The organism is Salmonella sp. 2020_1459, assembly GCF_043847915.1.
Classification (GTDB): domain Bacteria; phylum Pseudomonadota; class Gammaproteobacteria; order Enterobacterales; family Enterobacteriaceae; genus Salmonella; species Salmonella enterica.
This window is the reverse complement of record NZ_JBCMFA010000004.1, coordinates 114,697-171,360: the sequence shown is the minus strand read 5'-3', so window position 1 is coordinate 171,360 and position 56,664 is coordinate 114,697. Positions and strand designations below refer to the sequence as shown.

Annotated in this window: 54 protein-coding genes (2 of these 54 cut by a window edge); 35 read left to right on the top strand and 19 right to left on the bottom strand. The window is 54.5% G+C overall.

Going from position 1 to position 56,664, the window contains the following annotated elements:
* On the top strand, window positions 1–782 hold the 3' end of the coding sequence (locus ACH0VJ_RS12690; RefSeq protein WP_000185029.1) for an STY4199 family HEPN domain-containing protein. 808 nt of this gene lie to the left of the window's left edge; the window shows 782 of its 1,590 coding nt (coding positions 809–1,590); its start codon lies beyond the left edge, outside the window; it ends in the stop codon at window positions 780–782.
* 12 nt (window positions 783–794) lie between these two features.
* Here ACH0VJ_RS12690 and ACH0VJ_RS12685 read toward each other — a convergent pair whose 3' ends face one another.
* A complete protein-coding gene (locus ACH0VJ_RS12685) occupies window positions 795–2,444 on the bottom strand; it encodes an alpha,alpha-trehalase (RefSeq protein WP_000934257.1) in 1,650 nt (549 codons plus the stop codon).
* 326 nt (window positions 2,445–2,770) lie between these two features.
* Here ACH0VJ_RS12685 and ACH0VJ_RS12680 point away from each other — a divergent pair, with 326 nt between their 5' ends.
* From ACH0VJ_RS12680 to fraE, 5 genes are all read left to right on the top strand, one after another.
* Window positions 2,771–3,490 (top strand): GntR family transcriptional regulator, encoded by a 720-nt coding sequence (locus tag ACH0VJ_RS12680; RefSeq protein WP_000572567.1) that lies wholly within the window; start codon window positions 2,771–2,773, stop codon window positions 3,488–3,490.
* Window positions 3,491–3,665: 175 nt separating this feature from the next.
* Window positions 3,666–4,643 (top strand): 6-phosphofructose-aspartate deglycase, encoded by a 978-nt coding sequence (fraB, locus tag ACH0VJ_RS12675; RefSeq protein ID WP_077907567.1) that lies wholly within the window; start codon window positions 3,666–3,668, stop codon window positions 4,641–4,643.
* Window positions 4,644–4,706: 63 nt separating this feature from the next.
* On the top strand, window positions 4,707–5,552 hold the full coding sequence (gene fraD / locus ACH0VJ_RS12670) for a fructose-aspartate kinase (RefSeq protein ID WP_000028431.1): 846 nt from the start codon (window positions 4,707–4,709) through the stop codon (window positions 5,550–5,552).
* A gap of 53 nt (window positions 5,553–5,605) precedes the next feature.
* Complete coding sequence (locus tag ACH0VJ_RS12665; RefSeq protein WP_000498935.1) at window positions 5,606–6,925, top strand: anaerobic C4-dicarboxylate transporter family protein; 1,320 nt, start codon at window positions 5,606–5,608, stop codon at window positions 6,923–6,925.
* A 58-nt stretch (window positions 6,926–6,983) separates the two neighbouring features.
* Window positions 6,984–8,027: a fructose-asparagine asparaginase gene (gene fraE, locus ACH0VJ_RS12660; protein ID WP_000702750.1), complete on the top strand. Its 1,044-nt coding sequence runs from the start codon at window positions 6,984–6,986 to the stop codon at window positions 8,025–8,027.
* 46 nt (window positions 8,028–8,073) lie between these two features.
* On the opposite strand, the gene gorA is transcribed toward fraE, so the two are convergent.
* Both gorA and ACH0VJ_RS12650 read right to left on the bottom strand, forming a co-directional pair.
* On the bottom strand, window positions 8,074–9,426 hold the full coding sequence (gene gorA, locus ACH0VJ_RS12655) for a glutathione-disulfide reductase (RefSeq protein ID WP_000160764.1): 1,353 nt from the start codon (window positions 9,424–9,426) through the stop codon (window positions 8,074–8,076).
* A gap of 104 nt (window positions 9,427–9,530) precedes the next feature.
* Entirely contained in the window at window positions 9,531–10,373 is an 843-nt protein-coding gene (locus ACH0VJ_RS12650; RefSeq protein WP_000954242.1) for a 23S rRNA (adenine(2030)-N(6))-methyltransferase RlmJ, read from the bottom strand.
* Between the two features lie 210 nt (window positions 10,374–10,583).
* Here ACH0VJ_RS12650 and ACH0VJ_RS12645 point away from each other — a divergent pair, with 210 nt between their 5' ends.
* The 3 genes from ACH0VJ_RS12645 to rsmJ all read left to right on the top strand — a co-directional run bounded on the left by ACH0VJ_RS12645 (window position 10,584) and on the right by rsmJ (window position 14,844).
* Window positions 10,584–11,855, top strand: a complete 1,272-nt coding sequence (locus ACH0VJ_RS12645) for a phosphatase PAP2 family protein (protein ID WP_000766151.1) — start codon at window positions 10,584–10,586, stop codon at window positions 11,853–11,855.
* A gap of 181 nt (window positions 11,856–12,036) precedes the next feature.
* A complete protein-coding gene (prlC, locus tag ACH0VJ_RS12640) occupies window positions 12,037–14,079 on the top strand; it encodes an oligopeptidase A (RefSeq protein ID WP_000184178.1) in 2,043 nt (680 codons plus the stop codon).
* 6 nt (window positions 14,080–14,085) lie between these two features.
* Complete coding sequence (rsmJ, locus tag ACH0VJ_RS12635; RefSeq protein ID WP_001165127.1) at window positions 14,086–14,844, top strand: 16S rRNA (guanine(1516)-N(2))-methyltransferase RsmJ; 759 nt, start codon at window positions 14,086–14,088, stop codon at window positions 14,842–14,844.
* Window positions 14,845–14,935: 91 nt separating this feature from the next.
* On the opposite strand, the gene dtpB is transcribed toward rsmJ, so the two are convergent.
* Both dtpB and uspA read right to left on the bottom strand, forming a co-directional pair.
* Window positions 14,936–16,408 carry a dipeptide/tripeptide permease DtpB gene (gene dtpB, locus ACH0VJ_RS12630; RefSeq protein WP_001098274.1) on the bottom strand — a complete coding sequence of 491 codons (1,473 nt, stop codon included), beginning with the start codon at window positions 16,406–16,408 and terminating at the stop codon, window positions 14,936–14,938.
* Window positions 16,409–16,732: 324 nt separating this feature from the next.
* On the bottom strand, window positions 16,733–17,167 hold the full coding sequence (uspA, locus tag ACH0VJ_RS12625; RefSeq protein ID WP_000323565.1) for a universal stress protein UspA: 435 nt from the start codon (window positions 17,165–17,167) through the stop codon (window positions 16,733–16,735).
* 387 nt (window positions 17,168–17,554) lie between these two features.
* On the opposite strand from uspA, the gene uspB reads away from it, so the two are divergent.
* Complete coding sequence (gene uspB / locus ACH0VJ_RS12620; protein ID WP_000626193.1) at window positions 17,555–17,890, top strand: universal stress protein UspB; 336 nt, start codon at window positions 17,555–17,557, stop codon at window positions 17,888–17,890.
* A gap of 139 nt (window positions 17,891–18,029) precedes the next feature.
* On the opposite strand, the gene pitA is transcribed toward uspB, so the two are convergent.
* A complete protein-coding gene (gene pitA, locus ACH0VJ_RS12615) occupies window positions 18,030–19,526 on the bottom strand; it encodes an inorganic phosphate transporter PitA (protein WP_000902764.1) in 1,497 nt (498 codons plus the stop codon).
* A 230-nt stretch (window positions 19,527–19,756) separates the two neighbouring features.
* Between pitA and ACH0VJ_RS12610 the strand changes: the two genes are divergently transcribed.
* From ACH0VJ_RS12610 to ACH0VJ_RS12595, 4 genes are all read left to right on the top strand, one after another.
* On the top strand, window positions 19,757–20,953 hold the full coding sequence (locus tag ACH0VJ_RS12610) for an NAD(P)/FAD-dependent oxidoreductase (RefSeq protein WP_000439230.1): 1,197 nt from the start codon (window positions 19,757–19,759) through the stop codon (window positions 20,951–20,953).
* 305 nt (window positions 20,954–21,258) lie between these two features.
* Window positions 21,259–22,326 (top strand): HlyD family secretion protein, encoded by a 1,068-nt coding sequence (locus ACH0VJ_RS12605; RefSeq protein WP_000359836.1) that lies wholly within the window; start codon window positions 21,259–21,261, stop codon window positions 22,324–22,326.
* Complete coding sequence (gene rbbA, locus ACH0VJ_RS12600; protein ID WP_000202493.1) at window positions 22,323–25,064, top strand: ribosome-associated ATPase/putative transporter RbbA; 2,742 nt, start codon at window positions 22,323–22,325, stop codon at window positions 25,062–25,064. The genes ACH0VJ_RS12605 and rbbA overlap by 4 nt, the downstream gene beginning before the upstream one ends.
* A complete protein-coding gene (locus ACH0VJ_RS12595; RefSeq protein ID WP_001214764.1) occupies window positions 25,064–26,188 on the top strand; it encodes an ABC transporter permease in 1,125 nt (374 codons plus the stop codon). Before rbbA ends, ACH0VJ_RS12595 begins: the two co-directional genes overlap by 1 nt.
* A 101-nt stretch (window positions 26,189–26,289) precedes the next feature.
* On the opposite strand, the gene nikR is transcribed toward ACH0VJ_RS12595, so the two are convergent.
* The 3 genes from nikR to ACH0VJ_RS12580 all read right to left on the bottom strand — a co-directional run bounded on the left by nikR (window position 26,290) and on the right by ACH0VJ_RS12580 (window position 28,462).
* Window positions 26,290–26,691, bottom strand: a complete 402-nt coding sequence (gene nikR / locus ACH0VJ_RS12590; protein ID WP_001190057.1) for a nickel-responsive transcriptional regulator NikR — start codon at window positions 26,689–26,691, stop codon at window positions 26,290–26,292.
* Between the two features lie 91 nt (window positions 26,692–26,782).
* The gene (gene acpT, locus ACH0VJ_RS12585; RefSeq protein ID WP_000285377.1) at window positions 26,783–27,361 is read right to left on the bottom strand and encodes a 4'-phosphopantetheinyl transferase AcpT; all 579 of its coding nucleotides are present in this window, start codon (window positions 27,359–27,361) and stop codon (window positions 26,783–26,785) included.
* 51 nt (window positions 27,362–27,412) lie between these two features.
* On the bottom strand, window positions 27,413–28,462 hold the full coding sequence (locus ACH0VJ_RS12580) for an AI-2E family transporter (RefSeq protein WP_000179588.1): 1,050 nt from the start codon (window positions 28,460–28,462) through the stop codon (window positions 27,413–27,415).
* A gap of 89 nt (window positions 28,463–28,551) precedes the next feature.
* Between ACH0VJ_RS12580 and ACH0VJ_RS12575 the strand changes: the two genes are divergently transcribed.
* Window positions 28,552–29,811 carry an MFS transporter gene (locus ACH0VJ_RS12575; RefSeq protein WP_077677850.1) on the top strand — a complete coding sequence of 420 codons (1,260 nt, stop codon included), beginning with the start codon at window positions 28,552–28,554 and terminating at the stop codon, window positions 29,809–29,811.
* Between the two features lie 3 nt (window positions 29,812–29,814).
* Here ACH0VJ_RS12575 and ACH0VJ_RS12570 read toward each other — a convergent pair whose 3' ends face one another.
* Entirely contained in the window at window positions 29,815–30,372 is a 558-nt protein-coding gene (locus tag ACH0VJ_RS12570) for a DcrB family lipoprotein (RefSeq protein ID WP_001245277.1), read from the bottom strand.
* 72 nt (window positions 30,373–30,444) lie between these two features.
* The gene (locus tag ACH0VJ_RS12565) at window positions 30,445–31,110 is read right to left on the bottom strand and encodes a 7-cyano-7-deazaguanine/7-aminomethyl-7-deazaguanine transporter (RefSeq protein ID WP_001536852.1); all 666 of its coding nucleotides are present in this window, start codon (window positions 31,108–31,110) and stop codon (window positions 30,445–30,447) included.
* Window positions 31,111–31,279: 169 nt separating this feature from the next.
* On the opposite strand from ACH0VJ_RS12565, the gene tusA reads away from it, so the two are divergent.
* Window positions 31,280–31,525, top strand: coding sequence for a sulfurtransferase TusA (gene tusA, locus ACH0VJ_RS12560; RefSeq protein ID WP_001541054.1), 246 nt, complete (start codon window positions 31,280–31,282; stop codon window positions 31,523–31,525).
* 23 nt (window positions 31,526–31,548) lie between these two features.
* On the opposite strand, the gene ACH0VJ_RS12555 is transcribed toward tusA, so the two are convergent.
* The 3 genes from ACH0VJ_RS12555 to ACH0VJ_RS12545 form a co-directional block, all read right to left on the bottom strand.
* A complete protein-coding gene (locus ACH0VJ_RS12555; RefSeq protein WP_000789671.1) occupies window positions 31,549–33,192 on the bottom strand; it encodes a methyl-accepting chemotaxis citrate transducer in 1,644 nt (547 codons plus the stop codon).
* A 199-nt stretch (window positions 33,193–33,391) separates the two neighbouring features.
* A complete protein-coding gene (gene zntA / locus ACH0VJ_RS12550; RefSeq protein ID WP_000106664.1) occupies window positions 33,392–35,590 on the bottom strand; it encodes a Zn(II)/Cd(II)/Pb(II) translocating P-type ATPase ZntA in 2,199 nt (732 codons plus the stop codon).
* An 80-nt stretch (window positions 35,591–35,670) separates the two neighbouring features.
* Entirely contained in the window at window positions 35,671–36,297 is a 627-nt protein-coding gene (locus tag ACH0VJ_RS12545; protein WP_000964735.1) for a lysoplasmalogenase, read from the bottom strand.
* Window positions 36,298–36,438: 141 nt separating this feature from the next.
* On the opposite strand from ACH0VJ_RS12545, the gene ACH0VJ_RS12540 reads away from it, so the two are divergent.
* Complete coding sequence (locus tag ACH0VJ_RS12540; RefSeq protein WP_000042853.1) at window positions 36,439–36,810, top strand: DUF2500 domain-containing protein; 372 nt, start codon at window positions 36,439–36,441, stop codon at window positions 36,808–36,810.
* Between the two features lie 21 nt (window positions 36,811–36,831).
* On the opposite strand, the gene ACH0VJ_RS12535 is transcribed toward ACH0VJ_RS12540, so the two are convergent.
* Window positions 36,832–37,101: a DUF1145 family protein gene (locus ACH0VJ_RS12535; protein WP_000906759.1), complete on the bottom strand. Its 270-nt coding sequence runs from the start codon at window positions 37,099–37,101 to the stop codon at window positions 36,832–36,834.
* Window positions 37,091–37,687 (bottom strand): 16S rRNA (guanine(966)-N(2))-methyltransferase, encoded by a 597-nt coding sequence (rsmD, locus tag ACH0VJ_RS12530; RefSeq protein WP_000743275.1) that lies wholly within the window; start codon window positions 37,685–37,687, stop codon window positions 37,091–37,093. Before rsmD ends, ACH0VJ_RS12535 begins: the two co-directional genes overlap by 11 nt.
* A gap of 125 nt (window positions 37,688–37,812) precedes the next feature.
* Here rsmD and ftsY point away from each other — a divergent pair, with 125 nt between their 5' ends.
* The 5 genes from ftsY to livJ all read left to right on the top strand — a co-directional run bounded on the left by ftsY (window position 37,813) and on the right by livJ (window position 43,532).
* Window positions 37,813–39,288 carry a signal recognition particle-docking protein FtsY gene (ftsY, locus tag ACH0VJ_RS12525; protein ID WP_001118686.1) on the top strand — a complete coding sequence of 492 codons (1,476 nt, stop codon included), beginning with the start codon at window positions 37,813–37,815 and terminating at the stop codon, window positions 39,286–39,288.
* 2 nt (window positions 39,289–39,290) lie between these two features.
* Window positions 39,291–39,959, top strand: a complete 669-nt coding sequence (gene ftsE, locus ACH0VJ_RS12520) for a cell division ATP-binding protein FtsE (protein WP_000617729.1) — start codon at window positions 39,291–39,293, stop codon at window positions 39,957–39,959.
* Window positions 39,952–41,007, top strand: a complete 1,056-nt coding sequence (ftsX, locus tag ACH0VJ_RS12515) for a permease-like cell division protein FtsX (protein WP_001081707.1) — start codon at window positions 39,952–39,954, stop codon at window positions 41,005–41,007. The genes ftsE and ftsX overlap by 8 nt, the downstream gene beginning before the upstream one ends.
* A gap of 245 nt (window positions 41,008–41,252) precedes the next feature.
* Window positions 41,253–42,107 (top strand): RNA polymerase sigma factor RpoH, encoded by an 855-nt coding sequence (gene rpoH, locus ACH0VJ_RS12510; protein WP_000159621.1) that lies wholly within the window; start codon window positions 41,253–41,255, stop codon window positions 42,105–42,107.
* A 321-nt stretch (window positions 42,108–42,428) separates the two neighbouring features.
* The gene (gene livJ, locus ACH0VJ_RS12505; RefSeq protein ID WP_001528146.1) at window positions 42,429–43,532 is read left to right on the top strand and encodes a branched chain amino acid ABC transporter substrate-binding protein LivJ; all 1,104 of its coding nucleotides are present in this window, start codon (window positions 42,429–42,431) and stop codon (window positions 43,530–43,532) included.
* Window positions 43,533–43,615: 83 nt separating this feature from the next.
* Here the strand turns inward: livJ and ACH0VJ_RS12500 are convergent, their stop codons facing one another.
* Entirely contained in the window at window positions 43,616–43,750 is a 135-nt protein-coding gene (locus ACH0VJ_RS12500) for a hypothetical protein (RefSeq protein WP_001517957.1), read from the bottom strand.
* Window positions 43,728–44,111 (bottom strand): aspartate 1-decarboxylase autocleavage activator PanM, encoded by a 384-nt coding sequence (gene panM, locus ACH0VJ_RS12495; protein WP_000778873.1) that lies wholly within the window; start codon window positions 44,109–44,111, stop codon window positions 43,728–43,730. The genes ACH0VJ_RS12500 and panM overlap by 23 nt, the downstream gene beginning before the upstream one ends.
* Before the next feature lie 421 nt (window positions 44,112–44,532).
* Between panM and livK the strand changes: the two genes are divergently transcribed.
* From livK to ugpQ, 12 genes are all read left to right on the top strand, one after another.
* Window positions 44,533–45,642: a high-affinity branched-chain amino acid ABC transporter substrate-binding protein LivK gene (livK, locus tag ACH0VJ_RS12490; protein WP_000822968.1), complete on the top strand. Its 1,110-nt coding sequence runs from the start codon at window positions 44,533–44,535 to the stop codon at window positions 45,640–45,642.
* 59 nt (window positions 45,643–45,701) lie between these two features.
* On the top strand, window positions 45,702–46,628 hold the full coding sequence (gene livH, locus ACH0VJ_RS12485; RefSeq protein WP_000003007.1) for a high-affinity branched-chain amino acid ABC transporter permease LivH: 927 nt from the start codon (window positions 45,702–45,704) through the stop codon (window positions 46,626–46,628).
* The gene (gene livM, locus ACH0VJ_RS12480) at window positions 46,625–47,902 is read left to right on the top strand and encodes a branched chain amino acid ABC transporter permease LivM (RefSeq protein ID WP_000803764.1); all 1,278 of its coding nucleotides are present in this window, start codon (window positions 46,625–46,627) and stop codon (window positions 47,900–47,902) included. The genes livH and livM overlap by 4 nt, the downstream gene beginning before the upstream one ends.
* Window positions 47,899–48,666, top strand: coding sequence for a high-affinity branched-chain amino acid ABC transporter ATP-binding protein LivG (gene livG / locus ACH0VJ_RS12475; RefSeq protein ID WP_000082080.1), 768 nt, complete (start codon window positions 47,899–47,901; stop codon window positions 48,664–48,666). The genes livM and livG overlap by 4 nt, the downstream gene beginning before the upstream one ends.
* A 1-nt stretch (window position 48,667) precedes the next feature.
* Window positions 48,668–49,381 carry a high-affinity branched-chain amino acid ABC transporter ATP-binding protein LivF gene (gene livF / locus ACH0VJ_RS12470; protein ID WP_000416114.1) on the top strand — a complete coding sequence of 238 codons (714 nt, stop codon included), beginning with the start codon at window positions 48,668–48,670 and terminating at the stop codon, window positions 49,379–49,381.
* 130 nt (window positions 49,382–49,511) lie between these two features.
* Window positions 49,512–49,733, top strand: coding sequence for a type II toxin-antitoxin system Phd/YefM family antitoxin (locus ACH0VJ_RS12465; protein WP_001520924.1), 222 nt, complete (start codon window positions 49,512–49,514; stop codon window positions 49,731–49,733).
* Window positions 49,730–50,098 (top strand): type II toxin-antitoxin system death-on-curing family toxin, encoded by a 369-nt coding sequence (locus ACH0VJ_RS12460; RefSeq protein WP_001536192.1) that lies wholly within the window; start codon window positions 49,730–49,732, stop codon window positions 50,096–50,098. Before ACH0VJ_RS12465 ends, ACH0VJ_RS12460 begins: the two co-directional genes overlap by 4 nt.
* 259 nt (window positions 50,099–50,357) lie before the next feature.
* Window positions 50,358–51,674 carry a sn-glycerol-3-phosphate ABC transporter substrate-binding protein UgpB gene (ugpB, locus tag ACH0VJ_RS12455; RefSeq protein WP_000624747.1) on the top strand — a complete coding sequence of 439 codons (1,317 nt, stop codon included), beginning with the start codon at window positions 50,358–50,360 and terminating at the stop codon, window positions 51,672–51,674.
* Window positions 51,675–51,778: 104 nt separating this feature from the next.
* Complete coding sequence (ugpA, locus tag ACH0VJ_RS12450) at window positions 51,779–52,666, top strand: sn-glycerol-3-phosphate ABC transporter permease UgpA (RefSeq protein WP_000094074.1); 888 nt, start codon at window positions 51,779–51,781, stop codon at window positions 52,664–52,666.
* Window positions 52,663–53,508 carry a sn-glycerol-3-phosphate ABC transporter permease UgpE gene (gene ugpE / locus ACH0VJ_RS12445; protein WP_000572196.1) on the top strand — a complete coding sequence of 282 codons (846 nt, stop codon included), beginning with the start codon at window positions 52,663–52,665 and terminating at the stop codon, window positions 53,506–53,508. Before ugpA ends, ugpE begins: the two co-directional genes overlap by 4 nt.
* 2 nt (window positions 53,509–53,510) lie before the next feature.
* Entirely contained in the window at window positions 53,511–54,581 is a 1,071-nt protein-coding gene (locus tag ACH0VJ_RS12440) for a sn-glycerol-3-phosphate import ATP-binding protein UgpC (protein WP_000907836.1), read from the top strand.
* The gene (gene ugpQ / locus ACH0VJ_RS12435; RefSeq protein ID WP_000073556.1) at window positions 54,578–55,318 is read left to right on the top strand and encodes a glycerophosphodiester phosphodiesterase; all 741 of its coding nucleotides are present in this window, start codon (window positions 54,578–54,580) and stop codon (window positions 55,316–55,318) included. Before ACH0VJ_RS12440 ends, ugpQ begins: the two co-directional genes overlap by 4 nt.
* Here ugpQ and ACH0VJ_RS12430 read toward each other — a convergent pair.
* Complete coding sequence (locus ACH0VJ_RS12430; RefSeq protein ID WP_000826041.1) at window positions 55,315–55,731, bottom strand: DUF2756 family protein; 417 nt, start codon at window positions 55,729–55,731, stop codon at window positions 55,315–55,317. The two genes, ugpQ and ACH0VJ_RS12430, sit on opposite strands and share 4 nt — an antisense overlap.
* Window positions 55,732–55,856: 125 nt before the next feature.
* On the opposite strand from ACH0VJ_RS12430, the gene ggt reads away from it, so the two are divergent.
* Window positions 55,857–56,664: the 5' end (the start) of a gamma-glutamyltransferase gene (gene ggt / locus ACH0VJ_RS12425; protein ID WP_000805109.1), read on the top strand. The gene runs 935 nt beyond the window's last position; only the first 808 of its 1,743 coding nucleotides appear in the window; its start codon is at window positions 55,857–55,859; its stop codon lies off the right edge, out of view.

The window sequence follows — 56,664 nt, the reverse complement described above, 5'->3', positions numbered from 1 at the left end:
AGCGCGCCTATGCCGAAAAACGTACCCGCGTGAATCCCGCTTCGTTTCTGCTGGCGGATGAACGTGAATTGCGCCAGTTCTGGGAAACCGCGCGGCTTAAAGATCGGCAGGCCGGGGGAGATAAGCATGAGATTAGCGAGAGCATAGAACCACCGCGTAAGCGGCCTCCGCGTACGCCTGAAGAGCGTGAGCAACTTATTTCCGGCGCTTTGTGGGCCGGGGTTGGCGTCATGACGCTGGCGATACTGGCGGGCGCGTTCTGGCTATTTAGTTCGTCGTCGCCAGGCTCCGATAACGGGCAAGCTCCCGCAATGGCGCAGGATGAACCGCCGCGCGAGGCGCCTTCCGCGCGGGAAACGCTCAATCATATGGGGATTACCTGGGATGCGTTTACCATGCGGGCGGCGATAGAGCGCAATGATACGCGGGTGACGGCGCTGTTCCTCCAGGGCGGAATGAACTGGCAGCTCGCGTGGACGGAGCAGGCGTTTGCGGCAGGACATACCGAGGTGCTGCAACTGTTGTTGCGTTATCCCGCGCTGATGGATGAGGTCAAACCCTGCCGACGATTTATCACAACGTTAAGTCATGACATGTCGAGCGGCGCGCCGCTGACCGCGATGCATAAAATCTATTTGCAAACGTTTTGCACCGTTCCGGCTGTTGTGACGCGCCAGCAGCACGATACGGAGCAGGCCCGATTGCGCGCTCAGGCCCGGCCCAGCGCAGACAATAAAAAATGGCTGAAAATTCAGTCAGCCATTTATGATGCGATTCACTGAGGCCGGAGCAGGTTAAGGCTCTCCGTAAAGGCCAATCAGGCGGCGCACCACGCCATTGGTCCAGCCGAACCCGTCCTGTAGCGGATACTCGCCCCCGCCGCCTTCGCGGGGCGTACCGCCGGAAATATGGTATTTCTCGATCAGTTTATGGTGCTCCTGATAAAAATGGTTCACTGTTTTTAACCAGTTATGGGCGATTTCATCGCCCAGCATATCGTCGCCATACCGTTTGAAGCCCTGAATCGCCATCCATTGCAGCGGTGCCCAGCCGTTCGGTTTATCCCACTGTTCGCCGGTTTCGTATTCGGTCGCCATAATCCCGCCGGGCGTTAACAGACGGCTGCGTACCACATTTGCCAGACGGTCGGCCTGCTCGTGGTTCGCCATACCGACATATAGCGGCACGATACTGGCGGCGGAAAAGAGCGCCATTTCTTCGCGTCGCCAGTCATAGTCCCGATAACAGCCGTTTTCATCATCCCACAGATAATGGTTCACGGCGGCGCGTCGATCGCTGGCTTTCTGGCGAAATAGTGCCTCGGTGTCACGTTCGCCTTTCAGTGCTGAAATATTGGCGATAGCGCTCTCCAGTTTATACAGAAAAGCGTTCAAATCGATAGGGATAAACTGGGTCGTACGTATGCTGGCAAGCCGGCCCGCATCGCGTAGCCAGCGTGAAGAATAGTCCCAGCCGGACGCCGCCCCGGCGCGCAAATCCCGGTAGACTTCATTGGGCGGACGACCGGAGTGTTTTGCGGTTTCGACATCTTCCAGCCAGGACTCGTCGCGCGGCGTGTCGCGATCGTCCCAGTAGCGGTTCAGCAGGGAACCGTCCGGCATCCGCACAACGTGGCGATAAGCCTGGTTGAGCGCCAGCGATTCGGCGCCGTCCATCCAGAAGGCGTATTCCATTTTGAGATGGTCGAGATAACGCCGCGCGCCGCGCACGCCATCTTCTTCGAACAGTTCAACCATCAGGGCGAAAACCGGCGGCTGCGAGCGGCTCAGATAATAGGTCCGGTTGCCGTTGGGAATATGGCCATAGTTTTCAATCATCCAGGCGAAATTATCCGCCATACATTTAAGTAAGTCTTCGCGCCCGCTTTCCGCCAGACCCAGCATGGTAAAATAAGAGTCCCAATAATAGGTTTCGCTAAAACGGCCTCCCGGCACGATATAGGATTGCGGCAGCGCCAGCAGCGAAGACCACGGAATATGATCCTGCGGTTCGCGCGTCAGTATCGGCCAAAGCTGGTCAATATGTTCTTTGAGCGAGTTTTCGGGGTTAGAGACATACTCGCTGGATAAGGTTTCCGGTAGCCAGAAATGGTTCTCGACGAAGCGGCGTAAGTCAAAATCACGGTGGCGTCTGACCTTACGGTAGCGGATCAGGATATCAAGCGGGTCCATCTTCGGCGCGCAGTCCGGGAACGTTTTACTGTCTGGAAACAGTTTTGTTGACTGTACATGCTCGAACAGTTCGAGATACCGATCGGCAGGGGTCAGGGCGTCAGAGGCGGGAAGCCCCTCGATCATCTCCGGCTCCGGTTCCGCCTCGATCATTTCATCCAGCTTTAACTCGCACGGGTCTGTTTCATAAAGCAGATCGACATCAATAGTCAGATCTTCAGAAGGCGTGGGGTTTAATTTCTGGTTGAGCATAATGACAAGGACCTCCGGCTTGCGTCGTAAAAGATACGGGTGTTGCCCGGCTGTCTATTAAGCGTAGACATTCGCTTCGATACCTGAGTGGCAAAGTGTGCGGTAGATCACATTTTGCAATTTACCTCTCAAGAAAAAACACTTCATAACTTACTGAATAGTATTGCGAAAATCCTATTTTCATGACGCCCTCCCCAGACCTAAAATCAGAACATTCGTTTCATAGCGGTATCACTACGTCACCGCATGGCGTGGATTCACAAGCAAAGGTAACGTAAATAGTTATAATACAAGCTATGGCACCATGATAATACAAATGGATACAAATGATCGAGCAACCCGACAGTAAAAGCGCCAAACCGCTTTATAAGCAGCTTGAAGCCGCCTTAAAAGAGGCTATTGCGCGTGGAGAGTATAAACCAGGCCAGCAGATCCCGACGGAAAATGAACTGAGCGTGCGCTGGCAGGTGAGCAGGGTCACGGTCCGTAAGGCGCTGGATGCGCTGACGCGTGAAAATTTGCTGACCCGTGTCTCCGGCAAAGGCACCTTTGTCTCTGGTGAGAAATTTCAGCGTAGCATGACCGGCATCATGAGTTTCAGCGAGTTATGCCAGTCCCAGGGACGTCGCCCGGGGTCACGCACTATCAAATCCGTTTTTGAATCGGTAGACGATGAGACAAAAGCGTTACTGAATATGAACGATGGCGAAAAAGCGGTCGTCATTGAACGTATCCGCTATGCCGACGATGTGGCGGTATCGCTGGAAACCGTACATCTTCCCCCACGTTTTGCGTTTTTGCTGGACGAAGATCTTAATAATCACTCTTTGTATGAATGCTTACGCGAGAAACACCACTTATGGTTTACCCACTCCCGTAAGATGATCGAACTGGTTTATGCCAGCTTTGAAGTCGCCCATTATCTTGGCGTCAACGAGGGTTATCCGCTGATCCTGATAAAAAGTGAAATGATTGATAACAAAGGAGAACTCTCCTGCGTTTCGCAACAGTTGATTGTCGGCGATAAAATACGGTTTACCGTATAATGTCAGCATTACGCTAACGAAGAGCAGGCTGAATCGGGATCCAGATCGCGGATCCCGATTTTTTTTGGTTTCCATCTTGATCAAATGTCTTTAAATGTCATATAAAAATAATAATACATTATGAGTCATTTATGGCGAATCCTCGCCTGTATCATTGATGGAACCAGAGGAAAGCATGATGGGTATGAAAGAGACAGTTAGCAATATTGTGACCAGCCAGGCAGAGAAAGGAGGCGTTAAACACGTCTATTATGTGGCGTGCGGCGGTTCTTATGCGGCGTTCTATCCGGCGAAAGCATTTTTAGAAAAAGAAGCGAAAGCGTTGACTGTCGGTCTGTATAACAGCGGAGAATTTATTAACAACCCGCCGGTAGCGCTGGGAGAAAATGCCGTTGTGGTTGTCGCCTCCCACAAAGGTAATACGCCAGAGACAATTAAAGCGGCTGAAATCGCCCGTCAGCACGGCGCGCCGGTCATTGGTTTAACCTGGGTAATGGATTCACCGTTGGTGGCGCATTGCGACTATGTGGAAACGTACACGTTTGGCGACGGTAAAGATATTGCCGGAGAGAAAACGATGAAAGGCCTGCTGAGTGCGGTCGAACTGCTCCAGCAGACGGAAGGGTATGCGCACTATGACGATTTTCAGGATGGCGTCAGCAAAATCAACCGTATCGTCTGGCGCGCTTGCGAGCAGGTAGCGGAGCGTGCGCAGGCGTTCGCGCAGGAATATAAAGACGATAAAGTCATTTACACCGTCGCCAGTGGCGCGGGCTATGGCGCAGCCTACCTACAGAGCATCTGTATCTTTATGGAAATGCAATGGATACATTCCGCCTGTATTCATAGCGGTGAGTTTTTCCACGGGCCGTTTGAAATTACCGATGCGAATACGCCTTTCTTATTCCAGTTTTCCGAGGGCAATACGCGGGCGGTGGATGAACGCGCGTTAAACTTCCTGAAAAAATATGGCCGCCGGATTGAAGTTGTCGATGCGAAAGAACTGGGGCTATCGACCATTAAAACCACGGTTATTGATTACTTTAACCACTCTCTCTTTAATAACGTTTATCCCGTTTACAATCGGGCGTTAGCTGAGGCGCGTCAGCATCCGTTAACGACGCGCCGCTATATGTGGAAAGTGGAATATTAATTACATCAGGATGGATAAAAAAGCAGGGACGCTTTTTATTGTAAAGACAAACAAGGAATAATGATGAGCATCAGCGTATTGGGTATTGGCGACAACGTTGTCGATAAATACCTGCATTCCGGCATCATGTACCCCGGCGGTAATGCATTAAATTTTGCTGTCTATGCGAAATTAGCAGACATCCCCAGCGCGTTTATGGGGGCGTTTGGCAATGACGACGCCGCGCAGCACGTACAGGATGTATTACACCAGCTACAGATAGACATCTCTCACAGCCGCCATTATACCGGCGAAAATGGGTATGCCTGTATCCGTCTCTCGCATGGTGATCGACAATTTGTCGCCAGCAACAAAAACGGCGTATTGCGGGAACATCCTTTTAGTCTGTCTGACGACGATCTTCGCTATATATCACAATTTACCTTAGTCCATTCCAGTATTAACGGCCACCTGGAATCGGAACTGGAGAAAATTAAACAACAAACCGTCTTACTCTCTTTTGATTTTTCCGGGCGCGGTACAGACGACTATTTTGAAAAGGTATGCCCGTGGGTAGATTATGGATTTGTCTCCTGTAGCGGGTTATCGCCAGATGAAATCAAAATAAAACTCAATAAACTTTATCGTTATGGCTGTCGGCATATTATTGCCACCTGCGGGCATGAAAAAGTTTATTATTTTTCCGGCGCGGATTATCTGGAGTGGCAACCTACTTATATCGAACCTGTCGATACGCTGGGCGCAGGCGACGCCTTCTTAACCGGTTTTTTGCTTTCCATTTTGCAATCGGGTATGGCGGAACCCGATAAAGAAAGCGTGTTACGCGCCATGCGGCAGGGCGGGAAATCGGCGGCGCAGGTGTTATCTCATTACGGCGCATTTGGTTTTGGTAAACCGTTTGCACAATAGGTTACGTCCCTCAATGTAAAGCGACACTCACTCCAGATAACCCAGGAGGAAGTATGTTTTGGACGGAATTATGTTTTATCCTTGTGGCCCTGATGATAGGCGCCAGGATCGGCGGCGTATTTTTAGGGATGGTCGGCGGGTTAGGCGTCGGCGTGATGGTTTTTATTTTTGGCTTGACGCCTTCTACGCCACCGATTGATGTTATTCTGATTATTCTTTCTGTTGTCCTGGCGGCCGCTTCTTTACAGGCCTCCGGCGGGCTGGATTTACTGGTCAAACTGGCGGAAAAAATTCTGCGTCGCCACCCTCGTTACATTACGTTATTAGCGCCGTTTATCTGTTATATCTTCACTTTTATGTCAGGAACGGGGCATGTCGTTTATAGCTTGTTACCGGTTATTTCTGAAGTCGCACGGGATTCTGGTATTCGACCGGAACGTCCTTTATCTATTTCCGTTATCGCATCGCAACAGGCGATCACCGCCAGTCCTATATCTGCCGCCATGGCGGCGATGATTGGTTTAATGGCGCCGTTGGGCGTCTCTATTTCAACCATTATGATGATTTGCGTGCCCGCCACGTTAATCGGCGTAGCGATGGGGGCAATAGCGACCTTTAATAAAGGAAAAGAGTTAAAAGACGATCCGGAATATCAACGTCGGCTTGCTGAAGGGTTAATTAAACCTGCGCAGAAAGAAAGTAAAAATACGGTAGTCACTTCGCGCGCCAAATTGTCGGTGGCGTTATTTCTGACCAGCGCGATCGTTATCGTTCTGTTAGGACTGATTCCGGCGCTGCGGCCCATGGTGGAAACAGCGAAAGGGCTACAACCGCTTTCGATGTCCGCCGCTATCCAGATTACGATGCTCTCTTTTGCCTGCCTGATTGTGTTGTTATGTCGGCCGCAGGTCGATCAGATTATCAGCGGTACGGTATTTCGGGCGGGCGCGCTGGCGATTGTCTGCGCCTTCGGCCTGGCCTGGATGAGTGAGACGTTCGTGAATGGTCATATCGCGTTGATTAAGGCAGAAGTGCAAACTCTATTGCAACAGCATACCTGGCTTATCGCCATTATGATGTTTTTTGTGTCCGCTATGGTCAGCAGCCAGGCGGCAACGACGTTAATTCTGTTGCCGCTGGGGCTGGCGTTAGGGTTGCCCGCTTATGCGTTAATCGGCTCCTGGCCTGCCGTTAACGGCTATTTCTTTATTCCGGTGGCGGGGCAGTGTCTGGCGGCGCTGGCGTTTGACGACACCGGTACGACGCGTATCGGCAAATATGTGCTTAACCATAGTTTTATGCGTCCGGGATTAGTTAACGTGATTGTCTCGGTCATTGTCGGGCTGTTAATAGGAAAAATGGTTCTGGCCTGATTGTTATTAAATTTTTTATAGCACACGTCACTTATTATTTTTAATTCAGAGGAAGAAAATGAAAATCAGAGTTTTCATGGCCACCGTGTTGCTGCTCATCAGCCACTGTGTATTTAGCACAACGTCACTACCGCATATTGTTATTCTCGCGACAGGCGGTACTATCGCCGGGACGGCAGCCAATAATACGCAAACCGCCGGATATAAATCCGGTGAACTTGGCGTGCAAACATTAATAAATGCCGAGCCGGAAATGAATAATATCGCTCGCGTTGACGGCGAGCAGGTGGCGAATATTGGTAGCGAAAATATGACCAGCGATATTATCCTGAAACTTTCACAGAAGGTGAATGCGTTATTGGCGCGGGATGATGTTGACGGTGTGGTCATTACTCATGGCACTGACACGCTCGATGAAACCGCCTACTTTCTTAATTTGACCGTGAAAAGCGACAAACCGGTGGTGTTTACCGCTGCAATGCGGCCCGCGTCGGCAATCAGCGCCGATGGCGCAATGAACCTGCTGGAAGCGGTCACGGTGGCTGCTGACCCGAATGCGAAGGGACGCGGTGTGATGGTGGTTTTAAACGATCGTATTGGTTCGGCGCGCTTTGTGACGAAAACTAATGCCACGACTCTGGATACCTTTAAAGCGCCGGAAGAGGGCTATCTGGGGGTCATCGTTAATGGTCAGCCACAGTTCGAAACGCGGGTGGAAAAAATTCATACTCTGCGCTCTGTTTTTGACGTACGTAATATCAAAAAATTACCCAATGTGGTGATTATTTACGGCTATCAGGACGATCCGGAATATATGTATGATGCGGCGATCGCCCATCACGCGGACGGTATTATTTATGCCGGAACCGGCGCAGGTTCGGTCTCGGTACGTAGCGACGCGGGGATTAAAAAAGCGGAGAAAGCCGGGATTATCGTGGTGCGCGCTTCCCGCACCGGAAACGGCGTAGTACCGTTGGATAAAGGACAGCCTGGACTGGTGTCTGACTCGCTCAACCCGGCGAAGGCGCGAGTGTTGCTGATGACGGCATTAACTCAGACGCGTAATCCGGAACTGATCCAGAGTTATTTCAGTACGTATTAATCATGAAGGCCTGTGCGCCCACCCTCGAAGATGGGCGCACAAGATATTAACGCATGGTCACAAACTCTTCCGATGCGGTCGGGTGAATAGCGACGGTATTATCGAAGTCTTTCTTGGTAGCGCCCATCTTCAGCGCCACTGCGAAGCCCTGCAACATTTCATCCATGCCGAAGCCGATACCGTGGATACCCACAATTTTTTCTTCCGGCCCGACGCAGACCAACTTCATACGGCACGGCTGGCGGTGCGTCGTCACCGCGGTATACATAGCGGTAAACGATGATTTATAGACTTTCACCTGCTCGTCGCCGTACTGCTCGCGCGCCTGCGGCTCGCTTAACCCGACGGTGCCGATAGGCGGATGGCTAAAGACCACGGTCGGGATGTTGCTGTAGTCCAGATGCTCGTCCGGCTTGTTGTTAAACAGGCGTTCGGAGAGACGGCGACCGGCGGCGACGGCGACTGGCGTTAGTTCTACCGCGCCAGTATTGTCGCCAACGGCGTAAATGCCTTCAACGTTGGTATTCTGGAATTTATCGACAATGATGTAACCTTTTTCATTGGTTTTCACGCCCGCTGCCGCCAGATTAATATTGTCGGTCGACGGTTCGCGACCAATGGCCCAGATCAGGCAATCAACGGTTTCACTACGGCCATCTTCCAGTTCCAAAGTCAGACTGCCGTCGGCGTTTTTCACCACCGCTTTCGGCACGGCGTGAGTATGCAGTTGCGGGCCTTCGGCGTTCATCACCTCAACCAGCGTTTCGCTAATCATCGGGTCAAAACTGCGTAGCGGCGCATGTTTACGGACAAACAGATGCGTTTTCGCCCCCAGCGCGTTGATAACGCCAGCCAGTTCAACAGCGATATAACCTGCGCCTACCACCGCGACGCGTTCCGGCAAGGCAGATAGCGCAAAGAAACCGTCGGAATCAATGCCGTATTCCACGCCTGGAATCTCAGGATGGCTCGGACGGCCGCCGGTAGCGATCAAAATATGGTCGGCGGTGATGGTTTCGCCGTTCACTTCAATGGTTTTGGCATCGACAAAGCGGGCAAAGCCTTTAATCACATCCACGTTATTTTTGCCCAGCACGTTGTCGTATGAAGTATGGATGCGGTCAATATACGCGGTACGGCTGGCAATCAGCTTGCTCCAGTCGAACTGATTAATCGTGGCGTCAAAACCGTAGTCCGGGCCATACAGATGAATCGCTTCACGAATCTGCGCGGCATGCCACATCACTTTCTTCGGCACGCAGCCCACGTTAACACAGGTGCCGCCCAGCTCTTTGGCTTCGATGAGCGCGCATTTCTGGCCGTACATAGCGGCGCGGTTAATCGAGGCGATACCGCCGCTGCCGCCGCCGATAGCGATGTAATCATAGTGTTTGGTCATGACCGCTCCTTTATGTTCGTTGTCGGACGGATAGATTCTGCGCTACCCGCCAAAATATTCGCGATTGTATACCTGAAGGTGAAAGGTTCCACCGATGGCTGTGATTACTCCGGCACGATCCAGCTTACCGAAGTGTGTCCGTGACCGTTTGGCGCCAACCTGCTGTGCAGCCACGGTAGCACGTTGTTCATCTGCTGCTCCAGTTTCCACGGCGGGTTAACCACGATCATACCGGACGCCGTCATCCCGCGCTGATCGCTGTCCGGGCGGATCGCCAGCTCAATTTGCAGGATTTTACGGATGCCGGTGGCCTCCAGATCATGAATCATGCGCTTAATTTGCTGGCGGAGCACCACCGGATACCATAGCGCGTATGTCCCGGTGGCGAAACGTTTATAACCCTCGCTGATGCCGCTGACTACCGCCTGGTAGTCGGTTTTCATTTCATAAGGCGGGTCAATGAGGATCAGACCGCGGCGGGAAACCGGCGGTAATTTGGCTTTCAGTTGCTGATAGCCGTCAGCGCGTTCCACACGGGCGCGGTTGTCTTTTTGAAACTCCGCGCGCAACAGTGGGAAGTCGCTGGGATGCAATTCCGTGAGTTGCAGACTGTCCTGCTCACGCAGCAACTGGCGGGCGATTAACGGGGAGCCCGGGTAGTAGCGTAACTGCCCGCTGCGGTTGAAATGTTTTACGACGCTAATATACGGTTCCAGTTCGGCGGGCAGATCGTCCTGCTGCCAGATACGGGAGATGCCTTCCAGATACTCTCCGGTACGTTCAGCATGTTCGCTGCCCAACTGATAACGCCCCGCGCCCGCGTGCGTGTCCAGATAGAGAAACGGTTTTTCTTTCTCTTTTAGCGACTCGATGATCAGGCTCTGAACGGTATGTTTAAGGACGTCGGCGTGGTTGCCAGCGTGAAAGCTGTGACGATAACTGAGCATGGATGCAGATATTCCGGGAAGTAAACAAGTTAGCCGATAGTTTACCGCAGATCCGTAGAGATTACCCCAGTACCGCCATGTTGTTTCGCGCGTTGTGAAAGTATTGCAAGACGTGTTCGTATCATCAAACCGTCAACTGCGCAGGCCAGCATCGCCTGTGGGCAAGGTAGTAGTTTTGACCTGGCGTTATTTTTAATGAAAGGAACCATAATGAAACTACACATTACTGTACTGGCGTCATCTCTGGCGCTGGCGATGCCGGCACTGGCGAAAGATATTCCCCTGTCCCAGGCGGAGTCGATAGCGAAAAGCGTGACGCCCGACTCGGCGAGCGTCGCCTTTAATGACCTTGAGGCTCAATGGCTGACACAGTTGCGTAAGGCATTACAAGGCGATACCGCCGCGTTGACTCGCGACGCCCTGGCTCAGATGCGACAGAATTCCATCCAGGCGGATAATGCCTGGTTACAGGCTAGCGGTTATGATTTTCATACTACTGAGAATCAACAGATGGGGATTACCCTACTTTCCGCCTTCAATACATTGCCGGAAGCAGTATTGAAAGACAATCTGGCGACGGTGACGGCGATTAATCACGATGCCGATGTTAATACCCGTCACCAGGCGCTGGCGGATGCGGAAAGCGTGGAGTATCTCTATTTCCTGAGCGACGCAATGGGGCCGCGGCTGGGGCGGGCATTTCTCGCCGCTTATGATAAAGGTGAGTTGGGCAAAGCGGCAGCGTTGATTAAAGCCTCGGAAGTCAGCACCGGCGCGGCGAAAAAATATTTTCATTACCCACGTCCTTACCAGGTGCCGGGTAATACTATCCATTTGACGCCGGATGATGTGGTGGTAAAAGATGGTCATCCTTATACCGCAGGTGGCGGTGCTTTCCCCAGCGGACACACGAATACCGGTTATACGGATGCGCTGTTGATGGCGGAAATGATCCCGGAACGCTTTGATGCGCTGGTGATTCGTGGCGCGCGTTATGGCTATTCTCGCCTGGTCCTTGGCGTACACTATCCGCTGGATGTGATGGGCGCGCGGATGGTCGCGCAGCGTAATGTCGCGCATTATCTTAACGATCCGTATTACCGTACGTTATTCAACGAAGCTCGCGCTCAACTGCGTGAGGCGCTGGTGAAAGAGTGCGGTACGACGATTGTCGAATGCGCGGCATCGACCGGAAAAGACGATCCGTACCGCGATCCGGCCATGCATACCTTCTACCGCTTCACCATGACTTATAACCTGCCGCAACAGAAAGGCGAGCATCAGCCGTTGAAAATACCAAAAGGCGCCGATGTTCTGCTACAGACAGCGCTGCCGAACCTGTCGCCAGCGCAGCGTCAGGCGTTAATGGAAGAGACGGCGTTACCGGCAGGATATCCGTTGTCGGGCGAGACCGAGGATCAACAGTTCTGGCAGCGTCTGGATCTGTCCGCTGCTTACGAGATGGCGAGAAAAACGCGCTGACGTTGTCACCCGGCTTATAAAACGTAAGCCGGGATGATGTTAAAGGGGCGGCTTATTGCAGCGATACCCACGTCTGTACGCTGTCCATCATTGAAATTCCCCTTACTATCCCCCATTCTAGATCTCATCGCGAGAGCGCCAAAAGCGCGCTCCACTCACCTTCTTCTACAGGACTGCGCATATGACCAATCCATTACTAACGTCTTTTTCACTGCCGCCTTTTTCTGCAATTAAACCGGAGCATGTGGTGCCTGCGGTCACCAAAGCGTTGGCCGATTGCCGGGCGGCGGTAGAAGGCGTTGTGGCGCATGGCGCGCCGTATAGCTGGGAAAACCTCTGCCAGCCGTTGGCGGAAGCCGACGATGTTCTGGGGCGTATTTTCTCGCCAATTAGCCACTTAAACTCGGTGAAAAATAGTCCGGAGCTGCGTGAAGCCTACGAACAGACGCTGCCGCTGCTGTCGGAATACAGCACCTGGGTTGGCCAGCATGAAGGGTTGTACAACGCGTACCGCGACCTGCGCGACGGCGATCATTACGCCACTCTGAATACCGCGCAGAAGAAAGCGGTTGATAACGCGCTGCGTGATTTTGAACTGTCCGGCATCGGTCTGCCGAAAGAGAAACAGCAGCGTTACGGCGAAATCGCCACTCGCCTGTCTGAGCTGGGCAACCAGTACAGCAATAATGTGCTCGATGCCACCATGGGCTGGACGAAGCTCATCACCGACGAAGCCGAGCTGGCGGGAATGCCGGAAAGCGCTCTGGCGGCAGCGAAGGCCCAGGCGGAAGCCAAAGAGCAGGAAGGTTACCTGCTGACTCTGGATATCCCGAGCTATCTGCCGGTCATGACCTACTGCGACAACCAGGCGTTGCGCGAAGAGATGTATCGCGCCTATTCCACTCGCGCCTCCGACCAGGGGCCGAACGCCGGTAAGTGGGATAACAGCCCGGTGATGGAAGAAATTCTTGCGCTGCGCCATGAACTGGCGCAACTGCTGGGCTTCGAAAATTATGCCCATGAATCGCTGGCCACCAAAATGGCGGAAAATCCGCAGCAGGTGCTCGATTTCTTAACCGATTTGGCGAAACGCGCCCGTCCGCAGGGGGAAAAAGAGCTGGCCCAGCTGCGCGCCTTCGCCAAAGCCGAATTTGGCGTTGAGGAGCTGCAACCGTGGGATATCGCGTACTACAGTGAAAAGCAAAAACAGCACCTGTACAGCATCAGCGATGAGCAGCTACGTCCGTACTTCCCGGAAAACAAAGCCGTGAATGGCCTGTTTGAAGTGGTGAAACGTATTTACGGCATCACTGCCAAAGAGCGTACTGACGTTGATGTCTGGCACCCGGAAGTACGTTTCTTTGAACTGTATGACGAAAATAACGAGCTGCGCGGCAGCTTCTACCTTGACCTGTACGCGCGCGAACACAAACGCGGCGGGGCGTGGATGGACGACTGTGTCGGCCAGATGCGTAAGGCGGACGGCACATTGCAAAAGCCGGTCGCTTATCTGACCTGTAATTTCAACCGTCCGGTGAACGGTAAACCCGCTCTGTTTACCCATGACGAAGTGATCACCCTGTTCCACGAGTTTGGTCATGGCCTGCATCATATGCTGACCCGCATTGAGACCGCCGGGGTCTCCGGTATCAGCGGTGTGCCGTGGGACGCGGTCGAACTGCCAAGTCAGTTTATGGAAAACTGGTGCTGGGAGCCGGAAGCGCTGGCGTTTATCTCCGGCCACTATGAAACCGGCGAGCCGTTGCCGAAGGAACTGCTGGATAAAATGCTGGCGGCGAAAAACTATCAGGCGGCTCTGTTTATTCTGCGTCAACTGGAGTTCGGCCTGTTTGATTTCCGTCTGCATGCGGAATTTAACCCGCAGCAAGGAGCGAAAATTCTTGAGACGCTCTTTGAAATCAAAAAACAGGTCGCCGTGGTGCCGTCACCGACATGGGGCCGTTTCCCACATGCGTTCAGCCATATCTTTGCTGGCGGCTATGCGGCAGGCTACTACAGCTATCTGTGGGCCGACGTACTGGCGGCGGACGCCTATTCCCGCTTTGAGGAGGAAGGCATTTTCAACCGTGAGACCGGTCAGTCGTTCCTTGATAACATCCTGACTCGCGGTGGTTCTGAAGAGCCGATGGAACTCTTTAAACGCTTCCGTGGCCGTGAACCACAGCTGGACGCGATGCTGGAGCATTACGGGATTAAAGGCTGATTTTACGTGCAAATCTGCTTAATGGATGAAACGGGCGCCACAGACGGCGCCTTATCTGTTCTGGCTGCCCGCTGGGGACTGGAGCATGACGAAGACAACCCGATGGCGCTGGTATTGACGCCGCAACATCTGGAGCTGCGCAAGCGCGACGAACCGAAGCTCGGCGGCATTTTCGTCGATTTTGTCGGCGGCGCGATGGCCCATCGACGTAAGTTCGGCGGCGGGCGCGGCGAAGCGGTGGCGAAAGCCGTTGGTATCAAAGGCGATTATCTGCCGGATGTGGTTGATGCCACGGCCGGACTGGGGCGCGATGCGTTTGTGCTGGCGTCAGTCGGCTGCCGCGTGCGGATGCTGGAGCGTAACCCGGTGGTTGCCGCGCTGCTCGATGACGGTCTGACGCGCGGCTACGCCGATGCGGACATTGGCGGCTGGCTTCAGGAGCGTTTGCAGTTGATTCATGCTTCCAGCCTGACGGCGTTGACCGATATCACGCCGCGCCCGCAGGTGGTCTACCTCGATCCGATGTTTCCTCACCGGCAGAAAAGCGCGCTGGTGAAGAAAGAGATGCGGGTGTTTCAGTCGTTGGTGGGGCCGGATTTAGACGCCGACGGACTGCTGGAACCGGCGCGTCAGTTGGCGACCAAACGCGTGGTGGTTAAACGTCCCGATTATGCGCCGCCGCTGGCGGATGTCGCGACGCCCAACGCCATCGTCACCAAAGGGCATCGGTTTGATATTTATGCTGGAACCCCTCTGACGGAGTAACGGATTGCCCGATGGCGCTACGCTTATCGGGCCTACGATTCTCAATTATTTGTAGGCCGGATAAGGCGTAAGCCGCATCCGGCACTGAGTATTACTGTTCGGTATCTGGCGTATTAATCATCCGGTTTAACCACGGCACCATAATGGCCATCACCACGGTGACCGCCAGCGTTACCAGACCAATTTTGCTAAAGACGCCGGTATAAATTGGCAGCGTCTGTAACGGATCGGTGATGTTTTCCGGTACGGCAGTGAAGGTCGCCACATAACCGCCGAGCAGGAAGGCGGCGGCCTGGGTCAGGAACCACATTCCCAGAATAAAGCCCATCAGATGCTGCGGCACCAGAGCGGCGACCATTGCCAGTCCCAGCGCGCTAATCAACAACTCGCCCAGACTCTGGAACAGATACACCAGCACGATAAACCATGGTGACGTCAGTCCTTGCGCATCGGCAAACCACATCCCGGCGGCGGCAGCGGTCAGAAAACCCAGCGCGCAGAGGAACATGCCGAGCGTAAACTTCATCGGCATAGTCAGATCTTTGCCTTTGCTACCCAGTCGGGTGTAAATCGCTGCCAGTACCGGACTGGCGACGACCACCCAGAATGGGTTCAGCGCCTGAAAACTCACCGGGTTAATGGCGAATCCAAGAATTTCATGATGCACGTTATTAATCGCAAAGAAGTTCAGCGAGGTAGGCATCTGCGCATACAGAATGTAAAACAGCACGGCTTCAATCATCAGAATAAACGCCACGAACATTTTATTGCGGCCGGTTTTATCCAGACGAAACGCTTCGCGAAAGAAGAAAATAGTGACGACGATAGAAAGGACGATGAGCACCAGATTGGCAATCTTAACGTTGTGCATCAGCCAGGCGCAGAGGAAAATCATGACGACGGTGCCGAGTAGTACCAGCAGCAAATTGCGAAAACGTAGCGGTTTATGATCCGGTTCAGAACCGATATTTTTCACCATGCCACGGCAGGCGAAGTACACCAGAAGCGCAACAATTAAACCAGCGCCGCACAGATTATAGGTCACCGCATAGCCAAATTTATCGGCAATCACTGGCGCCAGCGATAGCGATAACAAAGAACCGATGTTAATCGACATATAAAACAGGGTGAAAGCGCCATCCAGCCGGGGATCTTTAGGCTGATAGCATTTAGAGAGCAGGCTGGCGGGATTGGCTTTAAATAACCCGTTGCCCACGGCAATCGTACCCAGTGCGATAAAAATCAGATCGGGATTTAATAGCGACATACCGGTCATAAAATAGCCAATCGCCAGCACAATCGCGCCCAGGACCAGGGTGCGTTTAGTCCCTAACAGATGGTCGCCAACATAGCCGCCGATGGAGATCAGGCCATAAACCAGTGCTGCAAAAGCGCCAAAGGTAATAAAGGCCTGTTCCTGAGAAAAACCCAATTGTTTAACGAAAAAGACCGCCAGGATGCCCTGGACGCCGTAATAGCCAAATCGTTCCCATAATTCTACAAAAAAGATCATGAAAAATGGACGAGGTTGCTGCAGCAAGCCCGTAGGTGCAGTTGTATTCATATTCCTTCGCCTTTTAATGCCATCCCGAAACGTATGAGCGCGTATATCAAAACGCGCCGAAAAGACTTACCCTGATATAGACTGCGGTTATTAGCCTGATCAATAGGTTATTATACAAATGATACGCAAACTAATTAGTGGATCACACTAATTATGTTTGGTGTGATGGAATGATGTACTGAGTACTGCGAAGAAGGGGGGATAAACAAAACGCCCACAGAAGCGGGCGTTGTTGTTGATAACCAGAATTTGCCAGATGGTTCAGGCCAACCTGATTGACTATAGACCAGACGCGGTCTTAGCCGCCAGCCGGCACGGCAAGTATTACTCTTCTTCGTCGCGCAGCGGCACAATCAGCATGTCAACGTGAACGGTGTTGATCAGCTGGCGCGCAGAAGACATCAGTTTGCTCCAGAAGTCCTGGTGATGACCGCAAACGACCAGATCCATATCGTATTTCTTGATGGCATCAACCAGCACCTGGCCCAAATCGCCGCTACCGCTCAGGGTTTCAGTGATAGGGTAGCCAGCGTTGGTAGACAGCTCGGTCAGCGCGTGGTGGGTTTCTTCGGAGATACGTTTCTGCATATCGCCCAGATTGACGTCAATCAGACCGGTGTACAGGTCAGAATAGTTCACATCAACGTGGATGAGGGAGATTTTCGCGTTGTAGGGGCGCGCCATAGAGACCGCTTTTTCAACCAGAACTTTACTTTCCGGGGAGAGATCAACTGCGATAAGAATGTGTTTATAAGCCATAGTGTTACTCCTTCCATAAGTTGTCGATGACCATTGAGCTACTGGCGTTTCTTATGCCGCCGCGTCACCCGCGTCCTGCGAACTCTATGCGCGGGGCTAGCTCAGCCGTTTACCATAACTATCCTTACATTATAGCGACCAGGATAATCCGTCAATCTGCCTTGCTTGCCAGTTAGTTAAACAAAATTTTCAGGGAATTGCATTGATAGTGATTAACCTTCTGGTAAAAAAATTAACTGATCTCCTACAATGTGTATAAGAGCCGTTCGAATGCGGAGCGCTAATATGGACGGCTTTCGTAGTACTCTTTCACTGATTGTCTGGCAGGGTATCGGGGAGCGGTAGTCCCGGAGAGGAACTCCGTGGGCGGGTCGCCGGGGAGGAGATATGATAAGCACCGTCTCACTATTCTGGGCTTTATGTGTCGTTTGCATTGTTAATATGGCGCGCTATTTCTCATCGCTACGCGCACTGTTAGTGGTACTTCGTGGTTGCGATCCTTTGCTCTATCAATATGTCGATGGCGGCGGCTTCTTTACCACGCATGGTCAGCCCAACAAACAGGTGCGCCTGGTATGGTATATCTACGCTCAGCGCTATCGCGATCATCATGATGAAGAATTTATTCGCCGTTGTGAACGCGTGCGCCGCCAGTTTCTGCTGACCAGCGCGTTATGCGGTTTGGTGGTGGTGAGCTTGATTGCGCTCATGATTTGGCACTGAATAAAAAAAGCGGGCCAGTTTCCTGACCCGCTCGTATTAGATAAGCCTCCGGATGACGCCGCTTATAGCGGCCTATCAGGCCTGTGTCGTTTCATCCTGACAGGCCGGATTAGCGACAGCGCTATCCGGCCCATTTGGCTTAAATAATCTTCAGGGAAAGCCAGTACAGCACGCCGGAAAGAATAATCGCCGCCGGTAACGTAAATACCCAGGCCATCAGAATGCTGGTCACGGTTTTACGCTGCAACCCGCCGCCATCAACGACCATGGTTCCCGCCACTGAAGAGGAGAGTACGTGAGTGGTAGAAACTGGCATACCGGTGTAGCTGGCAAGACCGATAGAGACTGCCGCCGTCATCTGCGCCGACATTCCCTGCGCATACGTCATGCCTTTTTTACCAATTTTCTCGCCGATAGTGGTCGCCACGCGACGCCAGCCGATCATCGTACCAATACCCAGCGCCAACGCCACTGCCATAATGATCCACACCGGCGCATACTCAATGGTGCTTAACATATCGGTCTTCAGCTTTTTCAGCAGGCGCTGGTCATCGCTGCTTACGCCAGGCAATTTCACGACTTTATCGGTCGTGTCGGAAATGCACAGCATAATGCGACGCAACTGACTACGCTGTTCAACGCTTAACTTGTCGTAGCTTTCCACGTTTGCCAGCATCCCTTTCGCACGGTTAAGCGCGTTAATGGTGTTAGCCGGATGGCAGTGGAATTCAGTCGGTTCAGTCGCGCCCGGTTCCGGAGACGGAATCAGTTGGTCAACGCCGGTGACGGCTTTCAGCAGGTCAGGACGCTGCTCAAAGTACGTTTCGACATTGTTGATAGCATCGCGCGTACGGGTGATTTCGTAGCTGGAGGCATTCATATTGACCACGAAACCCGCAGGCGCGACGCCAATCAGCACCAGCATGACCAGGCCAATGCCTTTCTGACCATCGTTCGCGCCATGCGAAAACGCCACGCCGATAGCTGAGAGGATCAGCGCGATACGCGTCCAGAACGGCGGCTTTTTCTTGCCGTCTTTCTTTTCACGTTCGGCTGGCGTCAGGTGGATACGGGCGCGTTTCTTAGTACCGCTCCAGTAGCGGCGCAGCAAGAAAATCAGACCGCCGGCGAATACCAGACCGACAATAGGGGAGATAATGAGTGAACCGAAAATATTGATAACTTTCGGGATGTTAAGCGCATCCACCACTGACGTGCCGGTCATCATCGCATTGGTTAAACCGATGCCGATAATGGCGCCAATCAGCGTGTGGGAACTGGACGCCGGCAACCCGAAATACCAGGTGCCGAGGTTCCAGATAATCGCCGCCAGCAACATGGAAAAGACCATAGCGAGGCCGTGCGCGGAACCCATGTTGAGCAGGAGATCCGTTGGTAGCATATGCACAATGGCATACGCCACGCTGAGACCCCCCAGCAAAACGCCAAAAAAGTTAAACACCGCCGCCATGACAACCGCCAGCTGCGAACGCATCGCACGGGTGTAAATCACGGTTGCGACTGCATTGGCTGTGTCATGGAAGCCGTTAATCGCTTCGTAGAACAGCACAAAAGCCAGAGCAAGCAATAATAAAAGCCCGGTATGTAAATCCAGGCCAGCAAACAAATGTAGCATAGGACGTTACGCCATTTTGAGGACATGAACGCGGCGCATTATCAGTGACTTTGGCGGCGCGGGCAAAGTGAAATATAGACTTTTTTTGATGTACTTCGTGCTTTGTTTGATATCACTAAAGAATTATCTTATATATTTCAGATAAATACCATTTTCAGGCGCTTTTCGCGCTGGTGCGACCACTGAGGAAACTTTACAATTCCCGCCCGAATTTGAGAGAGGAAGGCGACGTGGAAAGGTTTGATGCCGTTATTATAGGCGCTGGCGCAGCGGGCATGTTTTGCGCCGCGCAGGCAGGACAGGCGGGTAGCCGCGTGCTGCTCATCGATAATGGCAAGAAGCCAGGACGTAAAATCCTCATGTCCGGTGGTGGACGCTGCAACTTTACTAATCTTTATGTTGAGCCTGCTGCGTATTTGAGCCAGAACCCCCATTTTTGCAAATCAGCATTAGCCCGCTATACCCAGTGGGACTTTATCGATCTGGTCGGCAGGTATGGGATAGCCTGGCATGAGAAAACGCTGGGACAGCTTTTTTGCGATGATTCCGCCCAACGCATTGTCGATATGCTGGTTGCCGAGTGCGACAAAGGCGGCGTAACGATGCGCCTGCGTAGCGAGGTATTGAGCGTCGAGCGTGATGAGTCGGGTTTCGTACTGGCGTTGAACGGCGAGACGGTGACTACGCAAAAGCTGGTGATTGCCAGCGGCGGCCTGTCGATGCCGGGGCTTGGCGCATCGCCGTTTGGCTATAAAATCGCCGAACAGTTTGGTCTCAAGGTGTTGCCGACGCGCGCCGGGCTGGTGCCCTTTACGCTACATAAGCCGCTGTTAGAACAGCTCCAGACGCTGTCTGGCGTCTCTGTGCCCTGCGTAATTACCGCCCGCAATGGCACGGTATTTCGGGAAAACCTACTTTTTACCCATCGTGGGCTGTCCGGCCCCGCCGTTTTACAGATTTCCAGCTACTGGCAACCGGGAGAGTTAGTGAGCATTAACTTATTGCCGGACCTCTCGCTGGAAGACGTTCTCAATGAACAGCGTAACGCGCACCCGAACCAGAGTCTGAAGAACACGCTGGCGATGCATTTGCCGAAACGGTTGGTGGAGTGTTTACAACAGTTGGGGCACATCCCGGATGTATCGCTCAGACAGTTGAACGTTCGTGATCAGCAGGCGTTGGTTGACACGCTTACTGCCTGGCAAGTGCAGCCTAACGGCACCGAAGGCTATCGGACAGCGGAAGTGACGCTGGGCGGCGTGGATACAAACGAACTATCATCGCGGACTATGGAAGCGCGCCGCGTGCCGGGTCTCTATTTTATCGGCGAAGTGATGGACGTCACCGGCTGGTTGGGCGGCTATAACTTCCAGTGGGCGTGGTCGAGCGCCTGGGCCTGCGCGCAGGATTTGGCGGCAAAACGCTAAGTACCATTACAAACAATAAGCGAATAGACATCCCGGACAGAGGTGTTAGTATCGATTTATAGCAGTTATGAGTATGCGTGTTTCATTTACGGCCAGGAACGCTGATGATGACAACATTACTCCCTCTTTTCCGGGTACCTACATCATTCACTCCCTTTGACGGCGAGCGCTTCATCGGCGTCTGTTCGTCGTCTGGCCCCTTTTCTTTTTTCATTCTTATCCCGAATGGAAACCCCCGTTGAGCGCACGCCCGGCGGACTTTGTGACACGCATGGTTAGACAACAGGGATTACGGCGGGTCGATTATGGACAAAATGAAGCGTCATCTGGTGTGGTGGGGAGCGGGGATTCTTGTGGCGGTGGCCGCGATAGCCTGGTGGATGCTGCGCCCTGCGGGAATACCGGAGGGGTTTGCCGCCAGCAACGGCAGAATTGAAGCCACCGAAGTGGATATTGCCACTAAGATTGCCGGGCGTATTGATACCATCCTCGTTTCGGAAGGGCAGTTCGTTCGTCAGGGCGAGGTGCTGGCGAAAATGGATACCCGCGTGCTGCAGGAGCAGCGGCTGGAGGCGATTGCGCAGATTAAAGAGGCCGAAAGCGCGGTTGCCGCCGCCCGTGCCTTGCTGGAGCAACGCCAGAGTGAAATGCGCGCCGCGCAGTCGGTCGTCAAACAGCGGGAAGCTGAGCTGGACTCCGTCTCTAAACGTCACGTGCGTTCCCGTTCGCTGTCGCAGCGTGGCGCGGTATCTGTACAACAGTTAGATGACGATCGCGCGGCGGCGGAAAGCGCGCGCGCCGCCCTGGAGACCGCCAAAGCGCAGGTATCTGCGGCAAAAGCGGCGATTGAAGCGGCGCGTACCAGTATTATCCAGGCGCAAACGCGCGTGGAAGCGGCGCAGGCGACCGAGCGGCGTATTGTCGCCGACATCGACGACAGCGAATTAAAAGCGCCGCGCGATGGACGCGTGCAGTACCGCGTTGCGGAGCCGGGCGAAGTGTTATCGGCTGGCGGCCGGGTGTTGAACATGGTCGATCTCAGCGATGTTTATATGACATTTTTCCTGCCGACCGAACAGGCGGGGTTGTTGAAGATCGGCGGCGAAGCGCGACTGGTGCTGGACGCCGCGCCGGATCTGCGTATTCCGGCGACGATCAGTTTTGTCGCCAGCGTGGCGCAGTTCACGCCCAAAACCGTGGAAACCCACGATGAACGACTGAAGCTGATGTTCCGCGTCAAAGCGCGTATTCCGCCAGAGCTACTGCGACAGCATCTGGAATATGTCAAAACCGGTTTGCCGGGAATGGCCTGGGTTCGTCTGGATGAGCGCGTGCCCTGGCCTGACGCTCTAAGCGTGAGGCTGTCGCAATGACGTCGCTGAAGCTGGTGCCTGTTCCTCCCGTGGCGCAGCTTGAGGGGGTGAGCCAGCATTACGGAAAAACGGTCGCGCTGAACAATATCACGCTGGACATTCCCGCCCGTAGTATGGTCGGGCTGATTGGTCCGGACGGGGTGGGGAAGTCGAGCCTGCTGTCGCTGATTTCTGGCGCGCGGGTGATTGAGCAAGGGAACGTTATCGTCCTGGGCGGCGATATGCGCGATGCGAGACATCGCCGCGACGTCTGTCCGCGCATCGCCTGGATGCCGCAGGGGTTGGGGAAAAACCTTTATCACACGCTATCGGTTTATGAGAACGTCGATTTTTTCGCTCGTCTCTTTGGTCATGACAAAGCTGAACGCGAAGCGCGTATTACCGAGCTGCTGAACAGCACCGGCCTGGCGCCGTTTCGTGACCGTCCTGCCGGGAAGCTGTCCGGTGGGATGAAACAAAAGCTGGGGCTGTGCTGTGCGCTGATTCATGACCCGGAATTGCTGATTCTTGATGAGCCTACCACCGGCGTGGACCCGCTCTCCCGCGCTCAGTTCTGGGACTTAATCGACAGTATCCGCCAACGGCAGACCAATATGAGCGTGTTGGTCGCAACGGCCTATATGGAAGAGGCGGAGCGTTTTGACTGGCTGGTGGCGATGAATGCGGGCGAGATACTGGCAACCGGCAGTGCGCAGCAACTGCGGGCAAAAACCCATAGTGCGACGCTGGAACAGGCGTTTATTGCCCTGTTGCCAGAAGCGCAGCGCCAGGCTCATAAGCCAGTGGTGATCCCGCCGTATCACGCTGAGCAGGAAGAGATTGCCATTGAGGCGAAAGATCTGACCATGCGCTTCGGTAAGTTCGTCGCGGTTGACCATGTTAATTTCCGCATTCCGCGCGGCGAGATTTTTGGCTTCCTCGGTTCAAACGGTTGCGGCAAATCGACCACCATGAAAATGCTGACCGGTCTGCTTCCCGCCAGCGAAGGCCAGGCCTGGCTATTTGGCCAGCCGGTGGACCCGAACGACATCGATACTCGTCGCCGGGTCGGGTATATGTCGCAGGCTTTTTCGCTCTATAACGAACTCACCGTGCGGCAGAATCTGGAACTTCATGCCCGCCTGTTTCATATTCCGCCAGCGGAGATCCCGGCGCGCGTCGCGCAGATGATCGAACGCTTTATGCTAACGGAGGTGGAAGATACGCTCCCCGCTTCGTTGCCGCTCGGTATCCGCCAGCGTTTATCGCTGGCGGTAGCGGTGATCCATCGCCCGGAAATGCTGATTCTTGATGAGCCAACGTCCGGCGTTGATCCGGTCGCCAGGGATATGTTCTGGCAGCTTATGGTCGATCTTTCGCGTCAGGATAAGGTGACGATTTTTATCTCGACCCATTTTATGAACGAAGCGGAACGTTGCGACCGAATGTCATTGATGCACGCCGGTAAAGTGCTCGCCAGCGGTACGCCGCAGGAATTGGTGCAACAGCGGGGCGCGGCCAATCTGGAAGCGGCGTTTATTTCCTGGCTACAGGAAGCTGCGGGAGCGGCGCCTGAAACCCCAATACCGCCATCCCAGACGCCCGCCGCGTCAGGTAAACCGTCGCGGCAGGGATTGAGCTTCCGGCGTTTGTTCAGCTACAGTCGCCGCGAAGCGCTGGAGCTACGCCGCGATCCGGTACGCTCGACGCTGGCGCTGCTGGGAACGGTAATTCTGATGCTGATTATGGGCTATGGCATCAGTATGGACGTGGAGAACCTGCGTTTTGCCGTCCTCGACCGCGATCAAACCGTCAGTAGCCAGGCATGGTCGCTCAATCTGGCAGGATCCCGCTATTTTATCGAACAGCCGCCGCTCGCCAGCTATGACGAGCTTGACCGGCGGATGCGTTCGGGAGAGTTGGCGGTTGCCATTGAGATCCCGCCTAATTTTGGCCGCGATATTGCTCGCGGTACGCCAGCGCAGATTGGCGTCTGGGTGGATGGCGCCATGCCCAGCCGCGCCGAGACGGTGAAGGGGTACGTTCAGGCGATGCACCAAAGCTGGCTGCAGGAGGCGGCAAGTCGTCAGCCGAACCCGGTTAAACAGGCCGGGCTGCTCAACATTGAAACGCGCTATCGTTATAACCCGGATGTGAAAAGTCTGCCCGCTATCGTTCCGGCGGTCATTCCGCTGCTGCTCATGATGATCCCGTCAATGCTTAGCGCCCTGAGCGTGGTGCGGGAGAAAGAGCTGGGGTCGATGATTAATCTGTACGTAACGCCGACGACGCGCAGCGAATTTTTGCTGGGTAAACAACTGCCGTATATCGCGCTGGGTATGCTGAACTTCTTGCTACTGTGCGCGCTGTCGGTCTTTGTGTTCGGCGTGCCGCTGAAAGGCAGCTTTCTCACGCTTACCCTCGCGGCGCTGCTTTACGTCATCATCGCCACCGGTCTGGGGCTGCTGATCTCCACGTTTATGAAGAGCCAAATCGCCGCTATTTTTGGGACGTCGATTATTACCCTCATTCCGGCAACACAATTTTCCGGCATGATCGATCCGGTGGCTTCGCTGGAAGGACCGGGAAGATGGATCGGCGAGATCTACCCGACCAGCCATTTTCTGACGATCGCGCGCGGGACGTTTTCCAAAGCGTTGGATCTGTCCGATCTCTGGCCGTTATTTATGCCGTTACTGATTGCCGTCCCGGTGGTGATGGGTCTGAGCATTCTGCTGCTGAAAAAACAGGAGGGGTAATGCGCGGATTACGTAATATTTATAACCTCGGCGTTAAAGAACTGCGCAGTCTGCTGGGCGACAAAGCGATGCTGTCGCTGATCGTCTTCGCCTTTACGATTTCGGTTTACTCCTCCGCTACCGTCCTGCCCGGTTCGTTGCATCTTGCCCCTATCGCCATCGCCGATATGGATCAGTCGCAGTTGTCGAACCGTATTGTGAATAGTTTTTACCGCCCGTGGTTTCTGCCGCCGGAGATGATTACGGCAACGGAAATGGATGCCGGACTGGATGCCGGACGCTATACCTTTGCGGTCAATATTCCGCCAAATTTCCAGCGTGATGTGCTGGCCGGACGTCAGCCTGATATTCAGGTTAACGTCGATGCGACGCGCATGAGCCAGGCGTTTACCGGCAACAGTTATATCCAGAATATTATTAGCGGCGAGGTCAACAGCTTTGTGGCGCGCGCGCGGGGAGATAACGTTCAGCCGGTGTCGCTGGAGATTCGGATGCGCTTTAACCCGAATCTGGACCCGGCGTGGTTTGGCGGCGTGATGGCGATTATCAACAACATTACCATGCTGGCGATAGTGCTGACCGGATCGGCGCTGATCCGCGAGCGAGAACACGGCACGGTAGAGCATCTGTTGGTGATGCCGGTCACGCCCTTTGAGATCATGATGGCAAAAGTGTGGTCGATGGGGCTGGTCGTGCTGGTGGTTTCCGGTTTGTCTTTGATGCTGATGGTGAAAGGCGTACTTGGCGTACCGATTGAAGGATCGATCCCATTGTTTATGTTGGGCGTGGCGCTGAGCCTGTTCGCCACCACTTCAATTGGGATTTTTATGGGTACCATCGCCCGTTCGATGCCGCAACTGGGGTTATTAATGATTCTGGTACTGTTACCGCTACAAATGCTTTCCGGCGGTTCCACGCCGCGCGAAAGTATGCCGCAGGCGGTGCAGGATATTATGCTGACCATGCCGACGACGCATTTTGTCAGCCTTGCCCAGGCTATTCTTTATCGCGGCGCAGGTTTGAGCATCGTCTGGCCGCAGTTCCTGACCCTGCTGGCGATAGGCGGCGTGTTCTTCCTGATAGCGCTGTTACGCTTCAGAAAAACGATTGGCACGATGGCGTAAACATTATTGCCGGATGGCGGCTGCGCCTCATCCGGCCTACAAACGACGACGTGCGAGCGTAGGCCGGGCAAGCGAAGCGCCCCCGGCAAGGCGCTGGGGCGTTAGTCTTCTTTCGGCAAACACTGCAAGTGGCCGTGGCGCACGCCGCGCTGGGCGATAACATCATCGGCAAAATGCTGTACGTCGCCCATATCGCCCTTCAGAACGGCGATCTCCAGACAGTCATCGTGGTTGATATGGACGTGCAGCGTGGCGACGGATAAATCATGATGATGATGCTGGGTGGAGACGATGCGGCTGGCTAAATCCCGTTTCTCATGTTCATAAACATATGAAAGTACCGCGAAACCCTGTGTACCGTGTTCCTGGGTGGCCTCCTGCGCCAGAGCGCCGCGCAAAATATCACGGATCGCTTCGGAGCGATTGTTATAGCCGCGTCGCTGGCTCAGGCTGTCCAGCGTTTCCAGTAAATCGTCATCGAGGGTGATGGTGACACGTTGCATCTGACTTAAACCTTTTGGTATGGCGCGTCGGCGCATGGGAAGCTCCGCATTTTGTAACACACGTCCGCCGCCAGAGGGAAAAATTAATGTGTCATAACGCTTTTGTTATCGTCTGCGGCGTCAGCGTAAACGGTGTGGGGGTACAGACTGCCAGACTGAGCGTATCGAGCTGACACTGGCTGACCGACAAGGCAGAGGGCAACGTGCTGTCCACGCTGACGATTTGCCAGGCGCTGCCGCCGCGTTGTTTTACGATGGCTTCTTTACGCGTCCAGATACGCCAGAAGGCCGCCAGTTGTCGCTCCGGACGTTCCGCTTCCATTTCAGCATGTTCGCCGAGGCTGAATACCGCATTTGCCAGCGAACGCCAGTTATCGCGCGGGCGGATCACTTCAATATCGCAGCCGACTTCACCTTCGTCGCTAAGCAACAGAGCAATAGTGTCGCCGCTATGACTGAGGTTAAACCACAGCGGCGCTCCGGCGGAAAAAGCCGGTTTACCCTGTTCGCCATACACCATCTCCGGTAGTGGCGAGAGCGCACGGGAAAGCAGCACGCGCCCGGCCAGCCAGCTTGCCCGGCGAACGCCCTGCGGCGCCTGAGCGATTAACGCGTCGGGCAATTGACCTGCGCTTAATGTTGACACTTTTCCCAGAACGACCTGGTACATATCAGGACCAACGTTGCCTATGAAGAAGAGGAGATTGTAGCATCTGTCGCCTCATCCCGGTAAACGGCTTTTCGGTCGGCCTGGCCCCAGTAAGATCGCCAGTTTGCTGCCGCCTTTAGTGGTTTCCATCCAGATTTTGCAGACGCTGGTCAAAGGAACGGACAAGAGCATCCCGACCGGGCCTAATAGCCATCCCCAGACCAGTAACGAAAGAAATACCACCAGCGTGGACATTCCCAGACGATGGCCCATCATGCGTGGCTCCATAATGTTGCCAATCACCATATGGACCACCAAAAAGAGCGCGCCGACCAGTACGCACTCGTAAAAACCGTTAAATAACAGCGCCTGAATCATGGGGGGAACGGCGGAAATCACCGAGCCGATATTAGGAACGTAATTGAGCAAAAAGGCCAGTACGCCCCACATTAGCGCAAACTGAATATCCATTAACGCCAGTCCCAGCCAGATAATCGCGCCCGTCCATAAACTGAGCAGCGTTTTCAGCGCCAGATAATGCGAGACGCCTTTCAGGGCGCGGTGCAGGCCGGCAATATGGATTTGTGGATTGTTTAGCGCGAAACGTAATTTATAAGGCACGTGACGCACCTCAAACAGCATAAAAACCACGGTCATCACCAGCAGCACAATGCTTGCCATCGCGCCCGATACGCCGGTCATTAATGTTGTGGTGAAGAGCATGATTTTATCGGAATCCATCCCGCGGAGCATACGTTCCGGCGACATATGTAAATTCAGGAAGGGCATTAACTCCTGAAGGTGTAAGACCTTACGCGTCAGCTCCTTGCTGTATTTAGGCAGCATAGCGATAAATTCATTAAGCGATGCGGCAAGCACACCCACCAGCGCGGTAAGCACGATCAGCATGACGACCACCACGATAGTAATCGCCAGCGGTCGCTTCACGCCCCGGCGAATAAACCAGGTCACTAATGGATTAAGAACAATGGCGAAAAAGAGCGCCAGCAAGAGTTGTACAATAATATCCGCCGCGGCATGAATCCCGGCGAGAATAATAACCAGGGAGGCCAGTTTCAGCAGAATATGCATACCCGTTTTGTCGGGTTGAGCGGTTGCCATGAAGTTTTCCTTGTTGTGTTTTTTTCTAAGTGTAGCGGCTGCCCTGATACCGATAATCTGAATCTCACTACTGATTTTCACCGCGCGCCATGATAGAAAAGAAAACATGTTGTAAAAATGCGGTGATACTCATGCCCGAACCCGTCGCTGAACCGGCGCTAAACGGATTGCGCCTCAATCTGCGTATTGTCTCCATCGTGATGTTTAACTTTGCCAGCTACCTGACTATCGGCCTGCCGCTCGCCGTCTTGCCCGGCTATGTGCATGATGCGATGGGATTCAGCGCGTTCTGGGCGGGGCTTATTATCAGCCTGCAATACTTCGCCACTCTGTTAAGCCGTCCCCATGCCGGGCGGTATGCGGATGTATTAGGGCCGAAAAAAATCGTTGTCTTTGGCTTATGCGGCTGTTTTTTAAGCGGACTCGGCTACCTGCTGGCGGATATCGCCAGCGCCTGGCCGATGATCAGTTTGTTGCTACTGGGGCTGGGTCGCGTGATTTTGGGGATTGGGCAAAGTTTTGCCGGCACCGGTTCGACACTGTGGGGCGTCGGTGTCGTCGGGTCGTTGCATATTGGTCGGGTCATCTCCTGGAACGGTATCGTCACCTACGGCGCAATGGCGATGGGCGCGCCGCTGGGCGTGCTGTGTTATGCCTGGGGCGGGTTACAGGGACTGGCGCTAACGGTGATGGGCGTGGCGCTGTTGGCGGTACTGTTAGCCCTTCCACGTCCGTCGGTGAAGGCGAACAAAGGCAAGCCGCTGCCGTTTCGCGCGGTGCTGGGGCGTGTCTGGCTGTATGGTATGGCGTTGGCGCTGGCCTCGGCAGGGTTTGGCGTCATCGCGACGTTTATTACCTTATTTTATGATGCTAAAGGCTGGGATGGCGCCGCCTTTGCGCTCACGTTATTTAGCGTCGCGTTTGTCGGCACGCGTTTGCTGTTCCCTAACGGCATCAATCGTTTAGGCGGGTTGAATGTCGCCATGATCTGCTTTGGCGTGGAGATTATTGGTCTGTTACTTGTGGGGACGGCAGCCATGCCGTGGATGGCAAAAATCGGCGTTTTACTCACGGGGATGGGGTTTTCGCTGGTCTTTCCGGCGCTGGGCGTGGTGGCCGTCAAAGCCGTGCCGCCGCAGAACCAGGGCGCGGCGCTGGCGACCTATACCGTCTTTATGGATATGTCTTTGGGGGTTACCGGGCCGCTGGCGGGGCTGGTGATGACCTGGGCGGGCGTGCCGGTGATTTATCTGGCGGCAGCCGGGCTGGTAACGATGGCGCTATTGCTGACCTGGCGCTTAAAAAAACGGCCTCCGTCTGCACTGCCGGAGGCCGCATCATCATCGTAAAGGTTACTTAATAACTAACGTATTGATGATGTTTTCAGCCGTGGTTTGCGCTTTTTGCTGATTGTCCGCAGGCAGCGTGACCTGAATCGTCAGCAATTGGTTATCCACTTTGCCCAGCACGATGGAAGAGTACGCCGTCTGGCCTTTCGCGGAGATAATGCTGTCCAGTTGTTGCAACGTATGGCCTTTGAGCTCAATAGACTTATTGGTGACCACCTGAAGCTGCGGGTCGCGGCTACGCTGTTGCTCAAGCAGGCGGTTCGCCAGCACCGGCAACGCTTCATCGGTATTATCGCCGACGATAACAATCACCGCTTTCTGGCCCGTCGGGTCAGAATAAACGTGCATATTATTCGCCTGGGTGCCCAGCTTACCGCTTTGATCGGTCATATCCGCCGGCAGCGAGAAACTGAGTTTGCCATCCATCAGGCTGATGGGCTGACCGGAGGCCTGGCTTTCCGCGGCGGCGCTTTCTGCCGACGCTTTTGTATCATTGTTATCACAGGCCGCAAGCCCCATAACCAGCAGGCCAATACCGGCATATTTAACCAAATTGCGCATTGACTTCTTCCTTTCGATAAACGGCCATAACGGCTCATTCGCTCATCTTATCACAACTCGGAAAACGAACCTTTAACTTGCCGGTAATGGGGAAATTTCAGATTTATCTGCCAGCTTTTTCAGCAACATATTCAGTAGAACGCCGTACATCGGCAGGAAGAAAATAATGCTGATGAGCACCTTAAAGCAATAATCCACCAGCGCAATTTCCATCCAGTGCCCGGCCATAAAGGCATCGGGGCTTCGCCAGAACGCAATGAAGAAAAAGGCAAGGGTATCGCTGATATTGCCAAACAGCGTTGAAGCGGTCGGCGCCAGCCACCAGCGACGATTTTGGCGCAGGCGGTTAAATACATGGACGTCAAGGATCTGTCCCAGCGCGTAGGCCATAAAGCTGGCGGCGGCGATACGGGCGACGAACAGATTAAAGTTCGCCAGCGCGGCGAAACCTTGCCAGGTGCCCATATAGAACAGCGATGACACCACATACGACACCAGCAGCGCGGGGATCATGACGGCGAAGATAATGCGGCGCGCCAGCGGTGCGCCAAAAATACGCACGGTAAGATCGGTGGCAAGAAAAATAAAAGGAAAACTAAACGCGCCCCAGGTCGTGTGGAAACCAAAAATAGTGATGGGGAGCTGCACCAGATAGTTACTGGAAATGATCACCAGTAAATGGAATAGCGATAGCCAGAACAACGCTTTTACGCGCTGTGATTGTGTAAACGGAGTCATATTGTGACCTTTTTGTTGGATGGGGTGAGGGAACCCAATAAAGAACCGCCGCATAATACTGTTTTGCGCTGGCATTGCAATGGCTAATTTTCACGCAATCGTTAACCTGCCTGGCTTACTGACGAAGATGGGCGTAAAATATCGCCGTTTTTCTACCATTGAGACGAAGATGAGCGATCTGTTTTCCTCCCCTGACCATACGCTTGACGCCCTGGGGCTGCGTTGCCCTGAACCAGTAATGATGGTGCGCAAAACGGTGCGCAACATGCAAACTGGCGAAACATTGCTGATTATCGCCGACGATCCGGCGACAACGCGTGATATTCCGGGGTTCTGTACCTTTATGGAACACGATTTGCTGGCGCAAGAGACGGAGGGTCTGCCGTACCGCTATTTATTGCGTAAAGCGCATTAACCGCACGGCAGATACTATTCTGATTAGAAGCTTTCCCAGTTCGCCTGTTCTGCGGCGGGCTGTGGCGTTAAACCTTTGCTTAACGTCGTTGGCGACGCCTCCCGACGAGGCTGTTTCTGGATGCGGAACGCGGCGACCGCCTGACGAAGTTCGTTAGCCTGATCTTCCAGCGCCGCCGCCGCTGCTGCGGATTCTTCTACCAGCGAGGCGTTTTGCTGCGTCACGCTGTCCATTTCCGATACCGCCTGCGCCACCTGCTCAATGCCTTTGCTTTGCTCATCGGAGGCAGAGGCGATTTCGCCCATAATATCGGTCACGCGGGTCACGGCGTTGACGATCTCTTTCATGGTTTCTCCCGCTTCGCGTACCTGCGTAGAGCCGGTATCAATGCGCGACACGGAGTTTTCAATCAGCACTTTGATCTCTTTGGCGGCCTGCGCGCTACGGCTGGCCAACGTGCGTACCTCTCCGGCCACGACCGCGAATCCTCGCCCCTGTTCGCCGGCGCGGGCGGCTTCTACCGCGGCGTTCAGCGCCAGGATATTAGTCTGGAAGGCGATACCGTCAATCACGCTGGTGATGTCCACGATTTTTTCCGAGCTTTCGGCGATATCGTTCATGGTGCTCACTACGTTATCCACCACGCGTCCTCCTTTACGCGCGGTTTCTGATGCGGTTTTCGCCAGACCCGTCGCCTGTCGTGCGTTATCGGTGTTTTGCCGTACCGTGGCGGTTAACTGTTCCATGCTGGCGGCGGTCTCCTCCAGCGCCGAGGCCTGCTGTTCGGTACGGGAAGAGAGGTCGCTGCTGCCGGCGGAAATTTCGCCTGCGCCAGTATAGATAGAGTCTGCGTTATCGCGCACCGCGCTGACGGTACGGATTAACGACTGCTGCATCGTTTTAAGACCGGCGGCCAGTTGGCCCATTTCACTGCGTCCTTCGGCCTCTATCTCATGGGTAAGATCGCCGTCGGCGATCGTTTGAATGTGCGCCATAATCCGTTGCAGCGGGCGGAGTAGAACGCGTTGCAGCCCCAGCCAGATAAACGCCAGCACGATGAGTACGATAAGTAGAATTATCCCCAGCGTCCATTGCATCTGGGTAAAACTGCTCTGATTCTGATCGCTGGCTAATTTTATTAATTGCGCATTTTGAGAGAGCCACTTGTCATATACCTGCTCCATGTCATCCTGCGCTTTTTGCGCGTCAAGGTTGCCATAGGCGGCGTAATTATCGGCTTTAAGATAGTGGATAGACTGCTGCAAAACGTCATACATCTGCTTAAAGCTGGCTTCGGCCTGGGCATCCAACGCCGGATCTTTGCCTGCGATCGCTTCGGAGTTCACGTAGTTGTTGAAATGCTTTTCCGCTTCGTTGAGCGACGCGCCAGCGTTGGTTAACAGCGTGTTCATGGCGTCCAGCGAGGCGGGATCGCGCTGATTTTTTAACATGCGTATCGCCACGCGGTTAATGGTGACGCGGGTTTCAATCAATGTCTGAAAACTGCCGCCCAGTTCCTGTTGTTGGTAACTCAGTGCGCTCGCATTCTGGAAATTCAGCCGATCGCTGCTGACGGCGGAATAAAACAGTATTCCTGTCACCAGCAATAAGGCGCTAAATATGCCCAGCGTCGCGATAACGCCGGTGATGACTTTGATATTTTTCATAGTGCCTAACATTCCTTATTTTGTAGACGGTATGATCAATATCGGTTGGATAAAAATTAACCTTACATCAAATCACGCTATTTCTGATTAATGGTTTGATAAGTAATAGAAAATAAATAATTTTCGCGTGAATAATATGTACAAAGAAAGGAATACCGCGGGATAACCCGGCGACACGACGCCGCCGGGCGGGAGAAGATTAGTTTTTACGCAGCAAACGTAGCGCGTTGGCGGTCACCAATACCGTGGCTCCCGTATCCGCCAGGATTGCCAGCCATAGCCCGGTAAAACCAAGTAGCGTCGTCACCAGGAAAATGGCTTTCAGCCCCAGCGCAATGGTGATGTTCTGCCGGATATTCGCGTGGGTAGCGCGCGCCAGCGTAATCATCTGCGCTAACCCGCGCAGACGGTTATGAGTAAGGGCGGCGTCAGCCGTTTCCAGCGCGACGTCAGTACCGCTGCCCATCGCAATTCCGATACTGGCGGCTTTCATCGCGGGCGCATCATTAATGCCGTCGCCCACCATCGCCAGCGGCGCTTGTTGGTTAAGGGCGGTGACTGCCCGCACCTTGTCTTCCGGCAGTAGTCCGGCTTTAAACGCCAGATCCAGCTCGCCGGCAATCGCTGCCGCCGCCCGTGGGTTATCGCCGGTCAGAATCACGCCGTTAACGCCTAACTGATGCAGTTCGCGGATGGCGTCGCGCGCATCGTCACGCAATGTATCCTGGAGGGCGAGGACGCCAACAACGGTCTCGTTACGCAGCACCAGAACCACCGTCTGCCCGGCGTTTTCCAGTTCGCTAATTTGCCCGGCAAACGCTGCCGTAGGCTGTTTTCCCGCCGCGCAAATCAGAATACGTTCGCCGTTAACCTGCGCTTCAATTCCGGTGCCGGCCAGCGTTCGCTGCGATTCCGCCGTCGGGATCGCCAGATCGCGTGTCTGCGCTTCGCGGACAATAGCCTGCGCCAGCGGGTGCGTAGCGCCTTGTTCTACGGCTGCCGCCAGCGCCAACAGTTCAGCCTCGCTGATACCGCTTGCCGGATGAATCGCCGTCACCCGTGGTTTACCAATGGTCAACGTACCGGTTTTATCAAAGGCGACCTGCGTGATACGGCCCAGTTGCTCCAGCGCTGCGCCGCCTTTAATCAATGCGCCGCGCCGTGCCGCCGCCGCCAGCCCGGAGGTAATGGCCGCGGGCGTGGAGATCACCAGCGCGCACGGGCAACCGATGAGCAGCAGCGTCAGCCCTTTATAAATCCACTCCTGCCAGCCGCCATCGAACATCAGCGGCGGAATAAGCGTCACCAGCAGCGCGATGACCATAATGACTGGCGTATAGATGCGGCTGAAACGGTCAATAAACCGCTCAATGGGCGCACGGCGCTCTTCCGCCTCTTCAATCAGCGTCAGGATACGGTCAATCGCGCTGGCGCCAGGTTCAGATAGCACCTCCAGGGTGACGAGACGGTCAACGCTGGTCGCGCCTGCCGGGACTTTGTCGCCCGTTGCGCGCTCCACAGGGATAGACTCGCCGGTGAGCGCGCTTTCATCAAAGCTGGCGAAACCGGAAACCAGTTTACCGTCGGCGGGTAAACGCCCCCCGGCGGCGACTTCGATAATATCGCCCGGTCGCAGGGTATTAATCGCGACCTCTTCCCGTACGCCGTCGCGCAGACGGGTCGCCGTTTCCGGTTTAAGCGCCATTAACGCGCTGACGCCTTTACGGGCGCGGCTGGCGGCCCATCCTTCCAGGCGCTCGCCGATGAGGAACAGCAGCAATACCATTGCCGCCTCCGCCGTCGCGCCAATAAACAGCGCGCCAATGGCGGCGACGCTCATCAGCGTTTCAATAGCGAACCAACTGCCGCTTTTCATCAGCCGCAGCGCCTGGCGGGCAATAGGATACAGACCGACCATGGTGGTGGCGATAAAGGCCAGTTGGCCGAACGGGTGGTTAAATTGCTCCAGCCCCCAGCTTATCGCCATCATAATGATCAGCGTAATAAGCGGCAGGTTCTCTTTAAGACGAGATTCAGGCGCGGCGTCGCGCGAATCTTCACTACGCAAGGTATAACCCGCCTTCTGTACGGCGTGTTCAATTTGCGCGCGGAGGTCGGTGTCGGCATCGACCACTAACTTTTCGGTGGCGAACAGCACTTGCGCCTGGTTGACGCCGCGAATTTGGCGTACCGCATTCTCCACTTTTCGGGCGCAGGCGGCGCAGTCCATGCCGGAGATTTTCCAGGTATAGCGCGTGCCTGCCACGGCAGTAGAAACAGGCGCGCTGGACGCGCAATGTTCTTCGCAGCAGCAGCTATCGGCCTTCTGTATTGCCGGGGCTAATCTGAAGGAGGTAAAGGGCGGGACTTTTTTGCCATCGGTATCAGGGGTCGACATAACGTCCTCCGGTTGATGATAATTTTCTCATTAACCGGAGGATACACTCTGGAGTCGACTCCAGAGTCAAGCGCTATTATTTACAGGTACAGCGAGCGAACAATCAGGAAGTGTCCGGCAAAGTAGCAGGCGGCGGCAATCGCGTTATCCGCCCGGAAACGGCGGCGGTAATGGCTACCCAGCCAGACGATATTGCCGATAAACAGCAGCGTCGCGCCGGTAAAGGCCGAAAGGGCTGGCGCCGTTGGACGGAAGAACCACAGTTCGCCCGCCAGCCAGACCATGACCAGCGTCATGGCGATAAAAGTACACACCGGCCAGCGTAGCTCCTCCAGTCGCGTCCAGATAACGGCGATAAGCAACGCGCCGACTATCAGTAACGCCAGCGGCAGCGGCCAGAAGAACGACAACGTCATTTGGCTGGCAAAATAAATGGTGTAGAGCAGATGTGATAAGAAAAATGCCCCGACGGCGTACAGCAGGCGTTGACGCGGCAAGAGCGTTAACGCATCGCCGACCAGCGAGGCGCACAGTCCGGCCAACACAAGATAACTGATGGCGTCAAACATCGGCGCTTGCCAGGCCAGTAACAGCAATAGTAATAACGTGACGGGCTTAAAAACCCAGCGTTGCCAGGCTGGCCCGCGATAGGAGGCGTCCACATACAGCCATGCGGACAGGCAGACAGCGATAAACGACCAAAGCATCTTAATTCCTTGAATTCGTTATTTTTTCGCAAACGGTATGCTTGCGGCTCTATTATTCAGTGTAGAGGCCGTGACGGTCAGATGACAACACTATAACGGGCAGGGTATGCTTATTTCCGCATTTTCTGACAGGTTAACAGTATGAGTAAGCCACCGCTTTTCTTCATTATAATCATCGCATTAATCGTAGTTGCCGCGTCGTTTCGCTTCGTTCAGCAACGGCGGGAAAAAGCCGCTAATGAGGCGGCGCCGTTACAGCAAAAGCAGGTCGTGGTCAGCAATAAACGGGAGAAGCCGGTTAATGACCGACGCTCTCGCCAGCAGGAAGTGATCCCGGCGGGAACCAGTATGCGCTATGAGGTCAGTTTTAAGCCGCTCAATGGCGGTCTGGAAAAAACGTTCCGTTTACAAGCGCAGCAGTACCACGCTTTGACGGTGGGCGATCAAGGTACGCTGAGCTATAAGGGAACGCGGTTCGTCGGGTTTGTTAGCCGTACCCCGGATAACGAATAAACCGTCATCCGGCAGCAAACATTATTTTTTGTTCTTAAACTTCTTCTGCCAGACCAGCAGCTCAAACACGCCGAACAGGAAAATGCGGATTTTCTCTCCCGTCGTCATCTGCGGACCCTCTTTCGGTATCGTTGATTTCAGCAGCGCCAGTTGCATACCGTGCATCAGCGCCATGAACACCAACGCCACGTTGACGAAGATATTGAGTGGGCGCGGGAAGGGATGCACCAGATTAAGAATCAAAAATGCCCACACGAAGAGCATTAATAAGCGGCCCAGATTAATCAACATCATTTTCTCCTTGCGCGTCGCGCTGATACAGACGATAAGCGACCTGTCCGGCCACCTTTTCTCGATACAATGCCCAGTTCGCCGGAACGGGCGGCAGACCGTTTTCCACCTCGCTTTCTACGTAGATTAGCGCGTCGTCGGCCAGCCATCCCTGGGTTTCCAGCAATTGTAACGTCTCTTCCAGCAGCCCTTTACGAAACGGCGGGTCGACAAAGACGACGTGATGCGGCGTTCCCGGCTGGCTGAGGAAGGCCAGAGTATTGGTATTGACGACGCGAGCATTGTTGGCTTTCAGCGTCGCCAGATTTTTTTGCAACTGCTGCGATACGGCGCGATCCATTTCCAGTAACGTTGCCTGGGCCGCATAACGCGATAGCGCTTCCAGACCCAGCGCGCCGCTGCCGGCAAAGCAATCCAGACAATGGGCGTCTACCATTACCGGAGCCAGCCAGTTAAATAACGTTTCGCGCACGCGATCGGTGGTGGGACGCAGACCCGGGCTGTCCGGAACCGGTAATTTACGGCCACGCCATTGCCCGCCAATAATGCGGATTTGGCCGCTGCCAGAGTGAGTCGGTTTTTTCATTTCTCTTGCTCGAACCGCCTGTTGCAAGTTATTCCAGGCGGTGATGTGAATTAAGTTAAGTGATAGACTATTTCATCATTTTTTTAGCTTCCATGTATATAGCGCCGCGAGGGGTGTAGTCGCAGATGGCAAAACAGAAAAAACGTGGCTTCTTTTCCTGGTTGGGCTTCGGTGATAAAGAGCAGAAGCAGGAACAGACCGAAGAACAGCAGATTGTTGAGGAACAACGACCGGTTGAGCCCCCTGTTGAAACGGCGGCAGACGTAGACGCGCAAACGCCCGCACACAGCAAAGCAGAAACCGAAGCCTTTGCGGAAGAGGTGGTGGACGTTACTGAGAAAGTTCAGGAGAGCGAAAAACCGCAGCCGGTAGAGCCGGAGCCCGCGGCGGCCATTGAGACGGCAGCGCCGCAGATCGCGGTGGAACGCGAGGAATTGCCGCTGCCGGAAGAGGTCAAAGACGAGGCTATCTCGCCGGAAGAGTGGCAGGCCGAAGCGGAAACCGTAGAGGTCATTGCTGCGGTAGAAGAAGAGGGCGAAAACGCGGCGAAATTCACCGACGAAGAGCTGGAAGCGCAGGCGCTGGCCGCTCAGGCGGCGGAAGAGGCGGTGATGGTTGTTCCGCCAGCGGAAGAAGACGCGCCGGTGGAAGCGATCGTTCAGGAGCAGGAAAAACCGACTAAAGAAGGTTTCTTTGCCCGCCTGAAACGCAGTCTGCTGAAAACCAAAGAAAATCTCGGTTCCGGATTTATCAGTCTGTTCCGCGGCAAGAAAATCGACGATGATTTGTTCGAGGAGCTGGAAGAGCAGTTGCTCATCGCTGATGTCGGGGTAGAAACCACGCGTAAGATTATCGCTAATCTGACGGAAGGCGCCAGCCGCAAACAGCTTAAAGATGCCGAGGCGCTGTATGGTCTGTTGAAAGACGAGATGGGCGAGATTCTGGCGAAGGTAGACGAACCGCTTAATATTGAAGGTAAAACGCCTTTTGTTATTCTGATGGTTGGCGTGAACGGCGTGGGTAAAACCACCACTATCGGTAAACTGGCGCGCCAGTTTGAGCAGCAGGGTAAATCAGTGATGCTGGCGGCGGGGGATACTTTCCGCGCGGCGGCGGTCGAACAGCTACAGGTCTGGGGACAGCGTAACAACATTCCGGTTATCGCCCAGCATACCGGCGCGGACTCCGCCTCGGTGATTTTTGACGCTATCCAGGCCGCGAAGGCGCGTAATGTGGATGTGTTAATTGCCGATACGGCAGGGCGTCTGCAGAACAAGTCGCACCTGATGGAAGAGCTGAAAAAAATCGTTCGCGTCATGAAAAAGCTGGACGAAGAAGCGCCACATGAAGTTATGCTGACCATTGACGCCAGCACCGGACAGAACGCGGTAAGCCAGGCCAAACTGTTCCATGAAGCGGTAGGCTTAACCGGTATTACCCTGACCAAGCTTGACGGTACGGCGAAAGGCGGGGTGATTTTCTCGGTAGCTGACCAGTTTGGCATTCCTATCCGTTACATTGGCGTGGGCGAACGTATCGAGGATTTGCGTCCGTTTAAGGCGGACGATTTTATTGAGGCACTTTTTGCCCGAGAGGATTAACAATGATTCGCTTTGAACATGTCAGCAAGGCCTATCTCGGCGGGAGACAAGCGCTGCAGGGAGTGACATTCCATATGCGGCCAGGCGAGATGGCGTTTCTGACCGGCCACTCCGGCGCGGGGAAAAGTACCCTGCTGAAGCTAATCTGTGGGATTGAGCGGCCCAGCGCCGGCAAAATCTTCTTCAGCGGGCATGATATTACGCGCCTGAAAAACCGCGAAGTGCCGTTTTTGCGCCGCCAGATTGGGATGATTTTCCAGGATCACCATCTGCTGATGGATCGCACGGTCTATGATAATGTGGCGATACCGTTAATCATTGCCGGTGCCAGCGGCGATGATATCCGTCGTCGTGTGTCGGCGGCGCTGGATAAGGTTGGACTACTGGACAAAGCGAGAAACTTCCCGATTCAACTCTCCGGAGGCGAACAACAGCGTGTGGGCATCGCCCGCGCGGTGGTCAATAAGCCAGCGGTATTGCTGGCGGATGAACCGACCGGGAACCTGGACGACGCGTTGTCGGAAGGGATTTTACGTCTGTTTGAAGAGTTTAACCGCGTAGGGGTGACGGTACTGATGGCGACGCACGATATTGGACTTATCTCCCGTCGTTCCTATAGGCAGCTCGTCCTGAGCGATGGACATCTGCATGGAGGCCTGGCCAATGAATAGGCGCGACGCGATTAACCAAATCAGGCAGTTCGGCGGACGGCTGGATCGACTGCGTAAGTCTCGCGGCGGAACAGGCGGCGGGCGCAACGCGCCAGGACGCCAGAAGCCGACGCCGAAACCGAACTCACGTAAAACGAACGTCTTTAATGAGCAGGTGCGCTATGCCTGGCACGGCGCGCTGCAAGATCTGAAAAGCAAACCGCTGGCGACGTTTCTGACGGTGATGGTGATCGCCATCTCCCTGACGCTGCCCAGCGTCTGTTACATGGTCTATAAGAACGTCAACCAGGCGGCGACTCAGTATTATCCGTCGCCGCAGATCACCGTTTATCTGCAAAAAACGCTGGATGATGACGCGGCGGCACGGGTTGTTGGGCAGCTTCAGGCCGAGCAGGGCGTTGAGAAGGTCAACTACCTGTCCCGTGAGGACGCGCTGGGAGAATTCCGCAACTGGTCGGGTTTTGGCGGCGCGCTGGACATGCTGGAAGAGAACCCGCTACCGGCGGTGGCGGTGGTGATCCCCAAGCTGGACTTCCAGAGTACCGCCTCGCTTAATACGCTGCGCGACCGTATCTCGCAGATTAACGGCATTGACGAAGTCCGCATGGATGATAGCTGGTTTGCGCGCCTGGCGGCGCTCACCGGGCTGGTGGGCCGCGTGTCGGCGATGATCGGCGTGCTGATGGTCGCGGCGGTCTTCCTCGTTATCGGCAACAGCGTGCGCCTGAGCATTTTTGCCCGTCGCGATACTATTAACGTGCAAAAGCTGATTGGCGCGACCGATGGCTTTATCCTGCGTCCGTTCCTCTATGGCGGCGCGTTGCTCGGTTTTTCCGGCGCGTTTCTTTCACTGATATTGTCTGAAATTTTGGTGATGCGTTTATCATCGGCGGTGACTGAAGTGGCGCAGGTCTTCGGCACGAAGTTTGATCTCAACGGTTTATCGTTCGATGAGTGCCTGTTGCTGCTGCTGGTCTGTTCCATGATTGGCTGGATCGCCGCCTGGCTGGCCACGGTGCAACATTTACGTCACTTTACTCCCGATTGATAAAATCGTGGTATAATCTTTCCCTGCAATGGGCTTCCGTTCGCAGGGAAAGAGTCCCTGTTGTCTCTTCCCCGCGCATCATCTTTATGTCACAAGATTTGTGCAAATTATGCACAGTGTTACATTGAACTTGTGGATAAAATCACTGTCTGATAAAAGAGTGGGTGATATTCTCGTTGCTCATCGGCTTTGGCACGGTTGTTGCTCGCTGACGGTGCCAGGCAATACTGATTGAGAGGATTTGAATGACCAAAGAAATGCAAAATTTAGCTTTAGCCCCTGTTGGCAACCTGGAATCTTATATCCGGGCGGCGAACGCGTGGCCGATGTTATCGGCTGACGAGGAGCGGGCATTGGCTGAAAGGCTGCATTACCAGGGCGATCTGGAAGCAGCTAAAACGCTGATCCTGTCTCACCTGCGCTTTGTTGTTCATATTGCTCGTAACTATGCGGGCTATGGTCTGCCGCAGGCGGATTTGATCCAGGAAGGCAACATCGGCCTGATGAAAGCCGTACGCCGTTTCAACCCGGAAGTAGGCGTGCGTCTGGTCTCCTTCGCCGTACACTGGATTAAAGCAGAAATTCACGAATACGTGCTGCGTAACTGGCGTATCGTTAAAGTCGCAACCACGAAAGCGCAGCGTAAGCTGTTCTTTAATCTGCGTAAAACCAAGCAGCGTCTGGGCTGGTTTAATCAGGATGAGGTTGAAATGGTGGCGCGCGAACTGGGTGTTTCCAGTAAAGACGTGCGTGAGATGGAGTCGCGTATGGCGGCGCAGGACATGACGTTTGACATGTCTTCGGACGATGAGTCCGACAGCCAGCCAATGGCGCCGGTGCTGTATCTGCAGGATAAATCGTCTAACTTTGCCGACGGCATTGAAGACGATAACTGGGAAGAGCAGGCCGCCAACCGACTGACCGATGCGATGCAGGGGCTCGACGAGCGTAGCCAGGATATTATCCGCGCTCGCTGGCTGGACGAAGACAATAAGTCTACGTTGCAGGAGCTGGCCGATCGTTACGGCGTCTCCGCTGAGCGTGTGCGCCAGCTTGAAAAGAACGCCATGAAAAAGCTTCGCGCTGCGATCGAAGCGTAATCTTCGCGAATTGCCAATGAACCCTCGAATGTGAATTCGGGGGTTTTGTTTTTTGTAGGGCGGATAAGGCGTTTACCCTGCCATCCGGCAACACGTAGGCCCGATGGCGCTTCGCTTATCGGGCCTACGGGCCCTTCCTCTCCCCCACCGACACAAATCTGTTATCTGGATGTAAATTTAGCTATTCCAAAATAATAAAAATCGGGTATGTTTTAGCAGAGTATGCTGCTAAAGCACGGGTAGCTAGCCAATAATCGAAATAAAGTGCTGAACAATAACACCACAACACACGTAACAACCAGAATAATGGGGATTATCAGGATGAATATGAAGGGTAAAACGTTATTGGCAGGATGTATCGCCCTGTCATTAAGCCATATGGCATTCGCAGAGGACATTAAAGTCGCGGTTGTCGGCGCGATGTCCGGTCCGGTGGCGCAGTATGGCGACCAGGAATTTACCGGTGCGGAGCAGGCAATTGCCGATATCAATGCGAAAGGCGGTATTAAAGGCGATAAGCTCGTCGCGGTGAAATATGACGACGCCTGTGACCCGAAACAGGCGGTAGCGGTCGCTAACAAAGTGGTGAACGACGGCATCAAGTATGTTATCGGTCACTTATGCTCCTCTTCCACACAGCCAGCGTCTGATATCTACGAAGACGAAGGCATCCTGATGATAACCCCGGCGGCGACCGCGCCGGAGCTGACCGCGCGCGGCTATAACCTGATTTTGCGCACCACCGGTCTGGACTCTGACCAGGGGCCAACGGCGGCAAAGTATATTCTGGAGAAGGTAAAACCGCAGCGCATCGCGATTATCCACGATAAGCAGCAGTACGGCGAAGGGCTGGCGCGCGCGGTGCAGGACGGTCTGAAGAAAGGCGGCGTTAACGTCGTATTCTTTGACGGCATCACCGCCGGCGAAAAAGATTTCTCCACTCTGGTAGCGCGTCTGAAAAAAGAGAATATCGACTTTGTCTACTACGGTGGTTATCACCCGGAAATGGGGCAGATTTTGCGCCAGTCCCGCGCCGCAGGGCTGAAAACCCAGTTTATGGGGCCGGAAGGGGTGGCGAACGTCTCGCTGTCTAACATCGCCGGAGAGTCGGCGGAAGGCTTACTGGTCACCAAACCGAAGAACTACGATCAGGTCCCGGCGAACAAACCGATTGTGGATGCCATCAAAGCCAAGAAACAAGATCCTAGCGGCGCATTCGTGTGGACCACCTACGCCGCGCTGCAATCGTTGCAGGCGGGGCTGAACCACTCCGACGATCCGGCTGAAATCGCCAAATACCTGAAAGGCGCCACGGTCGACACCGTAATGGGACCGCTGTCGTGGGATGAGAAAGGCGATCTGAAAGGATTTGAGTTCGGCGTGTTTGACTGGCATGCGAACGGTACGGCGACAGACGCTAAGTAATTTTCCTGGCGCCTTTCGCGCTGCAGGTGCGTTGGCTACGTTATTCAACCCCGGTCACTTACTTATGTAAGCTCCCGGGGATTTCATAACTTGCCGCCTGCCTGCAACGCGAAATTCTTGGAAAATTGCGAGGTGGTTTTTATCTTTTCTCCCGGCATGTAGGCCGGATAAGCGTCAGCGCCATCCGGCTTTCTTTTAGCGCTTCTCCCAGCCGTCATGCTGGGCGGTAAAACCTAACGCCTGCATAAACGCGGCCATCACGCTGCGGTCTTCAACACCGACATCTGCCATCCACCACGACGAGACGTTGGGATTATCGCGGATGACTTCTTCTACCAGGTATTGCCCGACGCCGCGGCGACGGGTGATTTCACGCACGCGTAAGGAATCCAGCGCGCCCTGCGTTCCGCTCAGCGTCACTCTTACGGCGCCCAACAAACGCTCGTTAAACCGCGCGGCATAAATCCGGTGCGTTTCATCTACGCTTAATGAGGAGGCGGAATATTCCGGCCAGATTTTGCCCAGATCGATCTGATCCTGAGCGCTAAAGTGTTCTAAACGAAGAATAGTCAGCTTCATCGACGGCTTGTCCCGATTTCAAAAGATGCGATCAGTGTACCGAAACAGGCAGGCCAGATGCTTTCTCTTTTTTGTGTCATTTACCAGGTTATTAATTTTTTAACAACGATAATTACAGTTTGAAGCATTAGAGAATGGAAAACAGGCAGCATAATTCCCTGAATGCTAGTGAATTATTCCGCTTAATATGCCGTTATTTTATGCTGACAAGCGTGCTTTTTTTTGTTTATCTATAGCGAAAAGCAGAATATTATCTTTTCTTAATAGACTGAAAAATAGAGATTTTAATCTTATTATGCTTTAAATGCTGCGCTAACTCATTAATGAGTCAGTAAAAAGCGCACCATTTATAAAAAGTACAGTCTGCTTTTTAACCAGCAAAAAACAAAACATATAACATCACGAATGGGGATACAGGCACATGAAACGGAAAGCGAAAACAATAATCGCAGGGATTGTTGCATTAGCAGCCTCGCAGGGGGCAATGGCAGATGATATTAAAGTCGCCATAGTCGGGGCGATGTCCGGCCCGGTAGCGCAATGGGGCGATATGGAATTTAACGGCGCGCGCCAGGCCATTAAAGACATCAACGCTAAAGGCGGGATTAAAGGCGATAAGCTGGTCGGCGTAGAGTACGATGATGCCTGCGATCCAAAACAGGCGGTGGCGGTGGCCAACAAAATCGTTAACGACGGTATTCAATACGTTATTGGTCACTTGTGTTCTTCTTCTACTCAGCCAGCATCCGATATCTATGAAGATGAAGGTATTCTGATGATCTCCCCGGGGGCGACTAACCCGGAGCTGACCCAGCGCGGCTATCAGTACATTATGCGTACCGCCGGCCTGGACTCCTCCCAGGGGCCAACGGCCGCGAAATACATCCTGGAAACGGTGAAACCGCAGCGCATCGCTATCATTCACGATAAACAGCAATACGGCGAAGGACTGGCGCGCTCCGTGCAGGATGGCCTGAAGCAGGGTAATGCCAATATTGTCTTTTTTGATGGTATTACCGCCGGTGAAAAAGATTTCTCCGCCCTGATTGCCCGCTTGCAAAAAGAGAATATCGACTTTGTGTATTACGGCGGCTACTACCCGGAAATGGGGCAGATGCTGCGCCAGGCGCGGGCTAATGGCCTGAAAACGCAATTTATGGGGCCGGAAGGCGTGGGTAACGCGTCGCTGTCCAATATTGCGGGCGGTGCGGCGGAAGGCATGTTGGTGACGATGCCAAAACGTTATGACCAGGACCCGGCGAATAAAGCGATTGTCGAGGCGCTGAAAGCCGACAAGAAAGATCCCAGCGGTCCGTATGTCTGGATCACCTACGCCGCCGTCCAGTCGCTGGCGACCGCAATGACGCGTAGCGCCAGCCATGCTCCGCTGGATCTGGTGAAAGATCTTAAAGCTAACGGGGCTGATACCGTTATTGGGCCGCTGAAATGGGATGAAAAAGGCGATCTTAAGGGATTTGAATTTGGCGTCTTCCAGTGGCACGCCGACGGCTCGTCAACCGTCGCGAAGTAATGCCAGAAGATAAGTTATCCCACCGCCCGCACGCCGGGCGGGTTTAAAAAGGTTACCTTATGTCCGAGCAGTTTCTCTATTTCTTGCAGCAGATGTTTAACGGCGTCACGCTGGGGAGCACCTACGCGCTGATTGCTATCGGTTATACGATGGTGTACGGCATTATCGGCATGATCAACTTCGCTCATGGCGAGGTGTATATGATCGGCAGCTACGTCTCTTTTATGATCATCGCCGCGCTAATGATGATGGGAATAGACACCAGTTGGCTCCTGGTGGCCGCTGGATTTATCGGCGCGATTATTATTGCCAGCGCCTACGGCTGGAGTATCGAGCGAGTTGCTTACCGGCCCGTGCGCAACTCCAAGCGCCTGATCGCCCTGATTTCCGCCATCGGGATGTCCATCTTCCTGCAAAACTACGTCAGCCTGACGGAAGGTTCGCGCGACGTGGCGTTACCCAGCCTGTTTAACGGCCAGTGGATTGTGGGCAGCAGCGAAAACTTTTCCGCGTCCATCACCACCATGCAGGCGGTTATCTGGATAGTCACCTTTCTGGCTATGCTGGCGCTCACCATTTTCATTCGCTACTCCCGGATGGGCCGCGCCTGCCGCGCCTGCGCGGAGGATCTGAAAATGGCCAGCCTGCTCGGCATTAATACCGACCGCGTTATTGCGCTAACGTTTGTTATCGGCGCGGCAATGGCGGCAGTGGCGGGCGTACTGCTCGGTCAGTTCTATGGCGTAATTAACCCCTACATCGGTTTTATGGCCGGGATGAAAGCGTTCACCGCAGCGGTACTGGGCGGTATAGGCAGCATTCCGGGCGCGATGATCGGCGGTCTGATTTTGGGCGTCGCCGAAGCGCTCTCGTCTGCATATTTAAGTACCGAATATAAAGATGTCGTGTCGTTCGCTCTGCTGATTCTGGTACTGCTGGTGATGCCGACCGGTATCCTGGGGCGTCCGGAGGTAGAGAAAGTATGAAACCGATGCATATTGCGATGGCTCTGTTCTCTGCGGCGATGTTCTTCGTTTTGGCTGGCGTCTTCATGGGCGTACAACTGGAGCTGGACGGCACCAAACTGGTGGTGGATACCGCCGCCGACATCCGCTGGCAGTGGATCTTTATCGGTACGGCAGTGGTTTTTTTCTTTCAGTTACTGCGTCCGATGTTCCAGAAAGCGGTGAAGCACGTCTCCGGACCGAAGTTTATTCTGCCGGCGATCGATGGCTCTACCGTTAAGCAAAAGCTGTTTCTGATGGCGCTGCTGGTTATCGCCGTGGCATGGCCGTTTATGGTGTCGCGCGGTAGCGTCGATATCGCCACCATGACCATGATTTATATCATCCTCGGTCTGGGGCTGAACGTGGTGGTGGGGCTGTCCGGTCTGCTGGTATTGGGCTACGGCGGCTTTTACGCCATCGGCGCTTATACCTTTGCGCTGCTCAACCACTATTATGGTTTGGGTTTCTGGACCTGCCTGCCGCTGGCGGGACTGGTCTCCGCCGCTGCTGGTTTCCTGCTCGGCTTCCCGGTACTGCGTCTGCGCGGCGACTATCTGGCGATTGTGACGCTCGGCTTCGGCGAAATCGTCCGTATCCTGCTGCTCAACAACACGGAAATTACCGGCGGCCCGAACGGTATCAGCCAGATCCCCAAACCGACGCTATTTGGTCTGGAGTTTAGCCGCAACACCCGAGAAGGCGGCTGGGATACCTTCAGCAATTTCTTTGGCGTGAAGTACGACCCATCCGACCGGGTCATTTTCCTCTATCTGGTGGCCCTGTTGCTGGTGGTCCTGTCGCTGTTTGTCATTAACCGCCTGCTGCGTATGCCGCTGGGCCGGGCGTGGGAAGCGTTGCGTGAAGATGAGATCGCCTGTCGCTCATTAGGTTTAAGCCCGACGCGCATCAAGCTGACCGCTTTTACTATCAGCGCCGCGTTTGCCGGTTTCGCCGGGACGTTGTTTGCCGCCCGCCAGGGCTTTGTCAGCCCGGAATCCTTCACCTTCGCCGAATCCGCCTTCGTGCTGGCGATTGTGGTGCTGGGCGGAATGGGCTCGCAGTTTGCGGTGATCCTGGCGGCGGTTCTGTTGGTGGTGTCGCGCGAGTTGATGCGCGATTTCAACGAATACAGCATGTTGATGCTCGGCGGTTTGATGGTGTTGATGATGATCTGGCGCCCGCAGGGATTGCTGCCGATGACGCGTCCGCAGTTGAAGCTGAAAAGTGGTCAGGCGAAAGGAGAGCAGGCATGAGTCAGCCATTATTAGCGGTTAACGGCCTGATGATGCGCTTTGGCGGTTTGCTGGCGGTCAACAATGTATCGCTGGAATTGCGTGAGCGGGAAATTGTGTCGCTGATTGGCCCTAACGGCGCGGGTAAAACGACGGTGTTTAACTGCCTGACCGGTTTCTATAAGCCGACAGGCGGTACGATCATGTTGCGCGAGCGGCATCTGGAAGGATTGCCGGGCCAGCAGATCGCCCGCATGGGCGTGGTACGTACTTTCCAGCATGTGCGCCTGTTTCGCGAAATGACGGTGATTGAAAACCTGCTGGTGGCACAGCACCAGCAACTGAAAACGGGCCTCTTTTCCGGCCTGTTGAAAACGCCCGCTTTCCGCCGTGCGCAAAGCGAAGCGCTGGACCGCGCGGCGACCTGGCTTGAGCGTATTGGCCTGCTGGAACATGCCAACCGCCAGGCCAGTAATCTGGCCTACGGCGACCAGCGCCGGCTGGAGATTGCCCGTTGCATGGTGACGCAGCCAGAAATTCTGATGCTCGACGAACCGGCGGCTGGCCTTAACCCGAAAGAGACCAAAGAGCTGGATGAGCTGATTGCCGAGCTACGTAACCATCACAACACCACTATCTTGCTGATTGAACACGATATGAAGCTGGTGATGGGCATTTCCGATCGCATTTACGTGGTGAACCAGGGCACGCCGCTGGCGAACGGCACGCCGGAAGAGATCCGCAACAACCCGGACGTCATCCGCGCTTATCTGGGTGAGGCATAAGATGGAAAAAACGATGTTAACGTTTGAAAAAGTCAGCGCCCACTACGGCAAGATTCAGGCGCTGCACGACGTCAGTCTGCACATCAACCAGGGGGAAATCGTTACCCTGATTGGCGCTAACGGCGCGGGGAAAACGACGCTGCTTGGCACCTTGTGCGGCGATCCGCGCGCCTCCAGCGGACGGGTGGTGTTTGACGGTAAAGACATCACCGACTGGCAGACGGCGAAAATCATGCGTGAAGCGGTGGCGATAGTGCCGGAAGGGCGGCGCGTCTTCTCGCGGATGACGGTGGAAGAGAATCTGGCGATGGGCGGTTTTTTTGCCGAGCGCGATCGGTTTCAGGAGCGTATCAAATGGGTGTACGAGCTGTTTCCGCGCCTGCATGAACGCCGTATCCAGCGAGCGGGCACCATGTCCGGCGGTGAACAGCAGATGCTGGCGATTGGCCGCGCGCTGATGAGCCAGCCGAGGCTATTGCTGCTGGATGAACCGTCGCTGGGGCTGGCGCCGATCATCATCCAGCAGATCTTCGACACCATTGAGCAGTTGCGCGAGCAGGGTATGACCATCTTCCTTGTCGAGCAGAACGCCAACCAGGCGCTGAAGCTCGCCGACCGCGGTTATGTGCTGGAAAACGGCCACGTGGTGCTATCCGATACCGGTGATGCACTGCTGGCGAACGAAGCGGTGCGCAGCGCCTATCTGGGCGGTTAGACTGTGCCAGGGGGAAGCGCGTGCGCCGCCCCCGGTAACGGCAAGCGGTAAAATTTTTCAAAAGAGCCTGATGGCTCTTTTTTTGTACATGTTTGTTGTACAATAAACATGTACAACTGGGGAGGTGTTTATGCGTACGGTTAACTATAGCGAAGCGCGGCAAAATCTGGCCGAAGTCCTGGAAAGTGCGGTGACGGGGGGCCCTGTCACCATCACGCGTCGTGGGCATAAGTCCGCAGTGATCATCAGCGCCGAGGAGTTTGAGCGTTATCAGACGGCGCGAATGGATGATGAGTTTGCTGCCATTATGGCGGTTCATGGCAATGAGCTCAGGGAGCTGGCGGATAAATGACCCTACAACTTATCTCAGCGGAAGAGATAATTCAGTTTCACGACAGGCTTCTCCGCGTTACGCCTGGTGTAACAGGCATGCCTGATCCTGAGCGCGCGGAAGCGCTAATGTACCGGGTACTCAATCAAATCGAATATGAAGGGGTGACCGACGTGTGGCTGCTGGCGGCAATGCATTTGCTCGCTATATCCCGTGGGCATATCTTCAATGATGGTAACAAACGTACCGCCTTATTTATTACGCTGCTGTTTTTAAAGCGTAACGGGATCTCACTCGCTGCGAATCCGGATTTTGTCGATATGACAGTCGATGCGGCGGCAGGGCGGCTTACGCTGGAGCAAATTGCCGTTCGCTTACGTGCCTGAGACGTTAATCCTGGCGACGCTCCGTCTGGTTGGGTTACGGCATGTGCGCCGCCCCCCGGGAATAACGTCGTACCTATTCGTGCCGTAGCTCCCACTTTTCTTTTCCGGCGCTTTCACTGCCTTGCCATCTCTCTGTCGCCTTACTATCTTTTTTTTGTAATAAAAAAGTTATTTTTCTGTCATTCGAGCATGTCATGTTACCCCCGCGAACATAAAACGCGTGATATCGCGCATCCCGGCACAAAAAGAGAGATAACCGATGATATCGTTACGACATACAGCTTTAGGACTGGCGCTGAGTCTGGCATTTACGGGTCAGGCGTTGGCCGTCACCACTATTCCATTCTGGCATTCAATGGAAGGGGAGTTAGGCAAAGAAGTTGATTCACTGGCGCAACGTTTCAACCAGGCCAATCCGGATTACAAAATCGTTCCTGTCTATAAGGGGAACTATGAACAGAACCTGAGCGCCGGGATCGCGGCATTCCGTACCGGCAACGCGCCGGCAATATTGCAGGTTTATGAGGTTGGGACGGCGACCATGATGGCCTCGAAAGCCATTAAGCCGGTTTATGAAGTGTTTAAAGACGCCGGTATTAACTTTGACGAGTCCCAGTTTGTACCGACCGTTGCAGGCTACTACACCGATGCTAAAAGCGGGCATCTGCTCTCCCAGCCCTTTAACAGCTCCACGCCGGTACTGTACTACAACAAAGACGCCTTTAAGAAAGCCGGTTTAGATCCGGAACAGCCGCCGAAAACCTGGCAGGAGCTGGCTGACTATACCGCAAAATTGAGAGCGGCAGGCATGAAATGCGGTTACGCCAGCGGCTGGCAAGGCTGGATCCAACTGGAAAACTTCAGCGCCTGGAACGGTCTCCCCTTCGCCAGTAAAAACAATGGTTTTGACGGTACAGATGCGGTGCTGGAGTTTAATAAGCCAGAGCAGGTGAAACATATCGCGCTGCTGGAAGAGATGAATAAAAAAGGCGATTTTAGCTATGTTGGGCGTAAGGACGAGTCTACCGAGAAGTTTTATAACGGTGACTGCGCGATGACAACCGCGTCCTCCGGCTCGCTCGCCAATATCCGCCAGTATGCCAAATTTAACTATGGCGTGGGTATGATGCCGTACGACGCGGATATCAAGGGCGCGCCGCAAAACGCTATTATCGGCGGAGCCAGCCTATGGGTCATGCAGGGTAAAGATAAAGAAACCTATACCGGCGTCGCCAAATTCCTCGACTTCCTGGCAAAACCGGAAAACGCTGCTGAATGGCATCAAAAAACCGGCTACCTGCCGATTACCACCGCCGCCTACGAGCTGACCCGCGAGCAGGGTTATTACGATAAAAACCCCGGTGCGGATATCGCCACTCGCCAGATGTTGAATAAGCCGCCGTTACCCTTCACCAAAGGCTTGCGTCTGGGCAATATGCCGCAGATTCGTACCATCGTGGACGAAGAGCTGGAAAGCGTCTGGACCGGGAAGAAAACCCCACAACAGGCGTTGGATACCGCGGTGGATCGCGGGAATCAGTTACTGCGTCGTTTTGAGAAAGCGAGCAAATCTTAAGTGTATAAGTGCCTGATGGCGCTGCGCTTATCAGGCCTACAGCGTTTGTAGGCCGGATAAGGTGCTTGCACCGCCATCCGGCACCTTCCAGGAAAAGAATCTTCATGTCATCATTCCGTCCGGTGTTCCGCTCGCGCTGGCTGCCGTATTTACTGGTTGCTCCGCAGTTGGTTATCACCGTTATTTTCTTTATCTGGCCTGCGGGCGAAGCGCTGTGGTATTCGCTGCAAAGCGTCGATCCGTTTGGTTTTTCCAGCCAATTTGTCGGGCTGGAGAATTTCGTCGCGCTTTTTCACGACAGTTATTATCTCGACGCCTTCTGGACGACGATTAAATTCAGCGCGCTGGTCACGTTTAGCGGCCTGCTGGTCTCGCTGTTTTTCGCCGCCCTGGTGGATTACGTGGTGCGCGGCAGCCGTTTTTATCAGACGCTGATGCTGCTGCCTTATGCCGTCGCGCCCGCCGTCGCCGCCGTATTGTGGATTTTCCTGTTTAACCCGGGGCGGGGATTAATCACCCATTTCCTCGGCGAATTCGGCTATGACTGGAACCACGCGCAAAACAGCGGTCAGGCGATGTTCCTGGTGGTATTTGCGTCAGTCTGGAAGCAGATTAGTTACAACTTTTTATTCTTCTTTGCCGCGCTGCAATCCATTCCCCGATCGCTGGTGGAAGCGGCGGCCATTGACGGCGCCGGGCCGATTCGTCGTTTCTTCCGGCTTTCTTTGCCGCTTATTGCGCCGGTCAGTTTCTTCCTGCTGGTGGTCAACCTGGTGTATGCCTTTTTCGACACCTTCCCGGTGATCGACGCCGCGACCGCCGGCGGGCCGGTACAAGCCACCACGACGCTGATTTATAAGATCTATCGCGAAGGGTTTACCGGCCTGGATCTCTCGGCGTCCGCCGCGCAGTCGGTGGTGTTGATGTTCCTCGTCATCATTCTGACGGTGGTGCAGTTCCGCTATGTGGAAAGTAAGGTGCGTTACCAATGATAGAGAATCGTCGCGGGCTGACAATATTCAGCCATACCATGCTGATTCTGGGGATCGCGGTCATTTTGTTTCCGCTGTATGTCGCGTTTGTCGCGGCGACGCTGGACGACCGCGCGGTGTTTGAGACGCCGATGACGCTGCTTCCCGGCACGCAGTTACTGGAGAATATCAAAACTATTTGGGTCAACGGCGTCGGTGTTAATAGCGCGCCATTCTGGCTGATGATGCTTAACAGTTTCATTATGGCGTTCAGCATTACGGTAGGCAAAATCACGGTATCTATGCTTTCCGCATTCGCCATCGTCTGGTTTCGTTTTCCCCTGCGTAACCTGTTCTTCTGGATGATTTTTATCACCCTGATGTTGCCGGTTGAAGTGCGTATCTTCCCGACGGTGGAAGTGATCGCCAACCTGAAAATGCTCGACAGCTATGCCGGTCTGACGCTACCGCTGATGGCGTCCGCTACCGCCACTTTCCTGTTTCGTCAGTTCTTTATGACGCTTCCGGATGAACTGGTGGAGGCGGCCCGTATTGACGGCGCGTCGCCGATGCGCTTTTTCCGCGACATCGTGTTGCCGCTGTCAAAAACCAACCTGGCGGCGTTATTCGTCATCACCTTTATCTACGGCTGGAACCAGTATCTGTGGCCGCTGTTGATTATCACCGACGTGAATCTTGGCACTGCCGTAGCGGGTATCAAAGGGATGATCGCCACTGGCGAAGGTACCACGCAATGGAACCAGGTGATGGCGGCAATGCTGCTGACCCTTATTCCCCCGGTTGTCATCGTTTTAGCCATGCAACGGGCGTTTGTGCGTGGTTTAGTGGACAGTGAGAAATAAAAATGGCTGGTTTAAAACTACAGGCAGTAACCAAAAGCTGGGACGGCAAAACCCAGGTCATTCAACCGCTGACGCTGGACGTGGCGGATGGCGAATTTATCGTGATGGTCGGGCCGTCCGGCTGCGGCAAATCAACGTTGTTGCGGATGGTGGCCGGTCTGGAACGCGTGACCAGCGGCGATATCTGGATTGATCGCAAACGTGTCACCGAGATGGAGCCCAAAGATCGCGGCATCGCGATGGTATTTCAGAACTATGCTCTCTATCCCCATATGAGCGTAGAGGAGAACATGGCGTGGGGACTAAAAATTCGCGGTATGAGCAAAGCGCATATTGAAGAACGCGTGCGGGAGGCGGCGCGCATTCTGGAGCTGGACGGCCTGCTTAAACGCCGTCCACGTGAGCTTTCCGGCGGTCAACGGCAGCGCGTGGCAATGGGGCGCGCGATCGTCCGCGAGCCGGCAGTCTTCTTATTCGACGAACCGCTCTCTAACCTCGACGCCAAGCTGCGCGTGCAGATGCGTCTGGAGTTACAGCATCTGCATCGTCGTCTTCGTACCACCTCGCTCTATGTTACTCACGATCAGGTAGAGGCGATGACGCTGGCCCAGCGGGTGATGGTGATGAATAAAGGTGTCGCAGAACAGATTGGCACGCCGGTAGAGGTATATGAAAAACCGGCCAGTCGCTTCGTGGCGAGCTTTATCGGCAGCCCGGCGATGAACCTGTTGGATGGCGTTATCAGCGCTTCCGGCGACCGTTTCGAATTGCCTGGCGGTCTGGCGTTGCCGATTGGTGCGGACTATCGGGGTCATGCTGGACGTAAAATGACGCTGGGTATCCGCCCGGAGCATATTGCGTTAAGCTCGCAGGCGGAAGGCGGCGTGCCGTTAACGGTAGACACGCTGGAGATTCTGGGCGCGGATAATCTGGCGCATGGGCGCTGGGGCGATCAGAAACTGGTGGTGCGGTTGGCGCATCAGCAGCGCCCGGCGGCGGGCAGTACGCTATGGCTGCATCTGCCGGAACATCAGCGGCATCTTTTTGATGGCGAAACAGGACAACGTGTATGAGTAACTGGCCTTATCCCCACATTGTCGCCCATCGCGGCGGCGGTAAACTGGCGCCGGAAAACACTCTGGCGGCGATTGACGTGGGCGCGCGATACGGGCACACCATGATTGAGTTTGATGCCAAGCTGTCGAAAGACGGCGAAATTTTCCTGCTGCATGACGATAACCTGGAGCGCACCAGCAACGGTTGGGGCGTGGCGGGCGAGTTGAACTGGCAGGATTTATTGCGTGTGGACGCTGGCGGTTGGTTTAGCGGCGAATTTAAAGGCGAGCCGCTGCCGTTGCTCTCGCAGGTGGCGGAGCGCTGCCGTAAACACGGCATGATGGCGAATATTGAGATCAAACCGACAACGGGGAGCGGAAGGCTAACAGGACGCGTCGTGGCGTCGGCCGCCCGCGAACTGTGGGCCGGGATGACGCCGCCGCTGCTTTCTTCCTTTGAGATAGAGGCGCTGGAAGCGGCGCAGGTGGCAGCACCTGAACTGCCGCGCGGGTTACTGCTGGATAAATGGCGTGAAGACTGGCGTGAACTGACGACCCGTCTGGGCTGTGTTTCCCTCCATCTCAACCATAAATTACTCGATGAGACGCGAGTGCAAGAGATTAAGGCCGCGGGTCTGCGGATTCTGGTGTATACCGTCAATCAGCCCCAGCGGGCGGCAGAGCTGCTGCGCTGGGGCGTGGATTGTATCTGCACCGATCGCATTGATGACATCGGCCCTCACTTTCAGTTTTAAGGGCTGATAGTTTTCAGCGGGATGTCAGGCTGCGGCGTCCCGCTGTCCTGCTGCAACATTGGCTGGGAATGGTTTAGCATCCGGTCCGGATTTCCGCTGCCGCTGAGCATTCCGCCCTGCGTATTGGGCAGCGTTTGCTGACCGAGCATACCGTTGCCCGGCTGTCCCTGCTGAACCCGCTGCGTATTGGCATTCAACTGCGACTGTAGATTTTGCTGCTGGCTGCGCGCCTGCGTTTGCATCTGTTGTTTCAACATACCCTGCTGCTGAATCTGCTGCGTTTGCATCTGCGTCTGCATACGCTGCTGGCTGGGGATCTGATAACCTGGCTGATTAGGATTATTCATAGTGTTAATTGGCTGGGCCAATACAGCAAAGGGTAACAAAGCCGTAATAAGTAGTAAGCGTTTCATTGTCGTCTCCTCCCGATGAGGCCTCTTTTTAAGTGTACCTCTATTTCGCCATGATGATGATTTTTTAAGCGTTGTGGACCAGGATTTAACGGGACATACACCCATTTATCTGGAGAAAAACAACGATGAAACCAACGTTTATGCGCTGGGTGGCGATCGCCGCTCTGCTGGCCGGGGGGACGTTTAGCGCGGTGGCCAATCCTCCCGTCGCGCCGCCAGTCTCCTATGGTGTTGAAGAAGATGTCTTTCATCCTGTGCGGGCGACGCAAGGGATGGTGGCGTCCGTGGATGCAATGGCGACGCAGGTTGGCGTGGATATCTTAAAGCAGGGCGGTAATGCCGTGGATGCCGCCGTCGCCGTGGGCTATGCGCTGGCTGTGACGCATCCGCAAGCCGGGAATCTGGGCGGCGGGGGATTTATGCTGCTGCGCACCAAAGACGGTAACACTACGGCGATTGATTTTCGTGAAATGGCGCCGGCTGGCGCGACCCGTGATATGTTCCTCGACGATCAGGGTAACGCCGATGCGAAAAAGTCGCTGACGTCGCATCTGGCATCCGGTACGCCGGGTACCGTGGCGGGGTTCTCGCTGGCGCTGGAGAAATACGGCACGATGCCGCTGAATAAAGTGGTGCGTCCGGCGATGAAGCTGGCGGAAGAGGGTTTTGTGGTTAACGATGCGCTGGCCGACGACTTAAAAACTTACGGCAGCGAAGTGATCCCCAACCATGAGAACAGCAAAGCCATTTTCTGGAAAGACGGCGAGCCGCTGAAAAAAGGCGATAAGCTGGTCCAGAAGAATCTGGCGAAAAGTCTGGAAATGATTGCCGAAAACGGCCCGGATGCGTTTTATAAAGGGGCGATTGCTGACCAGATTGCCGGAGAAATGCAGAAGAACGGCGGTCTGATGATCAAAGAGGATTTAGCCAGCT

Coding starts and splice junctions, on each gene's coding strand:
- nikR (WP_001190057.1), bottom strand. CDS start 26,691: ATGCAACGTGTCACCATCACCCTCGATGACGATTTACTGGAAACGCTG.
- ACH0VJ_RS12460 (WP_001536192.1), top strand. CDS start 49,730: ATGACCCTACAACTTATCTCAGCGGAAGAGATAATTCAGTTTCACGAC.
- ugpA (WP_000094074.1), top strand. CDS start 51,779: ATGTCATCATTCCGTCCGGTGTTCCGCTCGCGCTGGCTGCCGTATTTA.
- uspA (WP_000323565.1), bottom strand. CDS start 17,167: ATGGCTTATAAACACATTCTTATCGCAGTTGATCTCTCCCCGGAAAGT.
- ACH0VJ_RS12645 (WP_000766151.1), top strand. CDS start 10,584: ATGAAACTACACATTACTGTACTGGCGTCATCTCTGGCGCTGGCGATG.
- ftsY (WP_001118686.1), top strand. CDS start 37,813: ATGGCAAAACAGAAAAAACGTGGCTTCTTTTCCTGGTTGGGCTTCGGT.
- ACH0VJ_RS12650 (WP_000954242.1), bottom strand. CDS start 10,373: ATGCTCAGTTATCGTCACAGCTTTCACGCTGGCAACCACGCCGACGTC.
- livJ (WP_001528146.1), top strand. CDS start 42,429: ATGAATATGAAGGGTAAAACGTTATTGGCAGGATGTATCGCCCTGTCA.
- ACH0VJ_RS12500 (WP_001517957.1), bottom strand. CDS start 43,750: ATGACGGCTGGGAGAAGCGCTAAAAGAAAGCCGGATGGCGCTGACGCT.
- rpoH (WP_000159621.1), top strand. CDS start 41,253: ATGACCAAAGAAATGCAAAATTTAGCTTTAGCCCCTGTTGGCAACCTG.
- ACH0VJ_RS12665 (WP_000498935.1), top strand. CDS start 5,606: ATGTTTTGGACGGAATTATGTTTTATCCTTGTGGCCCTGATGATAGGC.
- zntA (WP_000106664.1), bottom strand. CDS start 35,590: ATGTCGACCCCTGATACCGATGGCAAAAAAGTCCCGCCCTTTACCTCC.
- ACH0VJ_RS12555 (WP_000789671.1), bottom strand. CDS start 33,192: ATGAAAAATATCAAAGTCATCACCGGCGTTATCGCGACGCTGGGCATA.
- ACH0VJ_RS12440 (WP_000907836.1), top strand. CDS start 53,511: ATGGCTGGTTTAAAACTACAGGCAGTAACCAAAAGCTGGGACGGCAAA.
- dtpB (WP_001098274.1), bottom strand. CDS start 16,408: ATGAATACAACTGCACCTACGGGCTTGCTGCAGCAACCTCGTCCATTT.
- panM (WP_000778873.1), bottom strand. CDS start 44,111: ATGAAGCTGACTATTCTTCGTTTAGAACACTTTAGCGCTCAGGATCAG.
- tusA (WP_001541054.1), top strand. CDS start 31,280: ATGAGCGATCTGTTTTCCTCCCCTGACCATACGCTTGACGCCCTGGGG.
- livG (WP_000082080.1), top strand. CDS start 47,899: ATGAGTCAGCCATTATTAGCGGTTAACGGCCTGATGATGCGCTTTGGC.
- livK (WP_000822968.1), top strand. CDS start 44,533: ATGAAACGGAAAGCGAAAACAATAATCGCAGGGATTGTTGCATTAGCA.
- fraD (WP_000028431.1), top strand. CDS start 4,707: ATGAGCATCAGCGTATTGGGTATTGGCGACAACGTTGTCGATAAATAC.
- uspB (WP_000626193.1), top strand. CDS start 17,555: ATGATAAGCACCGTCTCACTATTCTGGGCTTTATGTGTCGTTTGCATT.
- ACH0VJ_RS12605 (WP_000359836.1), top strand. CDS start 21,259: ATGGACAAAATGAAGCGTCATCTGGTGTGGTGGGGAGCGGGGATTCTT.
- ACH0VJ_RS12540 (WP_000042853.1), top strand. CDS start 36,439: ATGAGTAAGCCACCGCTTTTCTTCATTATAATCATCGCATTAATCGTA.
- ugpQ (WP_000073556.1), top strand. CDS start 54,578: ATGAGTAACTGGCCTTATCCCCACATTGTCGCCCATCGCGGCGGCGGT.
- livH (WP_000003007.1), top strand. CDS start 45,702: ATGTCCGAGCAGTTTCTCTATTTCTTGCAGCAGATGTTTAACGGCGTC.
- ftsX (WP_001081707.1), top strand. CDS start 39,952: ATGAATAGGCGCGACGCGATTAACCAAATCAGGCAGTTCGGCGGACGG.
- ACH0VJ_RS12595 (WP_001214764.1), top strand. CDS start 25,064: ATGCGCGGATTACGTAATATTTATAACCTCGGCGTTAAAGAACTGCGC.
- ACH0VJ_RS12570 (WP_001245277.1), bottom strand. CDS start 30,372: ATGCGCAATTTGGTTAAATATGCCGGTATTGGCCTGCTGGTTATGGGG.
- prlC (WP_000184178.1), top strand. CDS start 12,037: ATGACCAATCCATTACTAACGTCTTTTTCACTGCCGCCTTTTTCTGCA.
- ACH0VJ_RS12565 (WP_001536852.1), bottom strand. CDS start 31,110: ATGACTCCGTTTACACAATCACAGCGCGTAAAAGCGTTGTTCTGGCTA.
- ugpE (WP_000572196.1), top strand. CDS start 52,663: ATGATAGAGAATCGTCGCGGGCTGACAATATTCAGCCATACCATGCTG.
- livM (WP_000803764.1), top strand. CDS start 46,625: ATGAAACCGATGCATATTGCGATGGCTCTGTTCTCTGCGGCGATGTTC.
- ACH0VJ_RS12685 (WP_000934257.1), bottom strand. CDS start 2,444: ATGCTCAACCAGAAATTAAACCCCACGCCTTCTGAAGATCTGACTATT.
- gorA (WP_000160764.1), bottom strand. CDS start 9,426: ATGACCAAACACTATGATTACATCGCTATCGGCGGCGGCAGCGGCGGT.
- ACH0VJ_RS12535 (WP_000906759.1), bottom strand. CDS start 37,101: ATGTTGATTAATCTGGGCCGCTTATTAATGCTCTTCGTGTGGGCATTT.
- ftsE (WP_000617729.1), top strand. CDS start 39,291: ATGATTCGCTTTGAACATGTCAGCAAGGCCTATCTCGGCGGGAGACAA.
- acpT (WP_000285377.1), bottom strand. CDS start 27,361: ATGTACCAGGTCGTTCTGGGAAAAGTGTCAACATTAAGCGCAGGTCAA.
- ACH0VJ_RS12580 (WP_000179588.1), bottom strand. CDS start 28,462: ATGGCAACCGCTCAACCCGACAAAACGGGTATGCATATTCTGCTGAAA.
- ACH0VJ_RS12575 (WP_077677850.1), top strand. CDS start 28,552: ATGATAGAAAAGAAAACATGTTGTAAAAATGCGGTGATACTCATGCCC.
- ugpB (WP_000624747.1), top strand. CDS start 50,358: ATGATATCGTTACGACATACAGCTTTAGGACTGGCGCTGAGTCTGGCA.
- fraE (WP_000702750.1), top strand. CDS start 6,984: ATGAAAATCAGAGTTTTCATGGCCACCGTGTTGCTGCTCATCAGCCAC.
- fraB (WP_077907567.1), top strand. CDS start 3,666: ATGATGGGTATGAAAGAGACAGTTAGCAATATTGTGACCAGCCAGGCA.
- ACH0VJ_RS12680 (WP_000572567.1), top strand. CDS start 2,771: ATGATCGAGCAACCCGACAGTAAAAGCGCCAAACCGCTTTATAAGCAG.
- rbbA (WP_000202493.1), top strand. CDS start 22,323: ATGACGTCGCTGAAGCTGGTGCCTGTTCCTCCCGTGGCGCAGCTTGAG.
- ACH0VJ_RS12545 (WP_000964735.1), bottom strand. CDS start 36,297: ATGCTTTGGTCGTTTATCGCTGTCTGCCTGTCCGCATGGCTGTATGTG.
- livF (WP_000416114.1), top strand. CDS start 48,668: ATGGAAAAAACGATGTTAACGTTTGAAAAAGTCAGCGCCCACTACGGC.
- pitA (WP_000902764.1), bottom strand. CDS start 19,526: ATGCTACATTTGTTTGCTGGCCTGGATTTACATACCGGGCTTTTATTA.
- rsmD (WP_000743275.1), bottom strand. CDS start 37,687: ATGAAAAAACCGACTCACTCTGGCAGCGGCCAAATCCGCATTATTGGC.
- ACH0VJ_RS12465 (WP_001520924.1), top strand. CDS start 49,512: ATGCGTACGGTTAACTATAGCGAAGCGCGGCAAAATCTGGCCGAAGTC.
- ACH0VJ_RS12430 (WP_000826041.1), bottom strand. CDS start 55,731: ATGAAACGCTTACTACTTATTACGGCTTTGTTACCCTTTGCTGTATTG.